The sequence below is a fragment of the Streptococcus oralis genome (genome assembly GCF_001578935.1).
Taxonomy (GTDB): domain Bacteria; phylum Bacillota; class Bacilli; order Lactobacillales; family Streptococcaceae; genus Streptococcus; species Streptococcus oralis_R.
The window spans coordinates 97,003-154,673 of sequence record NZ_KQ969522.1 but is presented as its reverse complement, the minus strand read 5'-3'; the positions used below and the strand labels follow the sequence as shown (position 1 = coordinate 154,673).

Below are 57,671 nucleotides of genomic sequence, written 5' to 3'. Positions count from 1 at the left end.
CAAGCCGTACTTTGTGGTGGTTTGACTGCCCTTATCGAAGCAGGTTTTGAAGTCTTGACAGAAGCAGGATACGCCCCAGAATTGGCTTACTTTGAAGTTCTTCATGAAATGAAATTGATCGTTGACTTGATCTATGAAGGTGGATTCAAGAAAATGCGTCAATCTATTTCAAACACTGCTGAATACGGTGACTATGTATCAGGTCCACGTGTGATTACTGAGCAAGTGAAAGAAAATATGAAAGCTGTTTTGGCAGATATCCAAAATGGTAAATTTGCAAATGACTTTGTGAATGACTACAAGGCTGGTCGTCCAAAATTAACTGCTTACCGTGAACAAGCAGCTAACCTTGAAATTGAAAAAGTTGGTGCAGAATTGCGTAAAGCAATGCCTTTCGTTGGTAAAAACGACGACGACGCATTCAAAATCTACAATTAATTCTTGTAAAGAGAGACAGAAGGCGAGTTGGGGGTACCTAACTCGCTTTTTATCTTAAACAGTATTTGAGGAGGAGACAATGCTAAGTGCAAAAGATGTGGTGAAAGCCCACAAAGTTTTGAGTGGTGTAGTAGTTGATACACCACTAGAATATGATCATTATTTATCAGAAAAATACCAAGCAAAGATTTATCTCAAAAAGGAGAATGCGCAACGAGTTCGCTCTTTTAAAATTCGTGGAGCCTATTATGCCATTTCTCAACTATCAAAAGAAGAACGTGAACGTGGTGTAGTCTGTGCCTCTGCGGGAAATCATGCCCAAGGTGTCGCCTATACTTGTAATGAGATGAAGATTCCTGCAACCATCTTTATGCCTATTACAACACCGCAACAAAAGATTGGGCAGGTTCGCTTTTTCGGTGGAGAGTTTGTGACAATCAAGTTGGTTGGGGATACCTTTGATGCTTCTGCTAAGGCAGCACAAGAATTTACATTAACAGAAAACCGCACCTTCATCGATCCTTTTGATGATGCGCATGTTCAGGCTGGTCAAGGGACTGTAGCCTATGAAATTCTTGAAGAAGCCCGTAAAGAGTCTATTGATTTTGATACAGTACTTGTACCAGTAGGCGGTGGCGGATTGATTGCCGGTGTTTCTACTTATATTAAGGAAACCAACCCGACTATTGAAGTGATCGGGGTAGAAGCTAATGGTGCTCGCTCTATGAAAGCTGCCTTTGAAGCTGGAGGACCAGTTAAACTCAAAGAGATTGACAAATTCGCTGATGGGATAGCCGTACAAAAGGTTGGACAATTAACCTATGAAGCAACCCGTCAGAATGTTGAAACGCTGATTGGGGTGGACGAGGGATTGATTTCCGAAACCTTGATTGATCTTTATTCCAAACAAGGTATTGTAGCGGAACCAGCAGGTGCTGCTAGTGTTGCAGCCTTGGAAGTTTTATCAGACTATATCAAAGGCAAGACGATTTGTTGTATCATTTCTGGGGGAAATAACGATATCAACCGTATGCCAGAGATGGAAGAACGTGCCTTGATTTACGATGGAATCAAGCATTACTTTGTAGTGAATTTCCCACAACGTCCAGGAGCTCTACGAGAGTTTGTAAATGACATTTTGGGGCCAAATGATGACATCACTCGTTTTGAATATATCAAACGAGCAAGCAAGGGGACAGGCCCTGTATTGATTGGGATTGCTCTTGCCAATAAGCATGATTATGCTGGATTGATTCATCGAATGGAAAAGTTTGACCCATCTTATATTAATTTGAATGGGAACGAAACGTTGTATAATATGCTAGTTTAAGCTAAAATAAAATTATTATCATATTATTTGCGTAATGGTAATGATGGTGCTATAATGAGGGTGACGAAAGGGGGAGATTCCCATGTTTTTACAAATTTTACTTGTTTTATTGTTTTTAGTGGTGATTGCATCAGTGATTATGGTTAGTTCTGTGTATGTGGTTCGACAACAATCTGTCGCTATCATAGAACGCTTTGGTAAATACCAAAAATTGAGCAATAGTGGTATTCATTTACGAGCTCCTTTTGGGATTGATAGGATTGCGGCAAGAGTTCAACTACGCTTGTTGCAAAGTGAGATTGTTGTAGAGACAAAGACGCAAGATAATGTATTTGTAACGATGAATGTGGCAACTCAGTATCGAGTAAATGAAAACAATGTCACAGATGCCTATTATAAATTGATGCGTCCAGAAGCCCAAATTAAATCCTATATTGAAGATGCTTTGCGTTCATCTGTACCAAAGCTAACCCTAGATGAGTTGTTTGAGAAGAAGGATGAAATCGCCTTAGAAGTTCAAAAACAAGTGGCTGAAGAAATGTCTACGTATGGGTATATCATTGTCAAAACGCTGATTACTAAGGTTGAACCTGATGCTGAAGTAAAACAATCAATGAATGAAATTAATGCGGCTCAACGTAAGAGAGTTGCGGCGCAAGAGCTTGCTGAAGCAGATAAGATTAAAATCGTGACCGCAGCTGAAGCAGAAGCAGAAAAAGATCGCCTACATGGTGTAGGGATTGCAGAGCAGCGTAAAGCAATTGTTGACGGACTAGCTGATTCTATCCAAGAGTTAAAGGGAGCCAATGTTGAGCTAACTGAAGAACAAATCATGTCTATCCTATTAACGAACCAGTATTTAGATACGTTGAATAATTTTGCAGACAAAGAGGGTAATAATACAATCTTCCTACCAGCAAATCCTAATGGAGTTGAGGACATAAGAACTCATATATTATCGGCTTTAAAAGCCAAATAAAAATATGCAGAATAATATAGTTACGACGAATATATGTTTTTTTATTGACAAATGAAATAAAAACGTATACAATTAAGTATTGTAAAGAATAATTTAGGAGAAGAACATGGCTAAGTCGAACTTTGAAAAAGTAGAAGCAGTTGTTGGCTGGGTTCGTGATAAGAAAATCACAGGCTACCGTATCTCTAAAGAAACGAATGCGCGTGAAATGTCTATCATTGCTCTAGCACAAGGACGCGCAAAAGTTAAAAATATTTCATTTGAAACAGCTCTTGGTTTAATCGATTTCTATGAAAAAAATCATGAAAAATTTGAAGATTAAACTGTGGTCACAGGCAGATTCCTGAATCGAGTCTGCCTTTTCTTTACAATTACAAACTAAAAAGACTGCATTCTTTATGCAGTCTTTGTTTATTAGCTGAGATAGCGTTGAAGAAATTCTTTTGTCCGTTCTTCTTTAGGGTTCGTGAAGAGGTCTTCTGGCTTGCCTTCTTCAGCAATGACGCCTTTATCCATAAAGATGACACGATGAGAGACATCGCGAGCGAACTCCATTTCGTGGGTTACGACGATCATGGTCAAGCCTTCTTGAGCTAGGTCCTGCATAATTTTGAGGACTTCGCCGACCATTTCAGGGTCAAGAGCAGATGTTGGTTCGTCGAAGAGAATGGCGTCAGGATTCATGGAGAGAGCGCGGGCGATAGCCACGCGTTGTTTTTGCCCCCCTGAGAGTTGTTTGGGTTTGGCTTGCCAGTAGCGCTCACCCATGCCGACCTTCTCAAGGTTTTCCTTGGCGATAGCTTCGGCTTCTGAGCGCTCCCGTTTGAGAACGGTTGTTTGAGCCACGATGGTATTTTCAAGGACATTTAAATTTTCAAAAAGATTGAAGGATTGAAAGACCATGCCCAACTTTTCTCTATACTGGGTCAGATCGTAACCTTTTTCAAGGACGTTTTGTCCGTGGTAGAGGATTTCTCCCTCGGTCGGTGTTTCAAGCAGGTTGATGGAGCGAAGGAAAGTGGATTTACCGCTTCCGGAACTTCCGATGATGGAAATCACCTCTCCTTTATGAACGGTCAGAGAAATGTCTTTTAGGACTTCATTTTGTCCGTAAGATTTTTTGAGGTGGTTGATTTCAAGGATTGTGTTGGTCATTATTTCAAATCCTCCGTTTGCATTTGGTTGGCACCTGTCGTGTAGGTATCCATATCCATGCGTTTTTCAATGAAGCGAAGGATACGGGTCACGGTAAAGGTGAGGACAAAGTAAATCACGGCGATGATGGTAAAGGTCTGGAAGTATTGATAGGTTTGTGTTGCTACAGTATTTCCTGAGAAATAAAGCTCAACAACTGAAATAACGTTCAAGACAGAGGTGTCCTTGATGTTGATAACAAATTCATTCCCAGTCGCAGGAAGAATGTTGCGGACAACTTGTGGGAGGACGATCTTGCGCATGGTTTGGTTGTGGGACATACCAAGCGCAGTTGCAGCTTCAAATTGCCCCTTGTCAACGGCTAAGATCCCTCCGCGAACAATTTCAGTCATGTAGGCACCCGTATTGATGGAAACGATAAAGATGGCTGCTAGCGTCCGATCAAGATTGATCCCGAAAGCTTGGGCTGTTCCATAGTAGATGACCATGGATTGAACGATCATAGGAGTTCCTCGGAAGATTTCAATGTAGACATTGAGGAACCAACCTAGAAGCTTTTGCAGGCCTGCAAGAGTCTTGTTTTCAGATTGAGGGGCGGTACGAAAGACACCGATAGCAAGACCGATGATAAGACCCGTGATGGTTCCGATAATGGAGATTAAGAGTGTGATACCAGCACCACGCAAGAGTTGTTGCCAGTTCTCAGAAAGAATCTTAGCGACTTGGCTAAAGAAACTACTTTCTTCCTCTGTTGTTGTAGACTCCACAGGTTGCTCTTTGATCATACGATCCATGAGGGCTACTTGTTCATCCTTAGAGATGGTTTCGATGCTGGCATTGATTTGGCTGATGCGACTATCATCTTTACGAAGTCCAATGGCAATAGCTGTATCTTCTTCGCCAGTTTTGAAACCTGGTTGGGGTTGGATCATTTTGAACTTAGCGTTAGCAGACTCAGCGGTCATTGCTTCAGGTCGTTCAGAAACATAGGCATCAATAACACCAGCTTCCAGAGCTTGACGCATTTGGGCGAAGTCTCCCATGGCTGTTTCTTTTTGCGCACCTGGGATTTGGTCGATTAGATCATAAAGGTAGACACCCTGTTGGGAAGTGATTTTAGCACCGCTAAAATCATTTAAAGTCTGAGCATTGGCGTAGCTGCCTTCTTTTTTGACCAAAAGAACGGGTTCACTGGTGTAGTAGCTGCTTGAAAAGGCGATTTCTTGTTTGCGCTCCGCAGTCGGACTCATCCCAGCGATGATCATGTCAATCTTACCAGAAGTAAGAGCTGGGACTAAACCTTCCCACTTGGTTTTAACGACCAAGGGTTCTTTGCCCAAATCTTGAGCGATCTTTTTAGCAATTTGAACGTCATAACCGTTGGCGTATTGATTGGTTCCCTCAATCTTGACGGCACCATTGGTGTTGTCGTCCTGGGTCCAGTTGAAGGGGGCGTAGGCTGCCTCCATCCCGATGCGTAAATATTCATCGGCTTGTGTTGGTGTCGTAAATCCTAGCATAAGAGCTAGTCCTGTAAACACTGTTAAATATAATTTCTTCATGATTTCTCCTATTTCTAGTTATCGTCAAAAAAGACTTCTCTCTATTGTATCGAAAAACACTCAGATTTTCAATACAAGTAAACCTTTACTTATAAAAAATGATATAATAGGAAAAAGAGTGAAAGGGGATGTGTTATGAAAAAAAGATGGCTACTCACTTTGGCATTTACCTATTTATTGTTTATACCCCGTTTGGTGTTTGCAGTAGACTTTGATATCTTATCCTATCAGGGTGATTTGAATATTCATGCAGATAATACTGCAATTTTTAAGGAAACAATTACCTACCGCTTTGGAGATGATTATAATGGTCAGTTAGTTGGACTCGGGAAAGCTGGGAAAATGCCGGAAGGATTTGACATTGATCCCGATCCGACCGTTCAGGTCTCTAAAAATGGAAGAATTGTTCAAAATGCTTCCTTCTATACTATGGAGGAAGAGGACGGCTACAAGGTAAAAATTTACAATGCTGGATATGCCGGAGATACTGTTCGGGTAACGGTTACCTGGAAACTAACAAACCTTCTCTTCTTATATAAGGATATCGCAGAGCTAAATTGGCAACCCTTGACAGATAGTACTGGAGATATCAAAGAGATTGAGTTTAAGGTTAGCTCTGATACCCCAGCAGAGAAACTCTATTTTCATGCAGGTCAACTCCTAAGGGACTCTAGTGTTGAAAAAGTAAATAATCTCTATCATGTCAAAATGAAAGACCTTCCTAGAAAGCGACAGATCGAATTACACGCATACTGGCCTAGAAGTGCTTTTGCAGGAGCTCCAGATCAAGGGTTAGAGGAAGAACGTTTAACCGATTTTAACCGGATTGAAAGCAATATAGCAACAGAAAAAGCGCAAAGTGAGATGTTGATGAAATGGGTATTCCCCGTCATTTTTATGAGTCTCTTACTTCTAGTTCCTATCTTCTATAGGATGTTTCGTCAGAGTACAAGCATTAAAAAGGTCTTTCCAAAAGATCATCGACTCTACGAACCACCGATGGATTTGCCTCCAATGGTTTTAGCAGAAGCAGTGTATTCAACGTCCTTAGAGGAAGTCAATCCCCTAAACAAATCAGGGTTTGGTAAATTTACTTTTGAACGTTTGATTCAGGCAACCTTGTTGGATTTAGTAGATCGAGGTCATTTATCTATTTTCCAAGGTGATGAGGAACCTTATGTGCGCATTATCAGTGAAAAGGGTTTATCCAATTTTGAGAAGGAATGTCTGCGCATGACTTTGTCAAATAAGAAAAAATTGGCTATTTCAGAGCTCTTCCCTGATTACCAAGTTTCATCTTCCCTTTACCGTGGTGCCAAAGAGTCAGATGAAAAACATATCCGAGAAACAGGCTCGCGTCTCAAACGCTCCTTTGAAGGAAGACTTCAACGCATTCAGTCTTGTGTCAAGGATAAGGTCCATGTACTTCGTATCCCAAGCTACTATCGTCCCTTGACAAGTGAGGAACGTCGCCTTGCTCTCGGGATGCGGGTCTGTTCAGCCATAACAGCTCTAGGTGGACTGCTATTCTTTTACTATAGCTGGCAAACACATGGCTTCTTTTCGATCCCATTTCTACTCTTAGGATTGACAGGATTAGGGGCTAGTTTCTGGGTTTATCTTGCCACGCGAGGAGCCTATCGCGATGGAGTTCTAACAGAGGAAGGAGCGGAGATCTTCTATCTCTGGACGAGTTTTGAAAATATGCTTCGCGACATCGCTCATCTGGATCAGGCCGAGCTAGAGAGCATCGTCCTTTGGAACCGTCTACTGGTCTATGCGACTCTCTTTGGTTATGCCAAGAAGGTGAGCAAGTTAATGAAAGTCCGTCATATTCAGCTTGAAAATCCAGATTTGAATCTTTATGTAGCCTATGGTTGGCACTCACAGTTCTACACCTCAACTGCACAAATCAAGCAATATACTGCTGTCGCAAATACAGCTAGCAATTACTCGGTATCTTCTGGAAGTGGTTCTTCAGGTGGAGGATTCTCAGGAGGAGGAGGCGGTGGTAGCATCGGTGCCTTCTAAAAAATCTATCGCAACATCCGAAATTATGCTATAATAGAGGACAGAAAAAGGAGTAATGTATGTATTTTATTGAAATTTTGAAGTCAATCTTTTTTGGGATTGTTGAAGGAATTACAGAATGGTTGCCCATTTCAAGTACTGGCCACTTGATCTTGGTTGAAGAATTTGTCCAATACAAGGACCAAAATGAAGCCTTCATGTCTATGTTTAATGTTGTCATTCAGCTTGGTGCCATTTTAGCAGTTATGGTCATTTACTTTAACAAGCTCAATCCCTTCAAACCTGGTAAAACTAAGGTCGAAGTTCGTAGGACTTGGCAATTGTGGTCAAAAGTCTTGGTTGCGACCTTGCCTTTGCTATTGGTTTTTAAACTAGATGATTGGTTTGATGCCAACTTCCATAACATGGTTTCAGTTGCAATCATGTTGATTATCTATGGTGTTGCCTTTATCTACCTTGAAAAACGAAATAAGGCGCAAGCCATTGAACCAACAGTAACAGAGCTTGACAAGCTGCCTTATAAAACAGCCCTTTACATTGGGCTCTTCCAAGTCCTCGCCCTCTTCCCGGGAACGAGCCGTTCAGGTGCGACTATCGTTGGTGGTTTGTTGAATGGAACAAGCCGCTCAGTCGTAACAGAGTTTACCTTTTATCTCGGAATTCCTGTTATGTTCGGAGCCAGTGCTTTAAAGATTTTTAAATTTATTAAAGCAGGTCAACTCTTGAGTTTTGGACAACTGTTCTTGCTCTTGGTAGCTATGGGTGTTGCCTTCGCGGTCAGTATGGTTGCCATTCGTTTCTTGACCAGCTATGTGAAGAAGCACGACTTTACACTCTTTGGTAAATACCGTATCGTACTCGGTAGTGTCTTGTTGCTCTATAGTTTTGTGCGTTTATTTGTATAAGTTGAAAATAGAATAAAATAGGATGGTTCGCCAAAAAACATTCGGGGAACTATCCTATTTTTTTATAATCGTTTAGTTTATTTTTTATTACCTTATTATGTCACCTTGCTCTACGTTTGCCCACGGCTTTAAAAGTAAACGAAAAGATTGTATTTAATTTGATTGACTTAAAATTTCTTGGATCAAAGATTCATCAAAAATATCTAATCCAATGGATTGAAGCATAAATTGTAAAAAATAGATACGATCAACAATTTTTTCGGAAGAATTTTCAAAAATACTCTCTTCTACCCAAAAGTTAGTCAAAAGCAAGATTGTCTCAGCTGCTTCATTAGGGAAGGGGATAGGTTGGATAGACTGATCTTCTATTCCTTTTTTTATAATATCTGCAATAAGGGGAGTTCCTATACGCAGATTGTAACGAATAATAGTCAGCATGAACTCCGCATCAAGAGGCGTGTGATTCAACATTTCGTAGTTCGTTTTCTGACTTTTTAAACTAAACTGAAAGATTTCTTTGAGCTGTTCTCTTCCAGTTAAATGACTGGTGGATTCAAGCCAGTCTACCAATTCCTTTTCCATCAATTGATAACGCTGTTTTAAAACTGCAAAAAGAATTTCATCTTTTGATTGAAAATGGTGATAAATGGCTCCTTTTGAAATGCCAGCTGTTTGTGCTATGTTTTGTACACTTGTTTTTTCATAGCCGTTGTGAATAAAAAGCTGTGAAGCTGTTGATAAAATTTTTTCAATCATTGCTTGAGATTTTTCTGTTTTTGCGACCATTGAGTTCCTTCTCTCTATTTTATTAAATTTATTTTATCAAAAAAAGAAGAAAAGGTACTCGTTGAGCACTCTAATAAGACTCCTTCCTTAAGAAAATCACTCTACCTTTTTAATTTTGCTTCTATACGTTTGATGTGATACAAGTTTGAGAGAACTGTAATCCCACCAATGGTCATTATTCCTAAACCATTCCAAGGACTAAACAAAGTAGTGATGAGGCCACCAGTGAGTGTAGCATACCCACATTTCACTCCCAAACGAGAATGTCGGATACCGCTCTCTCCTTGTGTTAATCTGTAAAGCTGTTCTTTTTGTAGCTTTTTTTGCTTTTTAATGGCTTCGTGATGGCGTATTTGTTGTTGACGTACTCGTTGATTTTGTTTTGCAATAGAATCGATTGTTTTTTCTAGCATAGTTTTTTTCATGTTAAGTCCTTTCTTTCAAAAACCGACCGGACGGTATTTTTTATATTTTCTAGTTTAACAAATAAAAATGAAGGTGTCAACACCTACCACTTATGAGAAAAAGTGTTTTTTACTAGGAACTATTTGAAATCTGTCTCATATTTTTAGTTTGAAGTGTTGGAGTTAATACTTGATTAAAACCAACTGCTCCTTTTCATTAATAAACTGTCAAAAAATATTGTAGTCCAAGTATATGCGTGGGAATGTTACTTGAAAATTATAGTATATATCCTAGTACAAATGCGGTAGGACATCAAACTAAACTATATTTCTCAAAAGCATCAGTTTTCTAGTAAAAGAGAGAGGGAATAAGAGGAAGAGGCTTTCTTGAATTAGGAATTTTTAGAGTCTATAATGTGAATAATACTGATACAGCCTGCCAAATGCTGGTCAGCAATTTAAGATTGTACATCTGACTGTTTTAGTGGTTAGCTACCACGCTCTAAGAATTATTTTTAAAACAGAATGAGGCTGAAACACTTTTGTTTCAACCTCATTTGATTTAAATCAATGAATCCCCTCAAGGATTTAAAATCCTGTTACTGTGACTCCTAGTAAACGGATGCCTTTTTCTTTTTCAGCTAGTTCTTCGTAGAGTTGAAGGGCGATTTGAGAAATCTGACTAGCGTCCTGTGTTGCTTGTGGGAGGCTTTTTCGTCTAGTTAGAGTAGAGAAATCAGCATATCGTATTTTTAGGATAATGATTTTTCCAGCTTTGTCCTGCGTGCTGAGATTGAGAGCTACTTTTTCAGAGAGGAGAGTCAGCTCTTTTTTAATGTCTTCTTCTACTTGTAGGATCTTTCCATAGGTTTTTTCCTTGCCAATGGACTTGCGAATACGATTGGCCTTGACCGGTGAATTATGAATACCCCTAGCCTTTCGATAAAGATCAAAACCGAGTCTGCCAAACCGATCGATTAAAGTGACTTCAGAAACGTCCAATAAGTCTGCACCGGTATAAATGCCCATTTCATGAAGGCGTTCAACTGTTTTTTTGCCCACGCCATGAAATTTAGCAATGTCCATTTGTTTGAGGAAGTCTTGGGCTTGATCTGGGAGAATCACTGTCAAACCATGTGGCTTTTGATAGTCACTAGCCATTTTAGCTAAAAATTTGTTATAAGAAACACCAGCAGAAGCTGTCAGGTGTAGCTCCTGCCAGATATCCTGTTGGATGAGGCGGGCTATTTTGACGGCAGACTTGATACCGAGTTTATTTTCCGTCACATCTAAGTAAGCCTCGTCAATGCTCATAGGTTCAATCAAATCTGTATAGCGTTTAAAAATAGCTCGAATCTCAAGTCCCACAGTCTTGTATTTTTCATAATTTCCTGAGATAAAGATAGCTTGGGGACAGCGCTCATAAGCTTCTTTAGAACTCATGGCTGAATGAACACCAAAAGCTCGTGCTTCGTAGCTACAGGTAGAAACGACACCTCGACCACCTGTTTGTCTGGGGTCGCTCCCAATGATGACAGGTTTGCCCTTTAACTTAGGATTATCTCTGATTTCCACCGAAGCAAAAAAGGCATCCATGTCGATATGGATGATTTTTCTGGACAGATCATTTATCAATGGAAATATGAGCATTCCAATCCCTTTCTAGTGTCATTTTCTATTTATTATACCCTTTTTTCTGAAAAAATGGGAAAGAGTAGTCTAACTTTCAAAAATATAATACAGATCAGAGTGAAAAACAGACTGTATTATAAAAGAAAGCATCTAAAATGCCGATTTTCTCTTGTTGGAATCGGTTACTGTATGGTATACTTGAGTCAAGAATGTAACAGATGACTGTTACTAGAAAAAAGAGGACATTAACATGGTTGTTAAGACAGTTGTTGAAGCACAAGATATTTTTGATAAAGCTTGGGAAGGCTTCAAAGGCGTAGATTGGAAAGAAAAAGCAAGCATTTCTCGCTTCGTTCAAGCGAACTACACACCTTACGATGGAGATGAAAGTTTCCTTGCTGGACCAACAGAACGTTCACTTCACATCAAAAAAATCGTAGAAGAAACAAAAGCACACTACGAAGAAACTCGTTTCCCAATGGACACTCGTCCAACATCTATTGCTGATATTCCAGCAGGATTTATCGACAAAGAAAACGAATTGATCTTCGGTATCCAAAACGATGAACTCTTCAAATTGAACTTCATGCCAAAAGGTGGTATCCGTATGGCTGAAACTACTTTGAAAGAAAATGGATACGAACCAGATCCAGCTGTTCACGAAATCTTCACTAAATACGTAACAACAGTTAACGACGGTATCTTCCGTGCCTACACTTCAAACATTCGTCGCGCTCGTCACGCCCACACTGTAACAGGTCTTCCAGATGCCTACTCACGTGGACGTATCATCGGGGTTTACGCACGTCTTGCTCTTTACGGTGCAGACTACTTGATGCAAGAAAAAGTAAACGACTGGAATGCGATCAAAGAAATTGATGAAGAAACAATCCGTCTTCGTGAAGAAGTAAACCTTCAATACCAAGCATTGCAACAAGTTGTTCGCTTGGGTGACCTTTACGGAGTTGATGTCCGCAAACCAGCGATGAACACGAAAGAAGCTATTCAATGGGTTAACATCGCCTTCATGGCTGTCTGCCGTGTTATCAATGGTGCTGCTACATCTCTAGGACGTGTGCCAATCGTATTGGATATCTTTGCAGAACGTGACCTTGCTCGTGGTACATTTACTGAATCAGAAATCCAAGAGTTCGTTGATGATTTCGTTATGAAACTTCGTACAGTTAAATTTGCTCGTACAAAAGCTTATGACCAATTGTACTCAGGTGACCCAACCTTCATCACAACTTCTATGGCTGGTATGGGTAACGATGGTCGTCACCGTGTTACTAAGATGGACTACCGTTTCTTGAACACTCTTGACAACATCGGTAACTCTCCAGAGCCAAACTTGACAGTTCTTTGGACTGATAAATTGCCATACAACTTCCGTCGCTACTGTATGCATATGAGCCACAAACACTCTTCTATCCAATACGAAGGTGTAACAACAATGGCTAAAGACGGATACGGAGAAATGAGCTGTATCTCATGCTGTGTGTCACCACTTGACCCAGAAAACGAAGATCAACGCCACAACATCCAGTACTTCGGTGCTCGTGTAAACGTTTTGAAAGCCCTTCTTACTGGTTTGAACGGTGGTTACGACGATGTTCACAAAGACTACAAAGTATTTGACATCGATCCTATCCGTGACGAAGTTCTTGAATTCGAATCAGTTAAAGCGAACTTTGAAAAATCTCTTGACTGGTTGACTGACACTTATGTAGATGCTTTGAACATCATCCACTACATGACTGACAAGTACAACTACGAAGCGGTTCAAATGGCCTTCTTGCCAACTAAACAACGTGCCAACATGGGATTCGGTATCTGTGGATTTGCTAACACTGTTGATACATTGTCAGCGATTAAATATGCTACTGTTAAACCAATCCGTGACGAAGATGGCTACATCTACGATTACGAAACAATCGGTGAATACCCACGTTGGGGTGAAGATGACCCACGTTCAAACGAATTGGCAGAATGGTTGATTGAAGCTTACACAACTCGTCTACGTAGCCACAAACTTTACAAAGACGCAGAAGCTACTGTATCACTTTTGACAATCACATCTAACGTTGCTTACTCTAAACAAACTGGTAACTCACCAGTCCACAAAGGTGTATACCTCAACGAAGATGGTTCTGTGAACTTGTCTAAACTTGAATTCTTCTCACCAGGTGCGAACCCATCTAACAAAGCTAAAGGTGGATGGTTGCAAAACTTGAACTCACTTGCTAGCCTTGACTTTGGTTACGCAGCTGACGGTATCTCATTGACAACTCAAGTTTCTCCACGTGCTCTTGGTAAGACTCGTGACGAGCAAGTTGATAACTTGGTAACAATCCTTGATGGTTACTTTGAAAACGGTGGACAACACGTTAACTTGAACGTTATGGACTTGAACGATGTTTACGAAAAGATCATGTCAGGTGAAGATGTTATCGTTCGTATCTCTGGATACTGTGTTAACACTAAATACCTCACTCCAGAACAAAAAACTGAATTGACACAACGTGTCTTCCATGAAGTTCTTTCAATGGATGACGCATTGAGCTAAAATTCAATTGTAATAGAGAAAAGCCAGTCGGTCTGACTGGCTTTTTGTGTGCTTAAAAAATTTTAAAAAAATAGTCAAATTTGGTCAAAAAGTTATTGACTTTTACTGACCAATGTGATATAGTAGAAACATAAGGAAAATGAATTCCTTAGAAAACTTCATTTTCAATGATTCTATTTCTTGAGAATGTACGATAGATACCCTAGAAAGGGGTGAGGCCTATGTTAAATCTAACAGACTTTGAAAAGAAGATGATAGAAGGCTTATTTAAGAAGGAAAAACCAGAAATTATACGTAGAGTAGCTAGTTAGCTAGTCTATCTTTTTAAAACAAAGGTCAAAGATAGTCAATATCAGAGATTGCAAATAATGAATAATAAACGAGGTAAAGAATATGAACAACAACTTTAATAACTTTAACAACATGGATGATTTATTTAACCAATTGATGGGTGGTATGCGAGGATATGGTTCTGAAAACCGTCGCTACTTGATTAATGGACGCGAAGTGACACCTGAGGAATTTGCTCAGTATCGTGCAACTGGGAAATTACCAGGAAATGCAGAATCGGATGCGCAAATGCAACAACACGCTTCAGGTATGAAACAAGACGGTGTCCTTGCTAAACTAGGTCGCAACTTGACAGCGGAAGCTCGTGAGGGCAAGCTGGATCCTGTAATCGGACGAAACAAGGAAATTCAAGAAACATCTGAAATCCTCTCACGTCGTACGAAAAATAATCCTGTTCTAGTCGGAGATGCAGGTGTTGGTAAGACAGCCGTTGTCGAAGGCCTAGCACAAGCGATTGTGAATGGAGATGTTCCGGCTGCCATCAAGAACAAGGAAATTATTTCTATTGATATCTCAGGTCTTGAGGCTGGTACTCAATACCGTGGTAGCTTTGAAGAAAACGTTCAAAATCTAGTCAATGAAGTAAAAGAAGCAGGGAATATTATCCTCTTCTTTGATGAAATTCACCAAATCCTTGGCGCTGGCTCAATCGGAGGAGACAGTGGTTCTAAAGGGCTTGCGGACATTCTCAAGCCAGCTCTCTCTCGTGGTGAATTGACCGTTATTGGAGCGACAACTCAAGACGAATACCGTAATACCATCTTGAAGAATGCAGCTCTTGCTCGTCGTTTCAACGAAGTCAAGGTCAATGCTCCTTCAGCAGAGGATACCTTTAAAATCCTTCAAGGGATTCGTGACCTCTATCAACAACATCACAATGTTATCTTGCCAGACGAAGTCTTGAAAGCAGCGGTGGATTATTCTATCCAATACATTCCTCAACGTAGCTTGCCAGATAAGGCTATTGACCTTGTCGATGTAACGGCAGCTCACTTGGCAGCTCAACATCCTGTAACAGATGTGCATGCTGTTGAACGGGAGATTGAGGCAGAAAAAGACAAGCAAGAAAAAGCAGTTGAGGCAGAAGACTTTGAAGCAGCTCTTAATGCCAAAACACGTATTGCAGAATTGGAAAAGAAAATCGAAAACCACACAGAAGATATGAAAGTGACTGCAAGCATCAACGATGTGGCTGAGTCTGTAGAACGGATGACTGGTATTCCAGTGTCACAAATGGGTGCAACTGATATCGAACGTTTGAAGGATATGGCTCATCGATTGGAACACAAGGTTATCGGCCAAGATAAGGCAGTTGAAGCTGTAGCTCGTGCTATCCGTCGTAACCGTGCTGGTTTTGATGAAGGCAATCGCCCAATCGGTAGCTTCCTCTTTGTAGGGCCTACTGGTGTTGGTAAGACAGAACTTGCTAAGCAATTGGCGCTCGATATGTTTGGAACCAAGGATGCAATCATCCGCTTGGATATGTCTGAATACAGTGACCGCACAGCCGTATCTAAGTTAATCGGTACAACAGCAGGTTATGTGGGTTATGATGACAATAGCAATACCTTGACAGAATGTGTTCGTCGCAATCCTTACTCTATCATTCTCTTGGACGAAATTGAAAAGGCTGATCCTCAAGTAATCACCCTTCTCCTCCAAGTCCTGGATGATGGTCGTTTGACTGATGGTCAAGGAAATACAGTGAACTTCAAGAACACTGTCATTATCGCGACATCAAATGCTGGATTTGGCTATGAAGCCAATTTGACAGAAGATGCGGATAAACCAGAATTGATGGATCGTTTGAAACCCTTCTTCCGTCCAGAATTCCTTAACCGCTTTAACGCAGTTATCGAGTTCTCACACTTGAATAAGGAAGACCTTTCTAAGATTGTGGACTTGATGTTGGCTGAAGTTAACCAAACCTTGGCTAAGAAAGACATTGATTTGGAAGTCAGCCAAGCAGCTAAGGACTTTATCACAGAAGAAGGTTATGACGAAGTCATGGGTGTTCGTCCTCTCCGTCGCGTGGTTGAACAACAAATTCGTGATAAGGTGACAGACTTCCACTTGGATCATCTAGATGCTAAACATTTGGAAGCAGATATGGAAGATGGCGTTTTGGTCATTCGTGAAAAAGCCTAACTTACGATTTTGAGAATAAAAAAGAAGGAACTAGCTAAAAGCTGGTTCCTTTTGTGTTTAGATGACATGACGCTCAAAGGCATCATCTGAGATTCCTTGTTCCAGGATGAGTTTTGCCCATTCTTTAGCAGAAAAGAGGCTGTGGTCCTTGTAGTTTCCGCAAGATTCGATGGTTGTTCCAGGGACATCTTCCCAAGTAGTGGTTTCAGCAATTTCCTTGAGCGAATCCTTGATAACAGCTGCGATTTCAGCGCTAGTGTGACGTCCCCACATAATCATGTGAAAACCTGTACGGCAGCCAAATGGTGAACAGTCAATCATACCGTCAATGCGGGTACGGATGAGTTTGGCCAAGAGGTGCTCGATGGTGTGAAGACCAGCGGTAGGGATAGAGTCCTCATTTGGCTGTACCAAGCGAATATCAAAGTTGGAGATGATGTCTCCCTTTGGCCCCGTTTCTTCCCCAATCAAGCGAACATAAGGTGCTTTAACAATGGTGTGGTCAAGTTCAAAACTTTCAACAATAACTTCTTTTGACATGGTAGTTCCTTTCAGTTTTCTTTTTTCATTATAACATAAAGCTGGCTCTTGAGATAGAGAGAAAACCTCTCCGAGAAAGGAGAGGTTTGAGTTTTTACTTCCGATACAAGCGATCGTATTGGTAGTATGGGTCAAAGGTCACGTTGATTCCTAGTTTTCGAAGGACATTTTTGTCCTCGTCAGTTAGGATAATGGTCGAATGTGCTTCACTTCCTTTGAGATTACCAAGTTCCTCCATGGCACGCGCAGCATCAGGATTTTCCATAGCTGTGATAGCAAGAGCAATCAGGATTTCATTTGAGTGGAGGCGAGGATTGCGGCTGCCTAGGTGATTGATTTTAAGACCTTGAATTGGTTTGACGACTTCAGGCTCGATGAGTTTCACTTCCTTAGCGATGTTAGCTGATTTTTTGATAGCATTGATCAAGGCAGCAGCTGTAGGACCAAAGAGTTCAGAGTTTTTACCAGTCACGATTTCTCCATTTGGCAATTCAAGGGCTAGGGCAGGGCCACCAGTTTCTTCTGCTTTTTGGCGTGCAGCAACAGCAACCTTACGGTCTGCAGGTGTGATGCCGAGGTCGTTCATGAGAAGTTCAATCTTCTTGACAGCAGTTTCTCCGACTTTTTCAGCCTTAAAATCAAGTACAGTCTGATAGTAGCGACGGATGATTTCTTGTTTAGAAGCTTCGACAGCAGCTTCATCATCTGTAATAGCGAAACCAACCATGTTGACACCCATGTCTGTTGGTGAAGCGTATGGAGATTCACCGAGAATGCGTTCCAACATACGTTTGAGCACTGGGAAGATTTCAATATCACGGTTATAGTTGACAGTGGTTTCTCCGTAGGTTTGGAGATGGAAGGGGTCAATCATATTGACATCATCAAGGTCCGCAGTTGCAGCCTCGTAGGCCAAGTTGACTGGATGATGAAGGGGTAGGTTCCAAACTGGGAAGGTTTCAAACTTAGCGTAACCAGACTTGATGCCATTGAGTTGGTCATGGTACATATTGGACATACAAGTTGCCAATTTTCCAGAACCAGGTCCAGGAGCTGTCACGACGATCAAGTTGCGACTGGTTTTGATGTAGTCGTTTTTCCCCATACCTTCAGGAGAAATGATGTGGTCCATATCGGTCGGATACCCTTTGATCGGATAATGAAGATAAGAATCAATCCCATTTTTCTCAAGTTGATTGCGGAAGGCATCTGCAGCGGGTTGGCCAGCGTACTGTGTGATGACAACGGAACCAACAAAAATTCCCAGCTCATTGAATTTGTCAATCAAACGAAGAACTTCTTGGTCATAAGAAATGCCCAAGTCACCACGCGCTTTGGAATGTTCGATGTTGCTCGCGTTAATGGCAATCACAACCTCAACTTGCTCTTTCAATTCTTGCAAGAGCTTGATTTTATTGTCAGGCTCATAACCAGGAAGGACTCGAGCGGCGTGGAAATCTTCCAACATTTTGCCACCAAACTCCAAATAGAGCTTGCCGTCAAATTGGTTGATGCGCTCCAAAATGTGGTCGCGCTGTAGATTCAAATATTGTTCAGAACTAAAAGCTTGTTTTTTCATTTTTTTACCTCTGACCTCTATTATAATAAAAAATTGGAAGATAGGAAACTACGGAGTCAAAAAAGAAATCAAAAAGATTAGGCAAACGCTTGCACAAAGTTTTAAAAAGCGCTATCATAGACTATAGATTATTAAAATAATGAGGTAAGAAGATGCAAGAAAAATGGTGGCACAATGCCGTAGTCTATCAAGTCTATCCCAAGAGTTTTATGGATAGCAACGGAGATGGGATTGGTGATTTGCCAGGAATTACTAGTAAGTTAGACTATCTAGCCAAGTTAGGAATCACAGCGATTTGGCTTTCTCCCGTTTATGACAGCCCTATGGACGATAATGGTTATGACATTGCTGATTATCAAGCGATTGCAGCTATTTTTGGGACTATGGAGGATATGGACCAACTGATCGCAGAAGCTAAGAAGCGTGACATTCGTATCATCATGGACTTGGTGGTCAATCATACTTCGGATGAACATGCTTGGTTTGTCGAGGCCTGTGAAAATCCTGACAGCCCAGAGCGCGATTACTATATCTGGCGGAATGAGCCTAATGATTTGGAGTCTATCTTTAGTGGATCTGCTTGGGAATACGATGAAAAGTCGGGTCAATACTATCTCCATTTTTTCAGTAAGAAACAGCCCGATCTCAACTGGGAAAATGAAAAACTTCGCCAGAGAATCTATGAGATGATGAACTTTTGGATTGATAAAGGCATTGGTGGTTTCCGTATGGATGTCATTGACATGATTGGGAAAATTCCTGATGAGAAGATAGTCAATAATGGTCCCATGCTCCATCCCTATCTCAAGGAGATGAATCAGGCGACCTTTGGAGATAAGAATCTCTTGACAGTAGGGGAAACTTGGGGAGCTACACCAGAGATTGCTAAGCTCTACTCGGATCCAAAGGGACAAGAATTGTCTATGGTCTTCCAGTTTGAACACATCGGACTTCAGTATCAAGAAGGGCAACCTAAGTGGCATTACCAAAAAGAGCTAAATGTAGGAAGATTAAAAGAAATTTTCAATAAATGGCAGACAGAATTAGGAGTTGAGGATGGCTGGAATTCTCTCTTCTGGAATAACCATGACCTCCCTCGAATCGTCTCTATTTGGGGAAATGACCAAGAATACCGTGAAAAATCTGCCAAAGCCTTTGCAATCTTGCTTCATCTCATGAGAGGGACACCTTATATTTACCAGGGTGAAGAGATTGGGATGACCAATTATCCGTTTGAAAAACTGGACCAAGTAGAAGATATTGAATCTCTCAATTATGCGCGTGAAGCTCTTGAAAAAGGCGTTCCGATGGAAGAAATCATGGACAGTATCCGTGTCATCGGACGTGATAATGCCCGTACCCCGATGCAATGGGATGAGAGTAAAAATGCTGGTTTCTCAACAGGCCAACCATGGTTGGCAGTTAATCCAAACTATCAAGGAATCAACGTTCAAGAAGCACTGGAAAATCCAGATTCTATCTTCTATACCTATCAGAAGTTGGTTCAAATCCGTAAGGAGAACAGCTGGCTGATTCGAGCGGACTTCGAATTGCTTGATACGGCTGATAAGGTTTTTGCTTATATCCGTAAGGACGGTGAGCGCCGCTTCCTAGTTGTGGCTAACTTGTCCAATGAAAAACAAAACTTTTCAGTAGAAGGAAGAGTTAAGTCAATCTTGATTGAAAACACTACTGCTAAAAAAGCAGTTAAAAAACAAACCTTGGCACCATGGGATGCTTTCTGTGTGGAACTAACGGATTAAAATAAGTGAACAGCACTCCAAAAGTTAGATTTTTTCTGTCTGATTTTTGGGGTGCTGTTTAATTTGTGGATGCTTTTAATTTTACAGATAGAAAAAGAGAAGACCAAATGGTCTTCTCAACGGGGGAACTGAATAATTAGAAAGAATCAATTAAAGAGGGTTAGTAGTCTTTGAAATTCTTTTGGAAGATGAGGAGAGACAAGATAGAAGTCATGGCTGCCAAGAAGAGGAAGGCAGTTGTTTTTTGTTCCCCAGTTGCAGGGAGTCGTCTTTCCTTGTCTTCTTTGACTGTAGCTGTAACAGGAGCTTTTTCATCTTTTGATGATGAATTATCTGTTACGACTGGAGCAGGTTTTTCAGTCTCTCTTGGGAAAACATACTCAGGAAGAGTCACAACTGGTGGCGCTTCTGTTCCAACTGAACTTTGTTTGCTACCTACCTCAATCACTCGATCTTGAGCTGGAGTTGCTTCTGTTTGGAGAACCTTGCGATTGTCACCGTCCACTTCAACATACTCGACTAAGAGACCGTCTTTCCCTTCTGATAGAACTTGCTCTTTTCCTTTGTCTAATTGTGGGTTTTCGCGACGAATAGTCTTGAACGGTACGACCTTATTGACGATTTCCAAGCTTGGAAGTGTAAAGACAAGGTCTTTAACCCCTTCCTCAGGACTTGAAGAAGTAATTGGTTTCTCCGGTTGAGCAGGTTTTTCCGGTTGAGCAGGCTTTTCAGGTTGAGATGCTTCGAGCTCGTTGATTTGTTCGAGAGCAGTTTCTAGCGCTTGATTGACTGCTTCCTGAGTTTTAGCTTCTTGGATTGCGGCAATGGCTTGGTCAGCAATTGTTAGCAATTGCTTCTTAGCTTCCTTGTTGGATCCAAGCTCAGCGACTTTTTTCTCGATCGCTTTCGTCAATCTGTCCATAGCCTTATCGTACTCAATTTCCGGTTGTTTTGGTTGAGCTGGTTGCTCAGGCTGGTCAGGTTTCTCAGGTTCTTCTGGTTGTTCCGGTTGCTCTGGACTAGGCTCCTCTTGGCCTCTTTGATAGTTTTCATCCTTGGATAGGATATCTTGTAGGGCACTGACCGTCAACATGACATCCTGAACATCCACTGCATCAGCGCTGAGTTGGTTTCTCAATTTTTCTAGATTAGCTTGGAAAGCTTGGCGTGCAGTAGCCGTATTTTTCAAGCCTGCTGGGTCAAAGTTGGACAGATCGTCTTTCCATTTAGAGATAGACTGGATGATATCTGCCTTGCTGTAGAGTTCGCTACCTTCGCCACGAGTGATAAATTGGTCCACTTGAATACCGATATTTTGAGACAAATCGTTTCGATCAGGATCTAGCTGAAGGGTGACTGCGTGCAAGTTTTCGTCCAGACCTTTTAAGCTAACCAGAGTTTGATTGCCTTGGCGTTGGGCTGCACGACCGCTAAAGTATTTCTTACCATCAATAATCGAAGCATTTCCCATGCCATCTTGGTAAGGAACTTCTTTGCCATCTAGGAAGACTTTGTAGATACCATGATTTGGATCAACATAGCCCTTGATATCAAGTCCAGTACCGTAGAAGTAAGCTGTCACAGTTGTCTTTTTCTTTTGCTCGTCAGTTAAGCGACCAAAGGAAGCCCAAGACTCCGTTTTTTGGTACTTGTCTGCCGAATTGGTTTCATGGTGCCAGCCAGGACTGTAATCCAACTGACTAGCTTGGTCATCATAACTTGTTTGGTCCTTGATCAGCAATTCAGCTTTCATCACTTGGATGGTTGCATCGGTAACGAAACCGAGCAGGGCACCATCAGTGACAGAAGTGAGCTTGGCTTTGAAGTCGAAGACAGAGTCGGCTTGTTCTGTAAAGTCAATCGTTGGGATGGTAACAGTTTTTTCTGTTTCTCCATCTTTAAAGGTCACATCTTGAGTTGTATCTTGGTAAACTTTACCGTGAACTCCAGTTCCAGGTTCTGTGATAAAGCGAACAGTAGCAGCTCCCTTGCTTCCACCAACACGTTTAATCTTAACAGTGACTGGTTTTCCTTTTTCGACTTCGTAGTTGGTAGACTCGAGTTCAAACATCCCTTTGCTATCATTGTTTAGGGTGTAGATTCCTTCAGTAGCAATTGGTTCGCCTGTTTTGTTTACAAGGGTAATAGTATGTTGACCAGGTGCTAAATCGCCTGTCTCAAAGACTTTTTGGCTACGTTTACGGCTAGCATTCTTAGTTTGGACATCGGCAACCTTTTGACCATCAACGTAGACGGACATTTCTCCATGACCTGGATCGACTGTGGAGACGACATAGGCCTTGGTTCCTGTGAAGGTATAGCTTACTTTGGCATCTTTTTGATTGGTCCACATAGAAGTGCCACGAACACCTTCAGATTCATTGTACCAAGTTGTTCCGGCTGTATCTGCCGTTGTGTTTGAGTGGTATTCAAGTCCAAGAGGGTAGCCATCTGTTTTTTCAATGCTACTTGGTGTCTTGTAGACTGAGAAGTTGGTCAAGATTGGAGTTGCTTGAGCGCCAGTGATGGTTACACGGATTTTTTGTGCTTCAACAGGTTTGCCTTGAACCAAGCGACGGTAACCAACGGTCGAACCTTCGCCGTATGTCACCCAACGTCCGTTGATTTCGACTTCAATCTTGAAGCCAGAGATACGTTGACCTTTGGCGATGTCTTCCTTGAGTTCAACGACGTCAAAGCGTCTCTTTTGCCCCAAATCGACTGTAAAGCTACCGGTTGTGGCATCATTTGAGAGGGCCCAGCTGGTGTCATCTTTACCGTCTGTGAGGTGGCTTTCCTTGTAAAGGTGGTTTTGACGAGTAGAACTTGCTGTTACAGTCGCGCCTTTGGCAAAGTCAGTGGCATACATTTGGTCTAGGGTTGCCTTGAATTCCTTCAAGCGAGCCACATCCGCATCGGCGAATTTTCCTTCTTTATTTGGTGGAATATTGAGAAGGAGTGGCGTTCCACGACCAACAGACTTGAAGTAGATGTCCATCAACTCTTTGAGTGATTTCGGCTGTTGATTGTCATGATAGAACCAGCCTGAACGGATCGAAACGTCAGCTTCCCCTACAGAGTACATATCACCATCTGGGTCACCATGGTTGAGGTATTCGTTTTTCACATCGTCTGTGATGTTGGCCCTTTTGACTTTATGCCATACAGGGTCGCCTGCTATACCTCGTTCATTTCCGATCCAGCGAACGCTTGTCGGTTGAGCAGAGAAGATAGCAATATCTCCTTCAGCTTCTTTGATGTATTTGAACCATTCATCAAAGGTATAGGTTACTTTTTGGGCACCGCTACCACGCGCACCGTCCATCCAAACCTCGATAAATTTCCCTTTATTACCGTATTTCGGATTACCAAGGATTTCTTTCAATTGGTTGAGATAGTATTGGTTGTATTCTTTTTCGGTTGCAACATGGTATTTTGGATGATTGGCATCCCATGGTGATAGGTAAACCCCCATGTTCATGTCGTACTTGCTAGCAGACTTGGACACTTCTTCAAGGACATCGCCTTTTCCATCTTTCCAAACGCTCTTAGCAACAGTGTGATTGGTGTATTTTGAAGGGTACAAAACAAAACCATCATGGTGTTTAACTACCATAATTGTGCGTTTAAAACCAGAGTCTTTTAGCGTCTTAATCCATTGATCCGTATCGAGATTTTCGGGATAAAAGTAGTAAGGGTCTTCGCTTCCGTCACCCCACTCACGGTCGTAATAGGTATTCATGCCGAAGTGGATAAAGGCAGCTAGCTCCTCCTTGTGGTAATCGAGTTGTGCTTTACTTGGAAGCGGACCATGGTTATCAATCTCGGTTTCCTTATCTTCTGGATGAGAAGTGGGAGGAGTAGTTGTGCTTTGATTGCTCAAATCAGAGTCTGACTCTGCCTTGTTTACATTAGTTGCTTGAATACTTTCTTCTACACGATTCTCCTTGTCAACAGTCCTAGCAGTGGTAAGTTCCATATCGGATTCGGTACCGTTAGTTTTAGTGACTGATGTTTCTTGCTTTTCAGCTTGCTTTTGATTTGCTTCGTTTGTAGAGGTATTCTTATCTTGTTCTGTATCTGCGACTTGTTCGATCTGATTATCGAGAGGAGGTGTAGTTGTTGGAGATGTTTCGTCTGCGCGTGCGGTTCCAGAAGCAAAAAATGCGAGTCCGATGATGACGGAGGCAACACCTACAGTTAACTTCCGAATGCTGAAAGTTTGTCCTTTCTCAAAAAGGTATCGATTCATAATATACTCCTAGTTTTTAGAAAGGCAGTCAGCTACTGCCTGAGCCCAAGTATGACTTGGATACAACCGTATTTAATGATAAATAGTCTCTTTAAAGATTTACATCCTCCATTCTCTCTTTTGTAAAACGCTTTCATTTTAAGATAAAAAAATTTAAACCCAATTTCGCTCTTAAAATGACTGAAAGTTTTTAATATGAAAAATATACTAAATTGTCTTGGGAAATGCAATAGTAAAAACTTAAAAAAACAAATATAAATTAAAGAAAATAAGTTACTTTCTAAAGAAAAAACGCATCCTTTTAAGACTCAAACTAAATGAAAGGATGCGTTTTAAAAAGAAATTAGAGTATTTTTTGGAGAGACTCTTGGATGGTTCTGGGATCTGTTTTGGAAGAGAAGCGCTCAAGGACTTGCCCATCTCGGCCAATGAGAAACTTAGCAAAATTCCATTCGATTCGTTTTCCTAGCGGACCAGATTTCTGGTCTTTTAGCCAAACATAGAGAGGAGCTGCTTCCTTGCCGTTGACCTTGATCTTGGCAAATCGAGGGAAAGTTGTCTGATAGTTTAGGATACAGAAACTATTGATTTCTTCTGCGCTGCCGGGTGCTTGTCCCATGAACTGATTGCAAGGGAAATCCAATATTTCAAATCCCTGATTTTGATAACGCTCATAGAGTTCTTGAAGTCCCTGGTACTGGGGCGTTAAACCACATCCGGTAGCAGTGTTAACAATCAAGAGAACCTTACCACGATAGCTCTCCAAGGGAGTTGCTTGGTTGTTTTGGTTCAAAACGGAAAAATCATATACACTGGTCATGAGGGCCTCTTTTCTTTTTCTACATTGTAACAGTTTTTACTTTTTTCGTCGAGTCGGATGAGAGGAGTTGTTGAAAAATACATAATTGTACATAAATCAGGACAAAATGATGCTCCTTTTATGAAACATGGTATAATAGGCCTATATAGCTAAATGGAGTGTACCTATCACTAGGGAATCAGAAAAAGGATAAAACAGTCATGTCAACAGTAAAAAGTGATATAAATCTTGCGCAATCTTATGCGAGTCAGTTGAACAATGTTTGTCAATCGTTAAAAGCGATTGCTGTTGCTAGTCAAGATGACTTAACAACCCTTCAAGGGAATAACAAGTCCCATCAATGTCTGACAAAGGCTCAACATCTTGCTAGTCAGATTACAACTGCTGTCACGCTAACTTCCGAACGACTTCACTCTGTAGCGAGTGATTTTGAAGCGCTAGATGCGGCTGCGGCCAATGGTTTTGGGAGTCATACATGAGCAAGTTAGATGAGTTGAAGAACAAAGAGCGAGAACTCTTGTACCAGCTAGAAGACAATGGGAAAGAGAACTACCGCACCAAAGAACTAATAGAAACCTTTGAAGGATATGATAGAGCTAGCCACCGTTATCAAAGTGATTTGTGGGAGGCTGCCTATCAGAGCCGATACGCAGGCCAGTTGGAAGAAACGCTCCTGCAGAGAAATCATCTCAAAAACCAAATCTTTGAGGACCTCGCTTACCACATGGATGATTTGAAGAAAGAAAAGTTCCGGTTAGAGGGGGACTTGGATGCGTTTTACTATGAAAGACGCAAAGAACTAGAAAGAGAGGAGGAGACACGACATGGGCATTGATATGTATTTGGAACAATCACAACTACAACGTTCGAGTGTAGCGACTATGTGCCAATCTCAGGTGGAGGCTTATCAAGATTTGCAATCAGCCATCCAAAAGTTTTCAGAGGATACAGAGAGTCTAAAGGGTAACGCTTATGATTCGGCTAGAAGTTTTTTTGCAAGTGTCTTACTGCCCTTGTGCAAAGGGGGACAACTCTATGCAGAAACCTTCTCTCAAGCCATCAAGAAATTACCAGAAGACTACCAAACGATGGTCGACAGCAAGAGTTGGCGTGAGGATGATCTGCTTGATAAAATCCGTCAGGAAGAGCAAATGATCGCCTATCTAGATGAAGTCAACCAATCTCTTTCGAGCTTAACCATGGATAGTGAAGAAAAGGGGAGATTGAGACGCAGCAATGTAGAACTCATGCGAGGTCACCACGCGAATAAACGTGTCTATGAAACGATTTTGGGAGACCTGCGTGCCTATGATAGCTATTCAGGAGGACTGTTCGATGATCTAGACAGGATAGGATCGATGTGCAGTTGAGTCGAGGACTGGCTCAGATAGAAACGAGCTGGGATGCCAAGCAAGGAGTCTTTAAAGTCCCATCTGACCTGACTTGGGCCAACTACCTATCTGCCTATGCTGATACAAAGGACATGAAGCTCAGTCGCAAAGAGAAAGCCTTTGTCCAAACCATGATGGCAGAATACGGCTTTGATGCCGAGACAGCCAAGCAGCTCTTGACCATCAAGCAAGGGATAGACAAGAAGTTCCCAACCTCTAGTCAAGAGTTCCGTGACTATATCTTTTTGCGAGTCGTCGGTGCAGCATCCTATGATGGGTTTCAGTGGAACGAAACTGCGGGTTCTTTAAATAATTATTTTTATGATGAGGTAGTTAGCAGTCCAATTACAGGCGAAAAAGCAAGAGTAACGAAACCTCTTCTTGAAATTTATCAAGAACTGGGGTTGAAAGAAGAAAAGAGTAAAGAACTCTATTATAATCTTCGATTGCAACATGCGTTATCAAATGGTGGCAATACTGTTAAGAAAATGCATGAATCGGATTTAAGCAGTAGTACTAATAGATATGAGGATGCAAAGAAGAACTACAAAGATACTTATGGTACTACAGAAGGTTTTGACCAATTTTGGGATAGCAAACTAAAGGCCTATTCTAATAATGGGGCAGGTCATGCAGACTTCACCCACCAGTCCATCACTATGGCTACTCATCTAAATCCTAGCAGCTTCCAGTTATCCGATATCTATGGTGGGAGAGAGCATGTCAAGGACCTTTCAGGCTGGGAGGGAGACACGACCTTTAATGCAAATGATAGGAAACCAAGCATCGGGGAAGATGATTACAAGGCAGATTTGGACTCGGTCAACCTTATCGGCCGTATGGAGAAGGGGCAATCCTATGACCAAGCTATCTCTTCTTACTATGCTGACCTTCAAAAAGACTCTTCTCATAGAGAAAGAGAATTCTTAAAAAATAAGGATTGGAAAAAGGTAAGAGGTACTATCTATTCTAGCCTAGTACCTGCAGATATTCTGAAAAAGGGTGAGGTATCTATTAAAGAGTACATTGATAAAAAATATTCAGATGTATCAACATTTTTAAATCGCTTAGAGGCTGTGGTAGATTAGGAGGATGATGATGAAAAAAATATTAGCTTTAATAGTCTTATTCGTGATAATTGTATCATCCTGCTTCTACTTTTTTGTGCGTCAACCTAAAAATATTTTTGATGAAATCTACCTGGAGACAGCAAAAAATTATTTGGGTTATTATAATTTCAATGAATTAAAAAATGTGACAGTAAAAAATCGAAAGCTTTATGATTCGAATATGAATGAAACGGATAAGTATGAATCAATAATAACATACGATGATTCTTCTCTTGGAAGCGATGCGAAGAATTTAGAATTACGGTTTAATTTTGAAGGTAGTAGTAAAGGTGTAAATATTTGGTTTGAAAGATATGCTAACTCAGGAGAATTAATTAACTTTGTTATTCATTACGAATTTAAGAAAGAAGTATTAGTTAAAAAAATTATGATTTATGAAAATAGAGTGGAAACATACATCGAAGACGAGGCGCAAGTAAAATCCTACCTAGAGCAGTACGGTATTACAGCTAAGGACTTGGATTCTTACTTCGACGAAATCGTCAACCAGAAGGTTTTAAAAGATTGGTGTACCGTCTATGACAGCAAGTACTCGCCAAGCAACTATGGCGATGTCAAGATTGAAACTCAGTGGGAGAATTGGTGATAGAGCCCCCAGACTTTACCCACCAGTCCATCACTATGGCTACTCATCTAAATCCTAGTAGTTTCCAGTTATCCGACGTCTATGGTGGCAGAGAGCATGTCAAGGACCTTTCAGGCTGGGAAGGAGACACGACTAAAAATGCTACGGATAAAAAACCAAGCATTGGTGAGGATGACTACAAGGCAGATTTGGACTCGGTCAATCTTATCGGCCGTATGCAGAAGGGACAATCTTATGACCAAGCCATATCTTCTTACTATGCTGACCTCCAAAAGGATTCGACTCTTAGAGAAAGAGAATTCTTAAAAAATAAAGATTGGAAGCAGGTTAGAAGTACTATTTACTCCAGTATCCTTCCATTAGAGGTTATGCAAAAAGGGGAAGATGCCATTAAAGCATATATTGAAAGTAACTATCCAGGTGTGTCCAAGTTTTTAAATCGCTTGGAAGCCGTAGCGGATTAGGAGGAAATCTATGAAGAAAATACTAGGTGTTTTAACAATAGTAGTATTACTTGTATCAGTTTGTTTTTACTTCTTTACGCATCAACCTAAAAATATTTTTGATGAAATCTACCAAGAAACAGAGAAAACCTATCGCACAAATAATATTTTAAGAAATATAGAAGGTTTTGAAATTGATGATGTCTGGCCAAGTGATGGAGATTATTTTAAATATAGCCCTTTAGGAAAGTATAAGACTCTTCCGAAAGACTATCTTGAACTGAGAGTTGGATTTAATTTTGAGAAAGCGTATAGTAAAATGTTTGTTTCAGTTGAGAGAAAAGTAGCTGATGGTATGAAGCTATGGATGGTCAACAAATATAATCCAAACACTAAAACAATCAAAAAGTCAATTCAGATAGTATTATCAGGAAACGAGGATAGCTATATCGAAGACGAAGAACAGGTGAAATCCTACTTAGAAAAGTATGGTATTACTGTCAAAGATTTGGATTCTTACTACGATGAAATCGTCAATCAGAAAGTCTTGAAAGATTGGTGCTCTATTTATGACAGCAAGTACTCGCCAAGCAACTATGGCGATGTCAAGATTGAAACCCAGTGGGAGAATTGGTGACAGGCCATGCAGACTTTACCCACCAGTCTATCACTATGGCTACTCATCTAAACCCTAGCAGCTTCCAGTTATCCGATATCTATGGTGGGAGAGAGCATGTCAAGAACCTTTCAGGCTGGGAGGGAGACACGACCTTTAATGCAAATGATAGGAAACCAAGCATCGGGGAAGATGATTACAAGGCAGATTTGGACTCGGTCAACCTTATCGGCCGTATGCAGAAGGGACAATCCTATGACCAAGCCATAACTTCTTACTATGCTGATCTACAAAAAGACTCCTCTCAGAGAGAAAGAGAATTCCTAAAAAATAAGGATTGGGATACAGTCAGAGATACTATTTATGATAGTTTGCGACCAACGGATATTAAGCTAGATGGGGAGGATGCTCTTAAAGCATATATTGAAAGAAAATATCCAGAAGTATCCACATTTTTAAATCGTTTAGAGGCTGTGGCAGATTAGGAGGATGATGATGAAAAAAATATTAGGTTTAGTAGCGTTTTTTGTACTAATTGTTTTATCCTGTTTCTACTTTTTTATTCATCAACCTAAAAACATTTTTGATGAAATCTATCAGGAGACAGAGAAGACTTATCGTTCAAATAATATTTTAAGAAATATAGAAGGTTTTGAAATTAGACCGGATTGGCCAAGTGATGGAGAATATTCTAAATATTATCCATTTGGAACTTATAATAAAGACCATACCCCAGAAGAGTATTTTGAAATCGAAATTGGTTTTAATTTTACTACAAAAACACAATTAAGTTCAATCTCATTTGAAAAACGAATTGGGCCAAATGTTAGAGTTAGAATATGGGATAACTATACTCGGAAGGATCGTGTTTTAAAAAAATTTGTCAAAATAGGATTAAAGAAAGCAGATACGGAAACTTATATCGAAGACGAAGCTCAGGTGAAATCCTACTTAGAGCAGTATGGTATCACTGCCAAGGATTTGGATTCTTATTACGACGAAATCGTCAATCAAAAAGTCTTGAAGGACTGGTGCACCATTTATGACAGCCAGTATTCTCCAAGCAACTATGGCGATATCAAGATTGAAACCCAGTGGGAGAATTGGTGACAGGCCATGCAGACTTTACTCACCAGTCCATTACCATGGCTACTCATCTAAATCCTAGCAGCTTCCAGTTATCTGATATCTATGGTGGTAGAGAGCATGTCAAGGACCTTTCAGGCTGGGAGGGAGATACGACTAAAAATGCTACGGATAAAAAACCAAGCATTGGTGAAGATGACTACAAGGCAGACCTTGATTCAGTCAATCTTATCGGCCGTATGCAGAAGGGGCAATCCTATGACCAAGCTATAACTTCTTATTACTCTGACCTTCAAAAGGATTCGACACTGAGAGAAAGAGAATTTTTGAAAAATAAAGATTGGAAACAAGTCAGAAGTACTATCTATGCCAGTATCCTTCCATTAGAGGTTATGGAAAAAGGGGAAGACGCTATTAAAACATATATTGAAAGTAACTATCCAGGTGTGTCCAAGTTTTTAAATCGCTTAGAAGCCGTGGTGGAGTAGGAGAATGATGATGAAGAAAATATTCGGTTTATTAGCTTTAGCCTTACTAATTGTATTATCTTGTTTCTACTTTTTCAACAATCACCCTAAAAATATCTTTGATGAGATTTATCAGGAGACGGAGAAGACTTATCGGTCAAATAATATTTTAAGGCATATAGATGGCTTTAAAGTTAGGCCTGATTGGTCGAGTGATGACCCAAATATATCCTATACTCCTTTTGGAAAGTATGAAACTCTTCCCAAAGGCTACAGTGATATAACCATTAACTTTAATTTTGGTTCAGGTATTAAAGGGATGTCGATTCGTTTTGAAAGAAAGACTAATTCGAATATTACCCTATGGTATTCAGCACACTATAATCTGCAAAAGAAAGTGCTCAAAAAGAAACTTGCGATTTTTGAAGAGCCAAGGAAACCAGGCCAATTTATTGATGATGAAGAAAAAGTAAGAGAATATTTAAGAAAAAATAATATTTCTAAAGAAGATTTAGAGAAGGATTACGACGAAATCGTCAACCAGAAAGTCTTGAAAGACTGGTGTTCCATCTATGACAGTAAGTACTCGCCAAGTAATTATGGCGATGTCAAGGTTGAAACCCAGTGGGAGAATTGGTGACAGGTCACGCAGACTTTACCCACCAGTCCATCACTATGGCGACTCACCTTAATCCTAATCAAGTTCAGTTAGCCGATCTCTATGGCGGTAGAGAGCGTGTCAAGGATCTTTCAGGCTGGGAAGGAGACATGACTAAAAATGCTACGGATAAGAAACCAAGCATTGGGGAAGATGACTACAAGGCAGATTTGGACTCAGTCAACCTCATCGGCCGTATGCAACAGGGGCAATCCTATGACCAAGCTATAACTTCTTATTACTCTGACCTTCAAAAGGATTCTACTCAAAGAGAAAGGGAATTCTTAAAAAATAAAGATTCGAAAGGGGTCAGAAGTACCATCTATTCTAGCCTGGTACCTGCAGATATTCTGAAAAAGGGTGAGGTATCTATTAAAGAGTACATTGATAAAAACTATTCAGATGTATCAACATTTTTAAATCGCTTAGAGGCTGTGGTAGATTAGGAGGATGATGATGAAAAAAATATTAGCTTTAATAGTCTTATTCGTGATAATTGTATCATCCTGTTTCTACTTTTTTGTGCGTCAACCTAAAAACATTTTTGATGAAATTTACCAAGAAACGGAGAAGACCTATCTAGGAAATAATGTTTTTAACCAGTTGAAAGATGTTGAAGTACATAAATATCAAGAGTATAGTGATGATTCTAAATTTTATCCAAGTGTCGCCTATGAGGGAAATGCTTTACCAGATAGCTATGAGAAAATTGCTATAGATTTTAATTTTAAATCCGAAGCTCAATTAAGCTTGATTTCATTTGAAAAACGGATAGAGTCCAACCTTAGTATAAAAATATGGACTGTGTATTCTCATAAAGAACGTCGTTTAAAAAAATTTGTAAAAATAGTTTTGAAGAAGACAGATACGAAAAATTATATTGAAGATGAAGCTCAGGTAAAATCCTACCTAGAGCAGTACGGTATCACTGCCAAGGACTTAGATTCTTATTACGACGAGATCGTCAACCAGAAAGTCTTGAAGGACTGGTGCTCCATTTATGACAGCAAGTATTCGCCAAGCAACTATGGCGATGTCAAGATTGAAACTCAGTGGGAGAACTGGTGATCGGCCACGCAGACTTTACCCATCAGTCCATTACCATGGCTACTCATCTAAATCCTAGCAGTTTCCAGTTATCCGATCTCTATGGCGGTAGAGATCGTGTCAAAGATCTTTCTGGCTGGGAGGGAGATACAACCTTTAATGCAAATGATATGAAGCCAAGTATTGGTGAAGATGACTACAAGGCAGATTTGGACTCAGTCAACCTGATCGGCCGTATGCAGAAGGGACAATCCTATGATCAAGCTATCTCTTCTTACTATGCTGACCTTCAAAAAGACTCCTCTCAGAGAGAAAGAGAATTCTTGAAAAATAAGGATTGGAAGAAAGTCAAGGATACTATCTATGCTAGTTTGCGACCAACGGATATTAAGCTAGATGGGGAGGATGCTCTTAAAGTATATATTGAAAGAAAATATCCAGATGTGTCTACATTTTTAAATCGCTTGGAAGCAGTGGCAGATTAGGAGGATGATGATGAAAAAAATATTAGGTTTAGTAGCGTTTTTTGTACTAATTGTTTTATCCTGTTTCTACTTTTTTATTCATCAACCTAAAAACATTTTTGATGAAATCTACCGAGAAACAGAGAAGACTTATCTTGGTAACAATATTTTTAACCAGTTGAAAGACGTCGAAGTACATAAATATCAAGAGTATGATGATGATTCTAAATTTTATTCTTATGTACTTTATCAAAAACAGAAAACTCCACATGACTATAAAAATATTGATTTAATATTTCATTTTACAAAAGATACAAATACAGTCTTCGTTTCTTTTGAGAAGGGATTAAGTAATGGGTTAAGAATTTTCATTTTTGGTAGGTATCTTACAAAAGAAAAATTATTTCAAAAAAATGTACAGCTACTCATAAACCAAGATGGAACTGATAAATCTATCGAAGACGAAGCTCAAGTAAAATCCCACCTCGAAAAGTACGGTATCACTGCCAAGGACTTGGATTCTTACTACGACGAAATCGTCAATCAAAAAGTCTTGAAAGATTGGTGTTCGATTTATGACAGCAAGTACTCGCCAAGCAACTATGGCGATGTCAAGATTGAAACCCAGTGGGAGAATTGGTGACAATATGAAGAAAATCCTCGGTTTATTAGCTTTAGTCTTACTAGTTGTATTACTTTGTTTTTACTTTTTCCTAAACAACCTAAAAACATTTTTGATGAGATTTACCAAGAAACAGAGAAAACCTATCGCACAAATAATATTTTAAGAAATATAGATGGGTTTAAAATCAGATCAGGTTGGCCAAGTGATGATCCTAATATATCTCAAAATCCATTTGGATTGTATAACAAAGAGAAAACACCGTCAGATTATTCTGAAATAGAAATTGGGTTTAATTTTGAATATACATCTCAATTAAGCTCCATTTCATTTGAGAGACAAGTAGGACCAAACACGAGAGTTAGGATATGGAATAAATATACTTATCAAGACCGTACTTTAAAAAAAATTGTCAAAATAGGTTTGAAGAAAGCAGATACAGAAACTTATATCGAAGACGAAGCTCAGGTGAAATCCTACCTAGAGCAGTATGGTATCACTGCCAAGGATTTGGATTCTTATTACGACGAAATCGTCAATCAAAAAGTCTTGAAGGACTGGTGCACCATTTATGACAGCCAGTATTCTCCAAGCAACTATGGCGATATCAAGATTGAAACCCAGTGGGAAAATTGGTGATAATATGAAGAAAATCCTAGGCCTAGTAGCCTTATTCGTGATAATCATATCATCCTGTTTCTACTTTTTTATCCAACAACCTAAAAATATCTTTGATGAGATTTACCAAGAAACGGAGAAGACCTATCTAGGAAATAATGTTTTTAACCAGTTGAAAGATGTTGAAGCACATAGATATCAAGAGTATAGTGATGATTCTAAATTTTATCCAAGTGTCGCCTATGAGGGAAATGCTTTACCAGATAGCTATGAGAAAATTGCTATAGATTTTAATTTTGAATCCGAAGCTCAATTAAGCTTGATTTCATTTGAAAAACGGATAGAGTCCAACCTTAGTATAAAAATATGGACTGTGTATTCTCATAAAGAACGTCGTTTAAAAAAATTTGTAAAAATAGTTTTGAAGAAGACAGATACGAAAAATTATATTGAAGATGAAGCTCAGGTAAAATCCTATCTAGAGCAGTACGGTATCACTGCCAAGGACTTAGATTCTTATTACGACGAGATCGTCAACCAGAAAGTCTTGAAAGATTGGTGCTCCATTTATGATAGCAAGTACTCGCCAAGCAACTATGGCGATATCAAGATTGAAACCCAGTGGGAGAATTGGTGACGAGGATAAGTAGATATTTTGGAAAATATCCTATGAATTGAAGTGGAACTCCCATCTAGCATGAGCTGGATGGGATTGTTTGCCTATAAAATGAGAAATTAGCGAATCTTGGTCTATTTTTTAACGTGTTCCGATAAAAAGGCGTAGGTCATGGTTCCAAAGATGGCACCAATTCCCAATCCCAAGACTAGTAAAGGAAGCATTTTATCGAATTGTATGAGAAGTTTCACAAAATCTGAAAGAGACATCTGCTGAACGAAGATTTTATGAAAGATGAGTAAGGTAAAGAAGCCAATTTGAATACCAATAAACACAACCCAACTTCGAAATTTGATTTGCCCTTTGCTGTAGGCTTTGAGGATGATTTCTGATTTGTCATCTTTTTCCAGATGGAGTTCTTTGACGGCTCTTTGAGTTTTTAAGGTAATGAAAAAAATGAGTCCAGAGTATACGTAGGGCATGGCATAGCGAACGACTTCTATGAAGCGTCCAAATAGGAGATAGAACAAGAAGAGTAGGAGGGAGGAGTAAACGATTTGGACCATGGAACGGGCACCTGCCTTGTAGATAATCTCTTGCCGGCATTCATCAAAAGGACCTTGGATATGAAAGAGATTTCGGAGTAGGCGAGTGGTTAAGTCTTCTTTTTTCATGTGGGTAACCTCCTAAATGAGCGGTTTTTGATTGACTTCTTTAACGAGTTGATAGAGAGTATAGAAGTAAAGCAAGCTAAAAATAATACAAATTGTTAGAAATACTAGATATCTCCAATCTACAGGATTTGTTAAAAGTTGTGGAAAGGATACGAGGAGAAAGAAGAGGGCGGCGTTGAGGATAGGTACCCGTTTTGATTGCATTTTCTCAAGTCCTTTATTGAGCGAAGGAAGAAAGAGGAGTAAGAGTATTAAAGCTGTATGAGAAACAGCTCCTGAAATAAGGGCGAAGGAAAGGAAAATACTGATAAAAACATGACTGATCAGTAGTCTAGCTAGTGATTTTATAAGGCACCTCCTAGTCGTCTTCTTGGTCTTTTTTGGCTTTTCGAATGCGAAGAGAGACGATAATTTGTATGATCAATCCGAAAAAGAAAGCTCCCAGTATAGTTTTTAAAATATGTTTTGAATTCAGAAGAGAACTGATGAAATTTGGATTTTCACTTGTTAGGGTATCGATGAGTGGCATTATAAAAAATATCGCTATGCCATAGATTAGGCCCGCTTTTAGACCCGGAAAATGTAGCTGTTTACTTTCTTTCTTGCTTAACATTTCGGGATCAATAGCTGTGATGCCCGTTTTCTTTGTTTGGGAGACCACATAGAGGGAGGCCATCATCGAAATGACAAACACCACGAGAGGATAGCCGATAGCGACAATTCGCGGGTACTTATAAGCAAGAACAAGGGGGATGAGATTGCCAAATGTCATCAGATAAAAGAGAACGATAAAGACTTGGTTCCCAATGCGATCGGCCTCGCGCCGTTTGTATTCGTCAAGGGGACCAGAAATACCGTATATGCGTTTGATGAGTTTTTCAGTGAGACTTTCTTTTTTCATTTGTTTGCTCCTTTTTTAAAATTCGTCTTCCCAAAAGAGACTGTTGAGGTCGGTTTGGAGGCTGCGGGCGAGATTGAGACAGAGTTCCAGGGTTGGATTGTACTTGTCGTTTTCAATCATATTGATAGTTTGTCTCGAGACGCCGATATCCTTGGCGAGCTCGAGCTGGGAAATGCCCAGTTCTTTGCGAAATTCTTTCACACGATTCATCTGTTCTCCTTTCTGATTTGTGTCGCATATATTTGACTATATTATATTCTTCTATGAAGTAGATGTCAAGTATATTTGACATATTCTTAAAGAAATCTTACTTGCATTTGCACTATTTGTCTGACAAGTGCAAGCTGGTCGGATTTGTGGTAAAATAGATAAGATATGACAAAAGAATTTCATCATGTAACGGTCTTGCTTCATGAAACGATTGATATGCTTGACGTAAAACCTGACGGTATCTACGTTGATGCGACTTTGGGCGGAGCAGGCCATAGCGAATATTTATTAAGTAAATTGAGCGAAAAAGGGCATCTCTATGCCTTTGACCAGGACCAGAATGCCATTGACAATGCGCAAAAACGGTTGGCACCCTATATCGAAAAGGGGATGGTAACCTTTATCAAGGATAACTTCCGTCATTTGCAGGCACGATTGCAGGAGGCTGGTGTCCAGGAAATTGATGGAATTTGTTATGACTTGGGTGTGTCCAGTCCTCAGCTGGATCAGCGTGAGCGTGGCTTTTCTTATAAAAAGGATGCACCACTGGATATGCGGATGAATCAGGAAGCTCGTCTGACGGCCTATGAAGTGGTCAATCATTATGACTATCATGACCTGGTTCGGATCTTTTTCAAGTATGGTGAGGATAAGTTTTCTAAACAGATTGCCCGTAAGATTGAGCAAGCGCGTGAGGTGAAACCAATTGAGACAACGACGGAGTTGGCAGAGATTATCAAGTCAGCCAAGCCTGCCAAGGAACTCAAGAAAAAGGGGCATCCTGCCAAGCAGATTTTTCAGGCTATCCGAATCGAAGTCAATGATGAGCTGGGCGCTGCAGATGAATCTATCCAGCAGGCCATGGACATGCTGGCTCTGGATGGTAGAATCTCGGTCATTACCTTCCATTCTCTGGAAGATCGCTTGACCAAGCAGTTGTTTAAGGAAGCTTCAACAGTGGAAGTTCCCAAAGGCTTGCCCTTCATTCCAGACGATCTTAAGCCCAAGATGGAATTGGTATCCCGCAAACCAATCTTGCCAAGTGCCGAAGAGCTAGAAGCCAACAACCGCTCGCATTCAGCCAAGTTGCGCGTGGCTAGAAAAATTCATAAGTAAGAGGAAAAACATGGCAGAAAGAATCGAAAAAACAAGCCAGTTATTGCAAACGAAGTTTAAAGGTTTTTCACGTGTGGAAAAGGCTTTCTATGTTTCGATTGCTCTAACAACGATTATCTTGGCAATTAGCGTTGTATTTATGCAGACCAAGCTATTACAAGTTCAGAATGAATTGACCAAGGTCAATGCTCAAATCGAAGAAAAGAAAACCGAGCTTGACGATGCCAAGCAAGAGGTAAATGAATTGATTCGTTCAGAACGTTTGAAAGAGATTGCAAACTCTAAGGATTTGCAGCTGAATAACGAAAATATCCGAGCAACGGAGTAAGAAATGAAACAGTGGAAAGAAAAAATCATCCGTTATGCCGTTCGTAACCGTAAATCTCCAGAAGAAAACCGCCGAAGAGTAGGGAAAAGCCTGAGTCTATTGGCTGTCATACTCTTCGCTGTCTTTTTGGTCAACTTTGCGGTCATTATCGGAACGGGTAAAAAATTTGGTAAGGACTTGGTTCAAGAAGCAAAAAAAGTTCACCAAACAACCAAAACGATTCCAGCCAAGCGGGGGACCATCTACGATCGTAATGGAACGCCTATTGCAGAGGATGCAACTTCGTATAATATCTATGCCGTTATTGACAAAACCTACAAGTCAGCAACGGGTAAGGTTCTCTATGTAGAAGATTCTCAATTTAATAAGGTAGCTGAAATTTTCCATAAGTATCTGGATATGGAGGAGTCCTATGTCAAAGAACAGCTTTCTCAGCCAAATCTAAAACAGGTATCTTTTGGTACCAAGGGAAATGGGATCACCTATGCCAATATGATGGCTATTAAAAATGACCTCAAAACTGCTGGTGTTGAGGGAGTTGACTTTACAACTAGCCCTAACCGCAGTTATCCAAATGGTCAGTTTGCTTCTTCCTTTATCGGTTTAGCCCAACTTCATGAAAATGAAGACGGCACCAAACGATTGATTGGAACCTCTGGTTTGGAGAGTTCTCTAAACAGTATCCTTGCTGGAACAGACGGAATCATCACTTATGAAAAAGATCGCCTTGGAAATATCGTTCCAGGTACAGAGCAAGCTTCGCAACAGACTGTAGATGGAAAGGATGTTTACACGACCATTTCCAGTCCTCTGCAGTCCTTTATGGAGACGCAGATGGATGCCTTTCAGGAAAAGGTAAAAGGCAAGTATATGACAGCTACCTTGGTCAGTGCTAAGACAGGGGAAATCCTGGCTACGACACAACGGCCGACCTTTAACGCGGATACCAAGGATGGCATTACAGAAGATTTTGTTTGGCGTGATATCCTCTACCAAAGCAACTACGAACCAGGGTCGACCATGAAGGTGATGACCTTGGCGTCTGCTATTGATAACAACACCTTCCCGGGTGGGGAATATTTCAATAGCAGTGAGTTGAAGCTAGCAGATGCTACTATCAAGGACTGGGACGTAAACGAAGGTTTGACCAGTGGTGGGACGATGACCTTTTCTCAAGGCTTCGCCCATTCTAGTAATATCGGGATGACTTTACTTGAGCAAAAGATGGGAGATGCGACTTGGTTAGACTATCTCAATCGCTTTAAGTTTGGAGTGCCAACTCGTTTTGGTTTGACAGATGAATACTCAGGGCAACTACCAGCTGACAATATTGTAAATATCGGAATGAGTGCTTTTGGTCAAGGGATCTCTGTTACCCAGACCCAGATGCTTCGTGCCTTTACAGCCATTGCTAACGACGGGGTCATGTTAGAACCGAAGTTTATCAGCGCCCTCTATGATCCGAATGATCAGTCCGTACGTAAGTCTCAAAAAGAGGTTGTCGGAAACCCTGTTTCAAAAGAAGCAGCATCATTAACTCGCGATCATATGGTTATGGTTGGGACAGATCCTGTGCACGGGACTATGTATAACCACAGTACAGGTAAGCCGACGGTCAATGTCCCAGGACAGAATGTTGCCCTCAAATCAGGTACGGCCCAGATTGCAGATGAGAAGAATGGCGGATATTTGACAGGGGTGACTAACTATATTTTCTCCGTGGTTGCTATGACTCCGGCTGAAAATCCTGATTTTATTCTTTATGTAACGGTTCAACAACCAGAGCACTATTCGGGTATCCAGTTGGGAGAATTTGCCAATCCTATTCTTGAGCGCGCTTCTGCAATGAAAGAATCCCTCAATCTTCAGTCAACTGCTAAGAACTTGGATCAAGTAAGCAAGACGACAAGCTATGCCATGCCGGCTACAAAGGATATTACCCCAGGAGATTTGGCAGAAGAATTGCGTCGCAATCTTGTTCAACCAATCGTTATCGGAACAGGAACAAAGATTAAGGACAGTTCTGTTTCTGAAGGAGGTAATTTAGAGGCCAATCAGCAGATTTTGATCCTGTCTGATAAGGTCGAAGAGATGCCTGATATGTACGGTTGGACAGAGGAAAATGTTCAAACATTTGCCAAATGGCTAAATATAGAAGTCGAGTGGGAAGGTAGTGGCAAAACGGTCAAAAAACAAAGTGTCCGTGCCAATACTGCTCTCAAAGATATTAAAAATTTAAAATTAACTTTAGGAGATTAAGATGATTAGTTCCATTAGTGCTGGAATTCTAGCCTTTCTATTGACCTTGCTTGGTATTCCAGCCTTTATCCGTTTTTATCGAAAAGCACAGATTACGGGTCAGCAGATGCACGAGGATGTCAAGCAACACCAAGCTAAAGCTGGGACTCCAACCATGGGAGGTCTTGTCTTCCTGATCGTTGCAGTAGTGGTGAGCTTCCTTGTTGCTCTCTTTACCCAACAATTAACCAACAATGTTGGCATGATTTTGTTTATCTTGGTTTTGTATGGTTTGGTAGGCTTTTTGGATGATTTCCTCAAGGTCTTTCGAAAGATCAACGAAGGCTTAAATCCCAAGCAAAAGCTAGCTCTCCAGCTCCTTGGAGGAGTGATTTTCTACCTCTTTTATGAGCGTGGTGGCGACATGCTTTCAGTTTTTGGCTACCAGGTACATTTGGGTATTTTCTATATTTTCTTTGCCCTTTTCTGGCTAGTTGGCTTTTCAAATGCGGTGAATCTGACTGACGGGATTGACGGCTTAGCAAGTATTTCCGTAGTGATTAGCTTATCAGCCTACGGTGTGATTGCTTATATGCAAAATCAACTGGATATTCTTCTTGTGATTCTTGCCATGATTGGTGGTTTGCTAGGTTTCTTTGTCTTTAACCACAAGCCTGCCAAGGTTTTCATGGGGGACGTTGGAAGTTTGGCTCTAGGTGGGATGCTGGCAGCAATCTCTATGGCCCTCCACCAAGAATGGACCCTTTTGCTGATTGGGATTATCTATGTCTTTGAGACAAGCTCTGTTATGATGCAGGTTACCTACTTCAAACTTAGTGGTGGGAAGCGTATTTTCCGTATGACACCTGTGCATCATCATTTTGAGCTTGGAGGATTTTCAGGCAAGGGCAATCCTTGGAGTGAGTGGAAGGTTGACTTCTTCTTTTGGGGAGTTGGTTTGAGTGGAAGTTTGTTAGCATTAGCCATTTTATATTTTCTATAAGAATATATAGAAACTTTTTAAATCTAAAAGACCGCCTATGCAAACGCATCTTGACGGATATCGTAACTGTTACTAAAAAATGAGGTTGGGAATTTTGTCTCAGTCTCTTTCTGTTTCAGGGGAGAGTTAGAAATTGGGAGATAGGATAACTTAGTGGTATCGTGTCATTTTGTTGCTATCTAGATAGTGAGCATATTGGAAAAACTGTTATCAGAACTTATATTGATAAGTTCTGGCGGAAATCATATTAACAATGTAATTTTCAGAAAAATAAGAAAAATTCCAAAATGTTCTTGACATCACTTCTGAAAGGTGATAAGATAAGTACCATAAAAAAGAAAGCGAAAAATTATGAAAATGATGCAAGTAATGAACAACAATCAAAACTTTTACTTTAGCTACTTTAGATAGTGTTTGTAGACATGTCATCATGGATACAAACAGCTCAAGCAATTTGTTTGTATCTATGTGGCTAAGATTTTTGATTGTGGTCCATATAGATGATAGATCTAAATGGACTGGTTTACTGTTACTTGTTGAAATCTTTCAAGCATCCGTTTAGATTTTTATCTAGGCGGTTTTTTATTTTCGTTTTAAAAGAGGTGTTTTTATGAAAGGTATTCGCAAATTACTAGCCCCTGTCTTGGTGGTGGGTATTCTACTGACCACCTTGGTCACGCTTCATCATATAAAGTCTGATAAGAAAAAGGATGTTTTTCGTATCGGAATTTCCCAGTTTATCACCCATCAATCGCTTGATGCGACACGAAAGGGGTTTGAAGAAGAACTAGCCAATCAAGGTTATATTGATGGAGAAAATATCCAGATTACTCTTCAAAATGCACAAGGGGAACAACGTAATCTCAAGACGATTTCCCAGCAGTTGGCAGCATCAAGCGATGTTGTCTTTGCCATTGCAACTCCGTCAGCTCAGAGTTTAGCGACTACGACCAAGACAACTCCTGTGATTTTTTCAGCTGTGACGGATCCTGTGGGGGCAAAATTGGTAGCGTCTATGGAACAGCCAGGTGGAAATGTGACAGGAACGAGCGACCAGTCGTCAGATGCTATTGCGACTCAGATTGACTTGATTAAAAAAGTGCTGCCACGTGCGAAGACTATCGGAATTCTCTATACGCAAAGTGAGCCGAATTCAGTGGTGCAAAAGGACGAAGCTAAACGCCTACTAGAGGAAAAGGGATTTGCAGTGGTGGAGAAGACAATCCTTGATAGTAATAATGTCAAGGCGGCGGCAGATAGCCTGATGTCAGAAGTAGATATGGTCTTTGTTCCAACAGACAATATCATCTCTTCTACAATGGAAACCATCAAACAAATATCAATCAAGTACAAAGTGCCTGTTTTTGGTGGTTCGACGGAAATGGTGGCTATTGGTGGACTTTATAACTATGGCACAGACTATGAAGGATTGGGACGACAGACGGCTCGTATGGTTATTCGAGTATTGAAAGGTGAAAAAACAGAAAATATGCCAGCAGAACTGCCAGAAAAGCTAGAACTGCACACCAATAAAGAAATGGCAGAAGCACTTGGAATTGATATTAGTGTCTTAGACAGCCAAGAGTAGGAGGTTTGATATGGATTTTGTATTATCGAGTTTATCGGAAGGACTTTTATGGTCCATCATGGGGATTGGGGTCTATTTGACCTTTCGGATTTTAGACATTGCTGATATGACAGCGGAGGGAGCTTTTCCTTTGGGGGCAGCCGTAGTAGCATCGCAGATACAGGCTGGAACAAATCCCTGGTTAGCTACTATTTTGGCTATTTTAGCGGGGATGATTGCAGGGATGGTATCAGGTTTGCTCCATACTAAGATGAAAATCCCAGCACTTCTAACGGGGATTGTGACCTTGACAGGACTTTACTCCATCAATATTAAGATTATGGGCAGTGTTCCCAATTTGTCGATTGGGGACGCCTCAACTGTCTTTAAACAATTAATGGGATTGGGTTTATCCAACGAACAAGCAGTCTTTTTCTTGAGTTTATTCTGCTTGTTGATTGTTTGCTTGCTCTTGACCCTACTGATGAAAACTCAAATTGGTCTTGTTCTTCGCTCAACGGGTGATAATATCCCTATGAGTGAGGCTAATGGGGTTAATGTGGACAATATGAAGATCGTAGGCTACATGATTTCTAATGGATTGATCGCCCTTTGTGGAGCCTTATTTGCGCAGAATGATGGCTTTTCAGATGTGACCTCTGGAACGGGGACAATCGTAGTTGGCTTGAGTGCAGTGATTATCGCAGAAGTCTTGATTCATGAATTGACCATTGGTTGGCGCTTGCTGTCTATTGGGGTCGGTGCCGTTGTTTACCGCTTGATTATCCTAAATATCTACGAGATTCCAAATCTGGATCAAAATCTAGTGCGTCTTTTCAATGCTATTTTATTAGCGCTGGTTTTATTTGCACCAGAGGTACAAAAACGTCTAAAGGTTCGTGGCCTTAAGTTGGGAAATAAATAGGAGAAAGTTATGGCAACATTGTTATCAATTGAGGGAATTCACAAAACGTTTGAAGTTGGCACAGTGAATGAAAATCATGTCCTTAAAGGTCTGGATTTACAGGTAGAAGAAGGAGATTTTATCTCCGTTATCGGTGGAAATGGTGCTGGAAAATCAACACTCATGAATATCCTGGCAGGAAATCTGGCAGTCGATGAAGGGGATTTGCTCTTAGAAGAAAAATCAATCAAACAAACCAGTATCCGAAAACGAGCGAAGGACATTGCGCGTGTCTTTCAAGATCCAAAGATGGGAACAGCTTCTCGTTTGACCATTGAGGAAAATATGGCTATTGCCCTAAGACGTGGAAAAGGTCGTGGCTTAGGATGGGGAGTTCGAGAAAAAGATCGTGAGCTGTTTCGAAAAGCGCTCAAGGAGCTGAATATTGGACTGGAAAATCGTTTGAAAGTATCTACTCAGTATCTATCTGGAGGGCAGCGGCAGGCTCTGACCCTAGTCATGGCAGCCTTGGTCAAACCGAAACTATTGCTCCTAGATGAACACACGGCAGCTCTGGATCCAAAGACTAGCCAGATGGTTATGAATTTGACCCAAAAAATCGTAGAGAATCATCAACTAACGACCTTGATGATTACTCATGATATGAGTCATGCTATTGAGTATGGCAATCGCCTTATCATGCTCTATCAAGGAAAGGTTGTAGTGGATGTTCGGGGGAAAGAAAAGAAGAATTTGACCGTGGAGGAACTTCTGCATCTCTTTCACAAAAATAGTGGTCAAAGTCTGGTGAGCGATGAATTGGTGCTTGGTTAGAATTTTTTGGGAAAAGCAAGCAAAATTCTTGCTTTTTTCTTTTAAGTGGATTATAATTGACTTATCAATGATTGATAAGTCAATTATAAAGGAGGAGCATATGCCCCAGATTAATGAACTGCTCTACCAGCTTCATCTGGCGGATCAGGCTAGTACACGTTTGTTTGAAAAACGACTGGAGATTAGTCTGACTCGGTACCAGATGTTGCAGTATCTATTGGAGCATGAGAGTTCAACGCAGATTGCTCTTAAGGAAGTTCTGGAGATTGATCAAGCTGCGCTAGCCCGGCATTTTAAGATCCTGGAGGAGGAGGGCTATGTTACCAGACAGCGCAATCCGCTCAATCAGCGGGAGCAGTTGGTTGCATTGACTCCGTTTGCCAGAGAACAATTAGTGGAAAAACCTCCAGCCCAACATCTAGTCGTCAAAAAACAGATGGAAAACATCCTTAGTGAAGCTGAAAGTCAAGAGCTTTCCCGATTATTAGCCAAACTCGTCGCCGGCCTTGAGCAGGTCGATCTTTAACATTAGAAAGTAGGAATACACATGTCACTTATCACCCTTATCTTAGCAAGTCTTGTCGCTTTAGAACACATCTATATCTTTTACCTAGAAAGCATCGCAACTCAGTCAGATGCGACTAGTCGCGTCTTTAACATGGAAAAGGAAGAATTGTCCCGAAAATCCGTCACCTCCCTCTTTAAAAATCAAGGAATTTACAATCTTTTGATTGCCCTTTTCCTCCTCTATGGCATTTTTATCTCTGGCAGTCTTGAGATTGTGACCATTTTTGTCCTCTTTGTTATCGGAGCTGCGACTTATGGGGCGCTCACAGCGGACAAGAAAATCATCCTCAAGCAAGGTGGCCCAGCGATTTTGGCCTTGATTTCTATCTTGCTCTTTAAATAAAGAGAAGCACAAATAATAGGGGGCTAATAACCTGCAATGGTGTGCTTGGTTTGCTATTTTCCTCTTTTTAGCCGTGTTTTGCGTTAGGTGGATAAATATTAGAACAGAAAGACAGTGAAGCTTCGTGAGTCACTCCTACCTTAGTCAAGGCTAATGGGATGAGAAAAATCTAAAAGTATTTTATAACTCTCTCCTTTCAGTATTTGTAGTATTATAGCGGAAATGGCCTTTTTGATAAGAAGAGAGACTGCAGGTGGCTCACCCTCTTTTATATCTTGACGGTCGTCTCCCTGCGGTTCTTGATTTTTTTGAAAAATCTTGCTAGACTGTAACCACTAAGATAAAAACACGGTTCTGGTTGGTAGTCCAGACATAGGTTCGTCTCGTTTTTGCGAGGCTGTGAATCCTATCAGTAACCTTCCTCCTTGGGTTGTCCGTTCTTGGGGATTTTTTAAGGAGGTGCTGTCATGGAGAAGGTTTCAATGACGCTGACAGTTTATTTTGACGAGGGCTTTTGGTATGGCCTGTTTGAGCGGGAGCAAGCGCAAGCTTATGCGGTCTGCCGTGTTCCTTTTGGTACGGAGCCCAGCGATCAGGAAGTGCTGGATTTCCTGCATCAGCATTACCATCAGCTGCGCTTCAGTCCTAGTATCAAGGCAAAGTCTAAGGTCAGGTCGATTAATCCCAAACGCCTGCAGCGGCAGGCTAAGAAGGAGCAGGCGGCCCGGCCTTCCACGAAGTCTCAGGAGGCGCTCAAGCTGCAATGTGAAGAGCAAAAGCAAGCCGCTAAGTCTCGGAGCAGGCAGCAGAAAGAACGGGTCAAGCAGAGAAAATTCGAACGCAAACAGCAAAAACGCTTGGAAAAACACAAGGGACATTGAATCCGTTTTTCCACTGCTTGAAGGCGGTAGGACAGAACTAAATTTTTAAACATTTAGTTCGTCGTCCCAGCCTTTTTTCTTTAGGATGATTGAAGGCAGGTGCTTTATTTTTACTTAATGTCGTAAATTGTCAAGAACCTGTCAGGCATTATCGTTTACTTGTCAGGCTTGGTATCGTATAATAGTCTCATCAATCAAATGAAACAAAAGAGGAAATCAACATGTCAAACAAAAAAGTTATCTTAATCACTGGTGCTTCATCAGGAATCGGCTACCAAACAGCGGAACAATTGGCCAAAGGAGGCCACAGCGTCTATGGAGCTGCCCGTCGTGTGGATGCTATGGAGCCGCTCAAAGCCTTTGGCGTGACTCCTGTCCGTCTCGATATCACGGATGAAACTTCTATCAAGGAAGCTTTAGAAACTATCATCGCTAAAGAAGGGCGCATCGATGTCTTGGTCAATAACGCTGGCTACGGGTCATACGGCGCTGTCGAAGATGTAACTATCGAAGAAGCCAAGATGCAGTTTGAGGTCAACATCTTTGGCCTGGCCAGCTTGACCAAGATGGTCCTCCCTTACATGCGAAAACAAGCGTCAGGCCGCATCATCAACATCGGCTCTATGGGCGGTCGTTTGACCTCTTACTTTGGCGCTTGGTACCATGCGACCAAATACGCCCTTGAAGCCTTCTCAGATGGTCTGCGGATGGAAGTGTCAGACTTTGGCATTGAGGTGGTCTTGGTAGAGCCAGGCGGCATCAAGACTGACTGGGGCTTTATCGCAGCGGACAAATTGGCCGAGTCAGCCAAGGGTGGTGCCTATGAAGCAGCCGCAACCAAGGCAGCGGAAGGCATGCGCAGCCAGTACTCTGGCAACATGATGTCAGATCCTAAGGTCATCTCAAATGCCATTTCAAAAGCGGTCAACAGCCGCCGTCCTAAGACCCGTTACTTGGTCGGCATGGGCGCAAAACCCTTGGTCTTCCTGCACGCTATCCTACCAGACCGTTGGTTTGATGCCCTTATGAAACGGGCTAGCTAATAGTGACGAAAACATTCTACTAGACTAGAGCATCCCTGCTCTGGTCTTTTTTATTTGGAGAAGTCTGGAAATTGTTTGTCTATATTGTCGTAAACTGTCAAGTTGATGGCATGCCTTGCTATGGGATTTTCTTTAGTCAAGGTTTATAATGTTTTCTATAAAGAAATCAGATTGGGGAAAAATATGACAACTGCTATTTTACTGGGAGCGACGGGAGAAGTCGGAGGCGCTATCTTACAAGAACTCCTGGCTAGTCCAGCCTATTCGACTGTCTACGTCCTTGGGCGTTCTTCCATCAATCGTTTGCCCCATCATCCAAAGATGATCACAATCGTTACGAATCTGGAAGACCCACAAGTGGATCCCGCTATCCTCAAGCAGGCAGATGTCTTTTTTGCCATTGGGACTGGGGTGCGGGCTGACTTTGAAAGGGTCGATTACGGCTATGCGGTCGCTTTTGCCCGTCTCTGTCAAGGAAAGATCAAGAGTTTCAATCTGGTATCGGCCAATGGTGCCAATCCAAACACCTCCTACACCTACTTGAGGGTCAAGGGTCAGTTGGAGGAAGAACTGCGCAAGATGGACCTTGGACAGGTGCGATTTTACCGCCCTTCGATGTTAATCGCGCCTAAGAGGGCAAACCTCCAACTGGGAGAAGCCATTTGGATTAAGATTTTCCAAATCATCTCACCCTTTTTACTAGGGCCTCTATCTAGCTGGAAGGGCATCCGCCCCCAAGCGGTCGCAAGCGCCATGGTTTCCAATGCGATTTGCGCCAATCCAAAAACGATTTATCGCTACAAGGATATGGTGAAATAAAACAAACTGTCGTAAATTGTTAATAGCCTGTCAGACATTATCATTTACTTGGCGGGAATTCTCCTGTATACTAGACTTATCACATAAAACAAAAGAGGAATACAAACATGTCAGCGAATAAAGTTATCTTAATCACCGGCGCATCATCAGGAATGGGGAAACTCTCAGCCCAAGACCTCATCAAAGCAGGTCACACGGTCTACGCCGTTGCCCGTAGCGTGGACAAGATGGTAGATTTGGAAGCCCTCGGTGGCCACATCATGAAGATGGACGTGACCAATGAAGAGGATATTGAAAAAGTAGTCGCAAAAGTCATTGAAGAAGAAGGGCGGATCGATGTCCTTTGGAACAATGCTGGTTATGGCCTTTACGGTCCTGTCGAAGACCTGTCCATGGAAAAAGTCCAACAACAGATGGAAGTCAACGTCTACGGAGTGGCTCGTCTGACCAAGAAAGTCCTACCATACATGCGGGCCCAAAAAGAGGGACTCATCATCAATACCTCATCAATGGGTGGGAAAATCTATACCCCGCTTGGAGCTTGGTACCATGCCTCTAAGCATGCCATCGAAGGCTTTAGCGACTGCCTCCGTATGGAAGTCAAGGAGTTTGGGATCAAGGTGGTCGTCTTGGAACCAGGCATGATCAACACTGGTTTTAACGCTGGTGTTAGCCAAAACTTTTCTTATGAGTCCAAAAATGGTGCCTACAGCCGTTTGGTCAATGGCTACATCAAGGCTATGGAAAATAACCCAGCTCCAGGGTCAAGCCCAGAAGTCATCTCACGTACCGTTTTAAAAATCATCAATGCCCGTAACCCTAAAACCCGTTACCTAGTCGGTCGTGGCGGTAAACTCCTGGTCGGCATCCGCCGTATCTTTGGCGATAAATTCTTCGACCGGATGATGCTCATGTCCATGCGTTAAAAAGGAGAAGCCATGCGTCTCAACCTCAGCCAACAATACCTAGAAAATCTCAAGGCCCTTGGCTTGGATTTTCAGTCCATCCTCGACCTTGCCCAGTTGCCGGATACCAGCTGGAAAGAGGAGATGATTCTGTCCACTCTGGATTATTACCATCTGCTCACAGCCTTTGATAAGGTGGCCAGCGACGAGCAGATCCTTGCCATGAGCCGGATCAAGGACATCCAGATGTTCATGCCCCCATTCTTTGCGGCTCTGTCCTCAAAAAATGGGCTTGCGGCCATTGAGCATTTCGCAAAATACAAGAAAATCACAGGTCCTATCGTGGTCTCAATCGAAACCTTTGACGACTTGGTGCGGGTCAACTACCGCTATGACTATGCCGGTTTGGACTTGCCCCGCTTTGCGGTCCTCAATGAGCAGTTGCTCCTGCTGGATCTGATCCGGACAGGCACAGGCGAAGCCATTGCTCCCGTCCATGTGGAGACGCCCTTTAGCTATGAAGCAGTTAGTAGAGACACCTTTGCCTGCCATGTGGAGCAAATGGAGGGCAATGAAATGGTCTTTCGTAAAGCAGATCTCGAGAAGCCCTTTCTCACGGCCAATAATGTCATGCTGGACTATCTCGAGCCCCAGCTCAAGGAGCGCTTGGCAGAGGCCATGACCAGCGAGAGCTTCACCGGTGTTGTCCAGCAAAAACTCTACCAGATGATTCCGAGTGGTGCCTTTGGCATTGAGGACATTGCGGCCTCTCTGGGCATCAGTAGCCGGACCCTTCAGCGCAACCTGACCGCAGAAGGCACCAAGTTTAACCAAGAACTGCACAATGTCCAAAAGCTTCTGGCCTTTAGCTATTTTAAACAGCCAGAAATCAGCACCGACGAAGTCGCCTACCTCCTAGGCTATGCTGAAGTTTCCTCTTTCTCCCGCGCCTTTAAAAAATGGACAGGACAGACCATTACGGCCTATCGGGAAGGGCAGGCAAAGCAAAAACTTTAAATCCAACTAAAAATGAGGACACACTAAGCAGGAAGTTTGGTGTGTTTTTAAGATAAAATGTAGTTTTAAAAAAACACAAAATAAAAAGCAGTTTTTCCTTGACTAACTTCCAAAAAACTGCTAAACTATGTTTGTAAAGTAATTTTTAAAAAACACAAAGTGAGTAGGATATGAAAAAAATACAGCTAGGAGACTTGGTAACCTTTCAGGTTGGTTTTCCGCAGTTTCGGGTCAAAGAAAGACCAAATGGCCATCGCTATAAGATTTATAATCAGCTGGATTTGGAGGATGATCTGGCTGGAGTCAGTCACAAGGAGCGCGAGTCAAAGGAGCTAACAACGACAGATCCGCTGACACAGCTGAGAAATGGGGATTTGATCTTTAGTCTCATCTCGGGTACAGCCGCCATCGTCTCAAAGGAGCACGAGGGCTATTTCTACACTCAAAACTATGTCGTCTTAGAACCCTCAAAAGAGCTAGACAAGAACTTCTTGCTCTACCTCTTAAACGAAGATAAGGCCGTTAAACGTCAGTTTCTCCTAGGGTTGCAAGGGTCGGCTGTTTTGAAATACACCGTCAAACAGTTGAGAGAACTGCAACTACCAAGGCTGGAAAGTCTGGAACGACAAAGGCTGATCGGTATGGTTTACCGTAAGCAAGAAGAGGTCAAAGCTTTAAAAATACGACAAGCTGAGAGAGAATATCTCCTACGAATGGGAGAACTAGAGGAGGTTCGCAAGGTATGAAAGAACTAGATTTTGAAAAGCAGTTAATCACTTATCTATCAACCGGACAAGTTGACGGGACGACAGATGGAAGAGAAGTGACAGAAACTCCGGTCGCCTATGTGACCAAGAAGCGTCTGTGGAAGTATGAAAAGGACATCAAGACGACAGAAGCCCTCTGGCAAAACTTTAAGGAAATCCTTGAGCAGCATAACCAAGACGTGCTCAAGAACCCTCTGTCGGTCGCAGAATTTAACCAAGTGAAGAAAATCATCTCTGATCTCAAAATACCCTATCAGGCAGGTCAGTTTCTCTATGGCCTAAATGGGATTTCACAGGTAGAAGTGGATATGGATGATGGTCGCCATGTCTTTTTGACCGTTTTTGATCAGCGTAAGGTCGGGGCAGGCGATACGATCTATCAGATTGTCAATCAGATCCACCGTCCTGCTGTGATTGCTGGGAAGGAAAATCGGATTTTTGATACGACTCTTCTCATCAATGGGCTTCCTATTATCCAGATTGAAGAGAAAAAAGATACGGTAGATGTCAATGCGGCGCTCAATCAGATGCACCAATATATCGACGAACACCAGTATAGTGACATCTTCTCTACGGTGCAAATCTTGGTCGGTCTGACCCCAACGAATGTCAAGTACATGGCTAATACCACCAGTCAAGGCTTCAATACAGACTTTGCCTTTAACTGGCAACGGCAATCCGATAACACTCTGGTGAGGGATTGGAAGGAGTTTGCAGATAGCATGCTGTCTATCCCCATGGCCCATCAGATGGCCACCAACTACATGATCCTGGATGGGACGAAAAATAAGCAGATGCTCAAGGTCATGCGCCCCTATCAGGTCTATGCCACACAAAGGGTCATCGAAAAAATCAAGCAAACGGACTTTGAGCTCTCCAGCACGAAAATCGGCTATATCTGGCATACCACTGGCTCTGGAAAGACCATCACCAGCTTTAAAACAGCTTGGCTAGCTAGTCGCTTGCCAAATGTGGACAAGGTTGTCTTTGTTGTGGACCGCATCGCCCTAACCAGTCAGACCTTTGATGAGTACAGTGCCTATGATCCAGATGGTGTCGGTGAGTCTGCAGGCAGTGTCCAAGATACCAAGAAAACCACCGAGCTCAATCGTCGTCTCAAGAGCAAGGACAACGGCATCATCGTCACCTCTGTCCAAAAACTCAATACCCTTATCAACCGCAAGAGTTTTAAGGCGCCTGACAAACGCATTGTCTTTATCGTGGATGAGGCTCACCGCTCGACAGGTGGACTCTCCTTTGCGGCTATTCAAAAAGCCTTTCCGCAGTCAGCCTGGGTCGGCTATACGGGGACACCGATGTTTGATGAGACGACCAGAGGGCTAAGAACGGAAGATATCTTTGGTTCCTTGCTCCATGCCTATACCATCCGTGAAGCCATCGCAGACCGCAATGTCTTGGGCTTTAAGGTGGACTTTGAAACCACTATCGATGAAGCAGCTATGAAAGAGCGCTACCTACCAGCCTTTTATCGGGAACGCTACCCTAAATGGACAGAGGAGCAAATCCAAGAAAAAATCGCCCACCTCTCGCAAGAAGACATGGACGACGCGATCGAGCCTAGTTTTTATGATGAAAATCCTGACCATGTCAAACTTGTTGTGGCAGATATTTTCAAGCATTGGCGCAATCGTTCTAAGGACGGGCTCTACAATGCCATGCTGACAACACACGTGGGAGGTGGAAAAGCCAGCACCCCGATGGCTATGATGTACTTCCGAGAGTTTGAACGGGTCAATGATGAAAGACGGGCAGCAGGTCAGCCAACCCTAAAGGTAGCCGTCACCTTTAGCAAAAATACCACCAATAATGATAGTATGCTGGAAAGCAACCAAGGTCTCCATGAAGCTATGACAGTCTACAATCAGCTTTTTGGAACGAAGTTTGAGATGGATAATGTCGCTGGCTATACAGAGGATGTCACCTCTCGCCTAGCAAGGACGGCCCATGATGGTCAGTATCTGGATCTGGTCATCGTGATTGATCAACTCTTGACAGGTTTTAATGCGCCAGAGCTCAACACTCTCTATGTCGACCGCACGCTCAAGGATGCTAGTCTCATCCAAGCCTACTCTCGCACTAACCGTGTGGCGGATATGAATGAAAAACCTTGGGGGCGCATCGTCAACTACCGCTGGCCAGCCCACAATGAAAAATTGATGAATCAAGCTCTCTCTATCTACGCCAATAAGGACTCGGCCAAGCTGAGTGATGAAGAGCGCAAGGCAGGCAATACCAAGGATGGCATCACTGCGCCAGAGTTTCAAGACCTGCTCACTCAAGTCAAGGAAACCGTCACCCAGCTCTCTGACATGACACAAGTCTTTAACCAACTCCCACCGTCTGAAAAGAAAAAAGAAGACATGCTGGGCTTGCTTAGAGACTATAATACAGGCATGTCCAAGCTCATGCAGTACACCCCAAGCGAGGAAGAAGGGGGCGATGTAGGCTTTGACTACGATGATCCCGATATTCTCCTAAAAGAACTAGGGATGACACCTGAGCAGGAGGTCATGCTGACGACAGTCTTGACCAATGAACTCAAAAACCACCTAGCCAAGGAAAAGAAAATCCCTATCTGGCAGGTGGAGTTACGCATGACCCATGTCAAGGATGTGGAAGTCAACTATGACTACCTGACAGAGCTCATCGAGCAGCTTCTCAACCAAGTTCACGAAGGTAAAAAGGAAGCAGCCAAGGAAACCAAGGAAGAAATCCAGAAATTTGCCAATAGCTTGGAAGACCGCACCTATGCAGAAAAAATCGTCACTGCAGCCCAAGCGATCTACCAAGGGCACTACCCGACAGCAGATAGTAACTTTACCTATCCAGCTCGTCTCAGCGAAAGCCAAACAATCATCCAAGAAGCCAATGCCGTCAGTCTCAATCGTGTCTTTCTCGACTTTCGCAACCAGTGGGGCATCACGGACATCGTGACCAACCAAGGCTTGCGTAGCCTCTTTGCCAACCACCGCTATGAGCAAAAGGACATGGATGATAGCGGTCAACTCCGTGACATCATCGCCCAAGCCAGCCTGACCTACCAAGAAATGGCTATGGATAGCAAGGTCCAAGCCCTTAGCCGGATCAAATACCGCAACGGCCTCAGAGAAGCAATCTACCAACTGGCTGACCAGATGGTGGAGCGGTTGTAATAAATTCGTTTACAAAGAAAGGGGAATATATGTTACTTGGAAATGAATTCAAACCTATATCACAAGTTACGTCACCTTCAACTCTCTTAAATAGTAAACCTGGAAAAGAACTTGAAGTACTAGTTGCTGTGCTTCAAGAAGAATTAACTGAGGATGAGTTTGCTTTTATACAAACGAAATTAGTTGAAATTGCTAAGGGTGTGGACTCTACTTTCTCTTGTGAGACGGTTGCTTTAAAAATATATAATAGTTTATTTAAGTCTGGGAATTTAGGAGCTAAGACTTTAAAAAGTAGAAAGCATATCATTGGCTTTGCGGCTGAATTTTTTCTTATCTGTATCTTGAGAGAGCAGGGTTACCAACAAGAGTTCTGTTATAGAAATTTGGAAGAAAATTCAGCTAAAAAAGGCTTTGACGGTCTATATAGTAAAGATGATGAAATGTGGTTAGTTGAGAGTAAGTCAACCTATTCAGAAGAGACTCATGAATCTAGAATTGTTGCTGCATACAATGGCTTAAATAGTCAACTTTCTGGACAAACCAGTAATGATCCGTGGGAGAATGCTGCAAGTCATGCTAAAAACGCTAGACCAAATAATTCTTTAACAAAACGTTTAGAGGAATACAGTGAAAGTTATATGAATGGTAACTTTATTACAATCAGTGATAGTAATATTATTCTAGGTTCCACGGTTGTAAACGAAGAATTGGTAGCATTAGGTGATGAAATTCATTTTCATAATTATGTCGAAAAACATCAAGCACGTAAAGAGAACATTATTGCGATAAATTTAACATCAGAGGATTTATTTATAAAACTATTGGAAAGGTTAAAAAATGAGTCATAAGCAGGACCAAGGTTTGAGGGCGCTTACCGAAATACGAAAGAATGAAAAAATTTCAACTAGGCTTCAACAACTATTATATTTATCTTCCTCTTTAACAGAAAAGGAAGCAGAGTACTTATTTGGAATTGCTTTAATTTTAATAGATGAGTATGAAAAAAATCGTCAAAAGACTCTTTTAATTGACTATGCCTACTTGATTATTGCAAGAACGTGTTTTAAAATAAAAAAATTTAATGCATTATATGATTTTTCTGTTAATTATGGTTATTATCCTGTTGCTAAAAAAATACTAAGTGAAGGCTATATCCCAGAGGAATCTCAAAGGCTGACCCACGTTCTTTCTAATGGGGAAATGGATAGATTTATTGAAAATGGTAAAGTGAAAACCTATGAGCAAGATAGAGTTTTTCAAAAGGTATTAAATTCAGAGAGCAATCAATTTTCATTTATAGCACCGACTTCTTATGGGAAAAGTGAAATTATTTTTCGGCACTTATCGAAGTATGAAGATGATGGGAATGTTGCTATAATTGTTCCAACAAAGGCTTTAATTGATCAGACTTATCGAGAGGCTAGACAAGTCGTAACAGATAGAAAAATCATTATACATGATCAAAATTACAATTCTGAAACAGATGATAGAGTATTAGCGATTGTAACACAAGAAAGGGGGCTTCGATTAATTGAAGAGGGGATGATATTTAGTGTCATCTATATTGACGAAGCTCACGAATTGTTAAATAGTTCTTCTATACGGAGTATTTTACTATCACGTTTTATTAAGTTGGTACAAAAATTTAATCCGAATGTAAACATGGTATACTTGTCACCGGTTATCAGTGATTCTTCCAATCTTTCTTTGGTTGATCAGGGACAGATTGAAGAATATAGGATAGCTAAAAATTTAAAAATACTGTTAATTAAATTTTTAGATTTAAGTGGCAAAGAACAAGTTTATGATGTTTTTTTGAATCAATTTATTGAATTAGATAGAATCTTTTCAGGCTCTTATGAGTATATTTCACAGTTGGTTCAGTCAGGAAAATTCAAAAAGAATTTACACTTTTTGTTTAAACCCAGAGATATTGAAAAATATGCAAGGAAATTGGCTTCTAGTTTGTCTAATATAGAAGTTCCAGAAGAGATTAGAACACTTCAAGAAGAGCTAGCGGAAATTGTTCATCCTGAATTTAAGTTAATTGATTTTCTTTCGAAGGGGACAGTTTATTTGCATGGGAAAATGCCTCTGATGATACGAAATTATTTAATTAAGTTTGTTAGAGAATCTGAATTTATTAAAAATTTTATTGCGAATTCGATTATTTTAGCAGGGATCAATCTGCCGATTGATAATCTAATCTATATTTCAGGGAAGTCTAGTCAAAATGATTTAGTGAATCTGATTGGTCGGGTAAATCGCCTAAATGAGATATTTCATGAAGGAGCTGCATTATCTAAGATTTTTGTACCTGTGCATTTTGTTGATATTGAGGAATTTCCTCAACCTAATGGTGGGAAAATGAAGGATAAAATAGAATCTCTCAGAAAGAAGGGGGCGGATGAAATGAAAAACCCTATGTTGGAGAATATTAAGGTAACAGATACAGTTCTTGAAGCTCGGAAAACTGAAGCTAGAATATTAGAGCTATACACCACAAACGATTTTGCAACTCGTTTACACAAGGCAGGTGCACAGCAGGTCCTTTGTTATACGCAGGAAGGAATGAAGATGCTTGAAAAGATATTGAAGGAGGCCAAATCTATTGACGAAGGCTTAGAGAGGGAAGAACTAATAAGTCAGATTTTCCAGAAAATAAAAAGTATTTTTTTTGATTCCTTTACAATAAATCCAAACAATAGCCAGAACATGGTTAACGATAGGTTATTCAAACCTAGTGAAAATATTAAACGTTTGAGATATGAGCAGACTCTAACATACTATAAAAACTTCCTTAAGAATAGTGCAAACCCGATTAAATTAAGGGTTAATGGTATCTATGCATATTGGCAAAGATTGTTAGAAAGTCCTACTTCAACGAATTGCTTTGTGTATGTTGGTAAGTCATTTGGGGAAGTCCCATATCAGACGGCCGCTTATAAGGGGAATGCTAAGGTATATATTGATTTAAGGGATCATACTGGAGATAAGCATTTTTTGTATAATACCGCAATCATTAAGTTACAATTAGATGAGGAATTCGTATCATATGAATTAATGTTATTAATTAGTACTTTAAAAGAATTTGGTATTATATCTCAAAGTCAGTTTGATTACTTTTTCTACGGGACAATTGAGGAACATGAAATTGACATTCTTCGTTTGGGGATTTCAAGAACAACCTACCACGCGTTAAAAGAAAGTAATCAAACAGAGAATATAGTATTTGATAAATTTGGCAACCCTAGAGCAAACCAAACCTTAAAAGATTATATTCAAACTAAAAAAGGTATTGAAAAGTTTGAATTAGAGCAGTTCTTTTTATAAAGAAGGAGTTTACATGAAAAACATACCAAAATTAAGATTTCCAGAGTTCAAGGATACCGAACC

54 protein-coding genes and 2 pseudogenes (1 of these 56 running past the window's edge) are annotated in these 57,671 nt (G+C 41.1%); 43 read left to right on the top strand and 13 right to left on the bottom strand.

From position 1 onward, the window contains the following. From ilvC to SORDD15_RS07115, 4 genes are all read left to right on the top strand, one after another. Window positions 1–438, top strand: the end of a protein-coding gene (ilvC, locus tag SORDD15_RS07130; RefSeq protein ID WP_000290683.1) for a ketol-acid reductoisomerase. It extends 585 nt beyond the left edge of the window; the window shows 438 of its 1,023 coding nt (coding positions 586–1,023); its start codon lies beyond the left edge, outside the window; it ends in the stop codon at window positions 436–438. Window positions 439–517: 79 nt separating this feature from the next. After that, entirely contained in the window at window positions 518–1,768 is a 1,251-nt protein-coding gene (gene ilvA / locus SORDD15_RS07125; RefSeq protein ID WP_061415944.1) for a threonine ammonia-lyase IlvA, read from the top strand. An 82-nt stretch (window positions 1,769–1,850) separates the two neighbouring features. Further along, window positions 1,851–2,747 carry an SPFH domain-containing protein gene (locus SORDD15_RS07120; protein ID WP_000479681.1) on the top strand — a complete coding sequence of 299 codons (897 nt, stop codon included), beginning with the start codon at window positions 1,851–1,853 and terminating at the stop codon, window positions 2,745–2,747. Window positions 2,748–2,853: 106 nt separating this feature from the next. After that, window positions 2,854–3,069, top strand: coding sequence for a capsule biosynthesis transcriptional regulator (locus tag SORDD15_RS07115; RefSeq protein ID WP_001130031.1), 216 nt, complete (start codon window positions 2,854–2,856; stop codon window positions 3,067–3,069). A gap of 92 nt (window positions 3,070–3,161) precedes the next feature. On the opposite strand, the gene SORDD15_RS07110 is transcribed toward SORDD15_RS07115, so the two are convergent. Together SORDD15_RS07110 and SORDD15_RS07105 are read right to left on the bottom strand one after the other, a co-directional pair. Continuing rightward, window positions 3,162–3,902, bottom strand: a complete 741-nt coding sequence (locus tag SORDD15_RS07110) for an amino acid ABC transporter ATP-binding protein (protein ID WP_061415942.1) — start codon at window positions 3,900–3,902, stop codon at window positions 3,162–3,164. Beyond that, window positions 3,902–5,464: an ABC transporter substrate-binding protein/permease gene (locus SORDD15_RS07105; protein ID WP_061415940.1), complete on the bottom strand. Its 1,563-nt coding sequence runs from the start codon at window positions 5,462–5,464 to the stop codon at window positions 3,902–3,904. Before SORDD15_RS07105 ends, SORDD15_RS07110 begins: the two co-directional genes overlap by 1 nt. 135 nt (window positions 5,465–5,599) lie before the next feature. Here SORDD15_RS07105 and SORDD15_RS07100 point away from each other — a divergent pair, with 135 nt between their 5' ends. Next, window positions 5,600–7,495 carry a DUF2207 domain-containing protein gene (locus SORDD15_RS07100; RefSeq protein ID WP_061415938.1) on the top strand — a complete coding sequence of 632 codons (1,896 nt, stop codon included), beginning with the start codon at window positions 5,600–5,602 and terminating at the stop codon, window positions 7,493–7,495. Window positions 7,496–7,554: 59 nt separating this feature from the next. Further along, window positions 7,555–8,400: an undecaprenyl-diphosphate phosphatase gene (locus tag SORDD15_RS07095; protein ID WP_000273572.1), complete on the top strand. Its 846-nt coding sequence runs from the start codon at window positions 7,555–7,557 to the stop codon at window positions 8,398–8,400. A gap of 153 nt (window positions 8,401–8,553) precedes the next feature. Here the strand turns inward: SORDD15_RS07095 and SORDD15_RS07090 are convergent, their stop codons facing one another. From SORDD15_RS07090 to dinB, 3 genes are all read right to left on the bottom strand, one after another. Next, entirely contained in the window at window positions 8,554–9,186 is a 633-nt protein-coding gene (locus tag SORDD15_RS07090) for a TetR/AcrR family transcriptional regulator (RefSeq protein ID WP_061415936.1), read from the bottom strand. A gap of 101 nt (window positions 9,187–9,287) precedes the next feature. Continuing rightward, on the bottom strand, window positions 9,288–9,611 hold the full coding sequence (locus SORDD15_RS07085) for a hypothetical protein (protein ID WP_061415932.1): 324 nt from the start codon (window positions 9,609–9,611) through the stop codon (window positions 9,288–9,290). Window positions 9,612–10,178: 567 nt separating this feature from the next. After that, on the bottom strand, window positions 10,179–11,240 hold the full coding sequence (gene dinB, locus SORDD15_RS07080; protein ID WP_061415930.1) for a DNA polymerase IV: 1,062 nt from the start codon (window positions 11,238–11,240) through the stop codon (window positions 10,179–10,181). 232 nt (window positions 11,241–11,472) lie between these two features. On the opposite strand from dinB, the gene pflB reads away from it, so the two are divergent. Continuing rightward, complete coding sequence (gene pflB, locus SORDD15_RS07075; RefSeq protein WP_000260613.1) at window positions 11,473–13,788, top strand: formate C-acetyltransferase; 2,316 nt, start codon at window positions 11,473–11,475, stop codon at window positions 13,786–13,788. 393 nt (window positions 13,789–14,181) lie between these two features. After that, window positions 14,182–16,287 carry an ATP-dependent Clp protease ATP-binding subunit gene (locus SORDD15_RS07070; protein ID WP_061415928.1) on the top strand — a complete coding sequence of 702 codons (2,106 nt, stop codon included), beginning with the start codon at window positions 14,182–14,184 and terminating at the stop codon, window positions 16,285–16,287. A 57-nt stretch (window positions 16,288–16,344) separates the two neighbouring features. Here SORDD15_RS07070 and SORDD15_RS07065 read toward each other — a convergent pair whose 3' ends face one another. Continuing rightward, window positions 16,345–16,827, bottom strand: coding sequence for an S-ribosylhomocysteine lyase (locus SORDD15_RS07065; RefSeq protein WP_000032544.1), 483 nt, complete (start codon window positions 16,825–16,827; stop codon window positions 16,345–16,347). A 94-nt stretch (window positions 16,828–16,921) separates the two neighbouring features. Then, complete coding sequence (locus SORDD15_RS07060) at window positions 16,922–18,406, bottom strand: DUF1846 domain-containing protein (protein ID WP_061415926.1); 1,485 nt, start codon at window positions 18,404–18,406, stop codon at window positions 16,922–16,924. Window positions 18,407–18,558: 152 nt separating this feature from the next. Between SORDD15_RS07060 and SORDD15_RS07055 the strand changes: the two genes are divergently transcribed. Next, complete coding sequence (locus tag SORDD15_RS07055) at window positions 18,559–20,169, top strand: glycoside hydrolase family 13 protein (protein ID WP_061415924.1); 1,611 nt, start codon at window positions 18,559–18,561, stop codon at window positions 20,167–20,169. A gap of 160 nt (window positions 20,170–20,329) precedes the next feature. Here the strand turns inward: SORDD15_RS07055 and SORDD15_RS07050 are convergent, their stop codons facing one another. Together SORDD15_RS07050 and SORDD15_RS07045 are read right to left on the bottom strand one after the other, a co-directional pair. Then, window positions 20,330–24,421: an alpha-L-fucosidase gene (locus tag SORDD15_RS07050; RefSeq protein ID WP_081102398.1), complete on the bottom strand. Its 4,092-nt coding sequence runs from the start codon at window positions 24,419–24,421 to the stop codon at window positions 20,330–20,332. Between the two features lie 343 nt (window positions 24,422–24,764). After that, a complete protein-coding gene (locus SORDD15_RS07045; protein ID WP_061415922.1) occupies window positions 24,765–25,241 on the bottom strand; it encodes a glutathione peroxidase in 477 nt (158 codons plus the stop codon). A 200-nt stretch (window positions 25,242–25,441) separates the two neighbouring features. Between SORDD15_RS07045 and SORDD15_RS07040 the strand changes: the two genes are divergently transcribed. From SORDD15_RS07040 to SORDD15_RS06965, 16 genes and pseudogenes are all read left to right on the top strand, one after another. Beyond that, window positions 25,442–25,720: a TIGR04197 family type VII secretion effector gene (locus SORDD15_RS07040; protein WP_061415920.1), complete on the top strand. Its 279-nt coding sequence runs from the start codon at window positions 25,442–25,444 to the stop codon at window positions 25,718–25,720. Then, a complete protein-coding gene (locus SORDD15_RS07035; protein ID WP_061415918.1) occupies window positions 25,717–26,076 on the top strand; it encodes a DUF3958 family protein in 360 nt (119 codons plus the stop codon). The genes SORDD15_RS07040 and SORDD15_RS07035 overlap by 4 nt, the downstream gene beginning before the upstream one ends. Continuing rightward, window positions 26,066–27,720, top strand: a pseudogene (locus tag SORDD15_RS07030) (T7SS effector LXG polymorphic toxin). The gene SORDD15_RS07035 and the pseudogene SORDD15_RS07030 overlap by 11 nt, the downstream one beginning before the upstream one ends. 10 nt (window positions 27,721–27,730) lie before the next feature. Next, complete coding sequence (locus tag SORDD15_RS07025; RefSeq protein ID WP_061415916.1) at window positions 27,731–28,348, top strand: TipC family immunity protein; 618 nt, start codon at window positions 27,731–27,733, stop codon at window positions 28,346–28,348. Further along, window positions 28,345–28,812 carry a hypothetical protein gene (locus SORDD15_RS07020; RefSeq protein ID WP_081102397.1) on the top strand — a complete coding sequence of 156 codons (468 nt, stop codon included), beginning with the start codon at window positions 28,345–28,347 and terminating at the stop codon, window positions 28,810–28,812. The genes SORDD15_RS07025 and SORDD15_RS07020 overlap by 4 nt, the downstream gene beginning before the upstream one ends. 10 nt (window positions 28,813–28,822) lie before the next feature. Further along, on the top strand, window positions 28,823–29,428 hold the full coding sequence (locus SORDD15_RS07015) for a TipC family immunity protein (protein WP_061415912.1): 606 nt from the start codon (window positions 28,823–28,825) through the stop codon (window positions 29,426–29,428). After that, window positions 29,425–29,892, top strand: a complete 468-nt coding sequence (locus SORDD15_RS07010) for a hypothetical protein (protein ID WP_196756222.1) — start codon at window positions 29,425–29,427, stop codon at window positions 29,890–29,892. The genes SORDD15_RS07015 and SORDD15_RS07010 overlap by 4 nt, the downstream gene beginning before the upstream one ends. 10 nt (window positions 29,893–29,902) lie before the next feature. After that, on the top strand, window positions 29,903–30,517 hold the full coding sequence (locus SORDD15_RS07005; protein ID WP_061415910.1) for a TipC family immunity protein: 615 nt from the start codon (window positions 29,903–29,905) through the stop codon (window positions 30,515–30,517). Next, entirely contained in the window at window positions 30,514–30,981 is a 468-nt protein-coding gene (locus SORDD15_RS07000) for a hypothetical protein (RefSeq protein WP_061415908.1), read from the top strand. Before SORDD15_RS07005 ends, SORDD15_RS07000 begins: the two co-directional genes overlap by 4 nt. A gap of 10 nt (window positions 30,982–30,991) precedes the next feature. After that, the gene (locus SORDD15_RS06995; protein WP_061415906.1) at window positions 30,992–31,600 is read left to right on the top strand and encodes a TipC family immunity protein; all 609 of its coding nucleotides are present in this window, start codon (window positions 30,992–30,994) and stop codon (window positions 31,598–31,600) included. Then, on the top strand, window positions 31,597–32,064 hold the full coding sequence (locus tag SORDD15_RS06990) for a hypothetical protein (RefSeq protein WP_061415904.1): 468 nt from the start codon (window positions 31,597–31,599) through the stop codon (window positions 32,062–32,064). Before SORDD15_RS06995 ends, SORDD15_RS06990 begins: the two co-directional genes overlap by 4 nt. A 10-nt stretch (window positions 32,065–32,074) precedes the next feature. Further along, a complete protein-coding gene (locus tag SORDD15_RS06985; RefSeq protein WP_061415902.1) occupies window positions 32,075–32,686 on the top strand; it encodes a TipC family immunity protein in 612 nt (203 codons plus the stop codon). Continuing rightward, window positions 32,683–33,150, top strand: a complete 468-nt coding sequence (locus SORDD15_RS06980; protein ID WP_061415900.1) for a hypothetical protein — start codon at window positions 32,683–32,685, stop codon at window positions 33,148–33,150. The genes SORDD15_RS06985 and SORDD15_RS06980 overlap by 4 nt, the downstream gene beginning before the upstream one ends. 10 nt (window positions 33,151–33,160) lie before the next feature. Further along, window positions 33,161–33,772, top strand: coding sequence for a TipC family immunity protein (locus SORDD15_RS06975; RefSeq protein WP_061415899.1), 612 nt, complete (start codon window positions 33,161–33,163; stop codon window positions 33,770–33,772). 4 nt (window positions 33,773–33,776) lie between these two features. Further along, window positions 33,777–34,390: pseudogene (locus SORDD15_RS06970) on the top strand (TipC family immunity protein). Window positions 34,391–34,394: 4 nt separating this feature from the next. Continuing rightward, the gene (locus tag SORDD15_RS06965) at window positions 34,395–35,006 is read left to right on the top strand and encodes a TipC family immunity protein (protein WP_061415897.1); all 612 of its coding nucleotides are present in this window, start codon (window positions 34,395–34,397) and stop codon (window positions 35,004–35,006) included. Between the two features lie 113 nt (window positions 35,007–35,119). Here the strand turns inward: SORDD15_RS06965 and SORDD15_RS06960 are convergent, their stop codons facing one another. From SORDD15_RS06960 to SORDD15_RS06945, 4 genes are read right to left on the bottom strand one after another with little or no spacing between them, the layout of a single operon-like run. Continuing rightward, window positions 35,120–35,659 (bottom strand): DUF3278 domain-containing protein, encoded by a 540-nt coding sequence (locus tag SORDD15_RS06960; protein ID WP_061415894.1) that lies wholly within the window; start codon window positions 35,657–35,659, stop codon window positions 35,120–35,122. A gap of 12 nt (window positions 35,660–35,671) precedes the next feature. After that, window positions 35,672–36,007, bottom strand: a complete 336-nt coding sequence (locus SORDD15_RS10290; RefSeq protein WP_061415893.1) for a hypothetical protein — start codon at window positions 36,005–36,007, stop codon at window positions 35,672–35,674. Window positions 36,008–36,017: 10 nt separating this feature from the next. Further along, a complete protein-coding gene (locus SORDD15_RS10075) occupies window positions 36,018–36,560 on the bottom strand; it encodes a DUF3278 domain-containing protein (RefSeq protein WP_081102395.1) in 543 nt (180 codons plus the stop codon). A gap of 15 nt (window positions 36,561–36,575) precedes the next feature. Next, window positions 36,576–36,770, bottom strand: a complete 195-nt coding sequence (locus SORDD15_RS06945; RefSeq protein ID WP_061415891.1) for a helix-turn-helix transcriptional regulator — start codon at window positions 36,768–36,770, stop codon at window positions 36,576–36,578. A 165-nt stretch (window positions 36,771–36,935) separates the two neighbouring features. On the opposite strand from SORDD15_RS06945, the gene rsmH reads away from it, so the two are divergent. The 18 genes from rsmH (at window position 36,936) to SORDD15_RS06855 (ending at window position 57,608) form a co-directional block, all read left to right on the top strand. Beyond that, window positions 36,936–37,886, top strand: coding sequence for a 16S rRNA (cytosine(1402)-N(4))-methyltransferase RsmH (gene rsmH, locus SORDD15_RS06940; RefSeq protein ID WP_000159386.1), 951 nt, complete (start codon window positions 36,936–36,938; stop codon window positions 37,884–37,886). Window positions 37,887–37,896: 10 nt separating this feature from the next. Then, window positions 37,897–38,214 (top strand): cell division protein FtsL, encoded by a 318-nt coding sequence (ftsL, locus tag SORDD15_RS06935; protein WP_061415889.1) that lies wholly within the window; start codon window positions 37,897–37,899, stop codon window positions 38,212–38,214. Between the two features lie 3 nt (window positions 38,215–38,217). Continuing rightward, window positions 38,218–40,473, top strand: a complete 2,256-nt coding sequence (gene pbp2X / locus SORDD15_RS06930) for a penicillin-binding protein PBP2X (protein WP_061415887.1) — start codon at window positions 38,218–38,220, stop codon at window positions 40,471–40,473. A gap of 1 nt (window position 40,474) precedes the next feature. Further along, entirely contained in the window at window positions 40,475–41,455 is a 981-nt protein-coding gene (mraY, locus tag SORDD15_RS06925; protein WP_061415885.1) for a phospho-N-acetylmuramoyl-pentapeptide-transferase, read from the top strand. 610 nt (window positions 41,456–42,065) lie between these two features. Beyond that, window positions 42,066–43,043: an ABC transporter substrate-binding protein gene (locus tag SORDD15_RS06920; protein ID WP_061415883.1), complete on the top strand. Its 978-nt coding sequence runs from the start codon at window positions 42,066–42,068 to the stop codon at window positions 43,041–43,043. A gap of 10 nt (window positions 43,044–43,053) precedes the next feature. Beyond that, window positions 43,054–43,947 (top strand): ABC transporter permease, encoded by an 894-nt coding sequence (locus SORDD15_RS06915; RefSeq protein WP_061415881.1) that lies wholly within the window; start codon window positions 43,054–43,056, stop codon window positions 43,945–43,947. A 9-nt stretch (window positions 43,948–43,956) separates the two neighbouring features. Then, window positions 43,957–44,760, top strand: coding sequence for an ABC transporter ATP-binding protein (locus SORDD15_RS06910; RefSeq protein ID WP_061415879.1), 804 nt, complete (start codon window positions 43,957–43,959; stop codon window positions 44,758–44,760). Between the two features lie 100 nt (window positions 44,761–44,860). Continuing rightward, a complete protein-coding gene (locus SORDD15_RS06905) occupies window positions 44,861–45,286 on the top strand; it encodes a MarR family winged helix-turn-helix transcriptional regulator (RefSeq protein ID WP_061415877.1) in 426 nt (141 codons plus the stop codon). 21 nt (window positions 45,287–45,307) lie between these two features. Beyond that, entirely contained in the window at window positions 45,308–45,670 is a 363-nt protein-coding gene (locus tag SORDD15_RS06900; RefSeq protein ID WP_061415875.1) for a DUF1304 domain-containing protein, read from the top strand. Window positions 45,671–46,137: 467 nt separating this feature from the next. After that, window positions 46,138–46,551: a YjdF family protein gene (locus SORDD15_RS06895; RefSeq protein ID WP_061415873.1), complete on the top strand. Its 414-nt coding sequence runs from the start codon at window positions 46,138–46,140 to the stop codon at window positions 46,549–46,551. A gap of 221 nt (window positions 46,552–46,772) precedes the next feature. After that, window positions 46,773–47,594, top strand: a complete 822-nt coding sequence (locus SORDD15_RS06890; RefSeq protein WP_061415871.1) for an oxidoreductase — start codon at window positions 46,773–46,775, stop codon at window positions 47,592–47,594. 183 nt (window positions 47,595–47,777) lie between these two features. Beyond that, window positions 47,778–48,413 (top strand): NAD(P)H-binding protein, encoded by a 636-nt coding sequence (locus SORDD15_RS06885; RefSeq protein ID WP_061416412.1) that lies wholly within the window; start codon window positions 47,778–47,780, stop codon window positions 48,411–48,413. A 107-nt stretch (window positions 48,414–48,520) separates the two neighbouring features. After that, the gene (locus SORDD15_RS06880; protein ID WP_061415869.1) at window positions 48,521–49,339 is read left to right on the top strand and encodes an oxidoreductase; all 819 of its coding nucleotides are present in this window, start codon (window positions 48,521–48,523) and stop codon (window positions 49,337–49,339) included. A gap of 12 nt (window positions 49,340–49,351) precedes the next feature. Then, window positions 49,352–50,335, top strand: coding sequence for a helix-turn-helix domain-containing protein (locus SORDD15_RS06875; protein ID WP_061415867.1), 984 nt, complete (start codon window positions 49,352–49,354; stop codon window positions 50,333–50,335). A gap of 170 nt (window positions 50,336–50,505) precedes the next feature. Continuing rightward, entirely contained in the window at window positions 50,506–51,081 is a 576-nt protein-coding gene (locus tag SORDD15_RS06870; protein WP_081102394.1) for a restriction endonuclease subunit S, read from the top strand. Beyond that, the gene (locus tag SORDD15_RS06865) at window positions 51,078–54,275 is read left to right on the top strand and encodes a type I restriction endonuclease subunit R (RefSeq protein ID WP_061415866.1); all 3,198 of its coding nucleotides are present in this window, start codon (window positions 51,078–51,080) and stop codon (window positions 54,273–54,275) included. The genes SORDD15_RS06870 and SORDD15_RS06865 overlap by 4 nt, the downstream gene beginning before the upstream one ends. Window positions 54,276–54,304: 29 nt before the next feature. Further along, complete coding sequence (locus SORDD15_RS06860) at window positions 54,305–55,123, top strand: Hachiman antiphage defense system protein HamA (protein WP_061415864.1); 819 nt, start codon at window positions 54,305–54,307, stop codon at window positions 55,121–55,123. After that, on the top strand, window positions 55,113–57,608 hold the full coding sequence (locus tag SORDD15_RS06855) for a DEAD/DEAH box helicase (RefSeq protein ID WP_061415862.1): 2,496 nt from the start codon (window positions 55,113–55,115) through the stop codon (window positions 57,606–57,608). The genes SORDD15_RS06860 and SORDD15_RS06855 overlap by 11 nt, the downstream gene beginning before the upstream one ends. Window positions 57,609–57,671 lie beyond the last annotated feature (63 nt).

Excerpts from the sequence above, each read along its gene's own strand:
- ilvA (WP_061415944.1), top strand. The coding sequence starts at position 518 with ATGCTAAGTGCAAAAGATGTGGTGAAAGCCCACAAAGTTTTGAGTGGT.
- SORDD15_RS07120 (WP_000479681.1), top strand. The coding sequence starts at position 1,851 with ATGTTTTTACAAATTTTACTTGTTTTATTGTTTTTAGTGGTGATTGCA.
- SORDD15_RS07115 (WP_001130031.1), top strand. The coding sequence starts at position 2,854 with ATGGCTAAGTCGAACTTTGAAAAAGTAGAAGCAGTTGTTGGCTGGGTT.
- SORDD15_RS07110 (WP_061415942.1), bottom strand. The coding sequence starts at position 3,902 with ATGACCAACACAATCCTTGAAATCAACCACCTCAAAAAATCTTACGGA.
- SORDD15_RS07105 (WP_061415940.1), bottom strand. The coding sequence starts at position 5,464 with ATGAAGAAATTATATTTAACAGTGTTTACAGGACTAGCTCTTATGCTA.
- SORDD15_RS07100 (WP_061415938.1), top strand. The coding sequence starts at position 5,600 with ATGAAAAAAAGATGGCTACTCACTTTGGCATTTACCTATTTATTGTTT.
- SORDD15_RS07095 (WP_000273572.1), top strand. The coding sequence starts at position 7,555 with ATGTATTTTATTGAAATTTTGAAGTCAATCTTTTTTGGGATTGTTGAA.
- SORDD15_RS07090 (WP_061415936.1), bottom strand. The coding sequence starts at position 9,186 with ATGGTCGCAAAAACAGAAAAATCTCAAGCAATGATTGAAAAAATTTTA.
- SORDD15_RS07085 (WP_061415932.1), bottom strand. The coding sequence starts at position 9,611 with ATGAAAAAAACTATGCTAGAAAAAACAATCGATTCTATTGCAAAACAA.
- dinB (WP_061415930.1), bottom strand. The coding sequence starts at position 11,240 with ATGCTCATATTTCCATTGATAAATGATCTGTCCAGAAAAATCATCCAT.
- pflB (WP_000260613.1), top strand. The coding sequence starts at position 11,473 with ATGGTTGTTAAGACAGTTGTTGAAGCACAAGATATTTTTGATAAAGCT.
- SORDD15_RS07070 (WP_061415928.1), top strand. The coding sequence starts at position 14,182 with ATGAACAACAACTTTAATAACTTTAACAACATGGATGATTTATTTAAC.
- SORDD15_RS07065 (WP_000032544.1), bottom strand. The coding sequence starts at position 16,827 with ATGTCAAAAGAAGTTATTGTTGAAAGTTTTGAACTTGACCACACCATT.
- SORDD15_RS07060 (WP_061415926.1), bottom strand. The coding sequence starts at position 18,406 with ATGAAAAAACAAGCTTTTAGTTCTGAACAATATTTGAATCTACAGCGC.
- SORDD15_RS07055 (WP_061415924.1), top strand. The coding sequence starts at position 18,559 with ATGCAAGAAAAATGGTGGCACAATGCCGTAGTCTATCAAGTCTATCCC.
- SORDD15_RS07050 (WP_081102398.1), bottom strand. The coding sequence starts at position 24,421 with ATGAATCGATACCTTTTTGAGAAAGGACAAACTTTCAGCATTCGGAAG.
- SORDD15_RS07045 (WP_061415922.1), bottom strand. The coding sequence starts at position 25,241 with ATGACCAGTGTATATGATTTTTCCGTTTTGAACCAAAACAACCAAGCA.
- SORDD15_RS07040 (WP_061415920.1), top strand. The coding sequence starts at position 25,442 with ATGTCAACAGTAAAAAGTGATATAAATCTTGCGCAATCTTATGCGAGT.
- SORDD15_RS07035 (WP_061415918.1), top strand. The coding sequence starts at position 25,717 with ATGAGCAAGTTAGATGAGTTGAAGAACAAAGAGCGAGAACTCTTGTAC.
- SORDD15_RS07025 (WP_061415916.1), top strand. The coding sequence starts at position 27,731 with ATGAAAAAAATATTAGCTTTAATAGTCTTATTCGTGATAATTGTATCA.
- SORDD15_RS07015 (WP_061415912.1), top strand. The coding sequence starts at position 28,823 with ATGAAGAAAATACTAGGTGTTTTAACAATAGTAGTATTACTTGTATCA.
- SORDD15_RS07005 (WP_061415910.1), top strand. The coding sequence starts at position 29,903 with ATGAAAAAAATATTAGGTTTAGTAGCGTTTTTTGTACTAATTGTTTTA.
- SORDD15_RS06995 (WP_061415906.1), top strand. The coding sequence starts at position 30,992 with ATGAAGAAAATATTCGGTTTATTAGCTTTAGCCTTACTAATTGTATTA.
- SORDD15_RS06985 (WP_061415902.1), top strand. The coding sequence starts at position 32,075 with ATGAAAAAAATATTAGCTTTAATAGTCTTATTCGTGATAATTGTATCA.
- SORDD15_RS06975 (WP_061415899.1), top strand. The coding sequence starts at position 33,161 with ATGAAAAAAATATTAGGTTTAGTAGCGTTTTTTGTACTAATTGTTTTA.
- SORDD15_RS06965 (WP_061415897.1), top strand. The coding sequence starts at position 34,395 with ATGAAGAAAATCCTAGGCCTAGTAGCCTTATTCGTGATAATCATATCA.
- SORDD15_RS06960 (WP_061415894.1), bottom strand. The coding sequence starts at position 35,659 with ATGAAAAAAGAAGACTTAACCACTCGCCTACTCCGAAATCTCTTTCAT.
- SORDD15_RS10075 (WP_081102395.1), bottom strand. The coding sequence starts at position 36,560 with ATGAAAAAAGAAAGTCTCACTGAAAAACTCATCAAACGCATATACGGT.
- SORDD15_RS06945 (WP_061415891.1), bottom strand. The coding sequence starts at position 36,770 with ATGAATCGTGTGAAAGAATTTCGCAAAGAACTGGGCATTTCCCAGCTC.
- rsmH (WP_000159386.1), top strand. The coding sequence starts at position 36,936 with ATGACAAAAGAATTTCATCATGTAACGGTCTTGCTTCATGAAACGATT.
- ftsL (WP_061415889.1), top strand. The coding sequence starts at position 37,897 with ATGGCAGAAAGAATCGAAAAAACAAGCCAGTTATTGCAAACGAAGTTT.
- pbp2X (WP_061415887.1), top strand. The coding sequence starts at position 38,218 with ATGAAACAGTGGAAAGAAAAAATCATCCGTTATGCCGTTCGTAACCGT.
- mraY (WP_061415885.1), top strand. The coding sequence starts at position 40,475 with ATGATTAGTTCCATTAGTGCTGGAATTCTAGCCTTTCTATTGACCTTG.
- SORDD15_RS06920 (WP_061415883.1), top strand. The coding sequence starts at position 42,066 with ATGAAAGGTATTCGCAAATTACTAGCCCCTGTCTTGGTGGTGGGTATT.
- SORDD15_RS06915 (WP_061415881.1), top strand. The coding sequence starts at position 43,054 with ATGGATTTTGTATTATCGAGTTTATCGGAAGGACTTTTATGGTCCATC.
- SORDD15_RS06910 (WP_061415879.1), top strand. The coding sequence starts at position 43,957 with ATGGCAACATTGTTATCAATTGAGGGAATTCACAAAACGTTTGAAGTT.
- SORDD15_RS06905 (WP_061415877.1), top strand. The coding sequence starts at position 44,861 with ATGCCCCAGATTAATGAACTGCTCTACCAGCTTCATCTGGCGGATCAG.
- SORDD15_RS06900 (WP_061415875.1), top strand. The coding sequence starts at position 45,308 with ATGTCACTTATCACCCTTATCTTAGCAAGTCTTGTCGCTTTAGAACAC.
- SORDD15_RS06895 (WP_061415873.1), top strand. The coding sequence starts at position 46,138 with ATGGAGAAGGTTTCAATGACGCTGACAGTTTATTTTGACGAGGGCTTT.
- SORDD15_RS06890 (WP_061415871.1), top strand. The coding sequence starts at position 46,773 with ATGTCAAACAAAAAAGTTATCTTAATCACTGGTGCTTCATCAGGAATC.
- SORDD15_RS06885 (WP_061416412.1), top strand. The coding sequence starts at position 47,778 with ATGACAACTGCTATTTTACTGGGAGCGACGGGAGAAGTCGGAGGCGCT.
- SORDD15_RS06880 (WP_061415869.1), top strand. The coding sequence starts at position 48,521 with ATGTCAGCGAATAAAGTTATCTTAATCACCGGCGCATCATCAGGAATG.
- SORDD15_RS06875 (WP_061415867.1), top strand. The coding sequence starts at position 49,352 with ATGCGTCTCAACCTCAGCCAACAATACCTAGAAAATCTCAAGGCCCTT.
- SORDD15_RS06870 (WP_081102394.1), top strand. The coding sequence starts at position 50,506 with ATGAAAAAAATACAGCTAGGAGACTTGGTAACCTTTCAGGTTGGTTTT.
- SORDD15_RS06865 (WP_061415866.1), top strand. The coding sequence starts at position 51,078 with ATGAAAGAACTAGATTTTGAAAAGCAGTTAATCACTTATCTATCAACC.
- SORDD15_RS06860 (WP_061415864.1), top strand. The coding sequence starts at position 54,305 with ATGTTACTTGGAAATGAATTCAAACCTATATCACAAGTTACGTCACCT.
- SORDD15_RS06855 (WP_061415862.1), top strand. The coding sequence starts at position 55,113 with ATGAGTCATAAGCAGGACCAAGGTTTGAGGGCGCTTACCGAAATACGA.